We start from the raw sequence: 57,671 nt of genomic DNA on the forward strand, positions 1-57,671 counted from the left end.
ACGTCATCGAAATTCGCTCAAGCGACGGTGCTAGCAAACGTTCGTCATACAACCGAGCCTCGATTGATTGAGCTTCTTCTTGCGAGGAAACGCGCTTTGCCCGCATCAGCGTATAGATGACTCCGTCTTCTTCCAGCAGCGCTTCATCGTCCAGCGCAAACCGGTTTGCGGTCAACCAGCGTCTGACCGCGTCCTCGGCAACGTGAGGAGAGAGCACCAGCGTCTCCACGCCTTGTAGACTCTCTCCTGCCTGCTCCAAAATGCGGGCCATCAAACTGCCGCCCATGCCGGCAATCGCTACCGTATCCACTTCTCCGGGACGAAGCACGGCCATTCCGTCGCCCAAGCGAACGGAAACGACTTCCTCCAGCCCCGCTTCCGCCACCTGCCGCTTAGCCGCATTCACGGGCCCTGCGTTGATATCGCCGGCTACGGCAAACCCGATACGGCCTTCCAATGCCAAATATACCGGGAGCAGCGCGTGATCCGTCCCGATGTCGGCGAAGCGAGCACCCTGCGGCACCCGCTGCGCTAATGCAGTCAGGCGGCGGGACAGCTTTAGTTCCGCCCCTGTATCTTTAATCTCCGTCATTCTCTATGCAACCCATTCCATCCATTGTTTGCGCAGGCGGAACATCCCAATACCCGCGATTAAAATTTTAATCAAAATTTCGATTTGAATCCATTCCGGGCGAACTCCGTACAGAGCCGAGTAGATTTCCGGCATAAACCACAGTACGAGAGACGCGGCAAACATCGCCGTGCCGGCCGAGGCCAGTCGAACATGCAAAAACCAGCTTAACCAACAGAACAGCAGCGCTGCGGGAATCCAGAAAATTTGCACTTCGAATACCGATGAAGCAGGCGCATGCTCGGCCAAGAGCAAAGCATATAAGGCGATAGCGGACATCCATCCCAGCCACTGCGGCAAAGCCAATCTCAGCCGTATGCCGCCCCCGATCCAGATAACGGCCAGCAGACCGAGCAACCATTGCAGACCGGAGCTTGCCCAGCCCCACTGCAGGCCAACGATCGCCAGCCCGCTTCCGAGCAGGAATGCCATTGCCGCTCCGAGACATGCGTAGCCTCGCGCCGGTCTGCTTTCACGCTGCCTCAATCCCGCATAGACAAATCCTGCCGTCGCGAGGAGCGCAATCGCTATTTGCAATAGCAAAGGAAACACGCTAAAATGAAGTACGACGAAGCAAATCAAGGCAAAAATTCCAAAAGAAAGAAACCACATTTTGCCCGATGCCTGCCCGATCTTCTTCATAACAGCGCCGGTTATGCCGCGCGGACGATCGTCCAAATCTTCCAAATACAAATTTAGCAGAAAATCGCAGTACTGCTCCGGCAGCAGCTTGCCTCGGCGCCATGATTCGATTTCCTTCACGATGAGGTTGCGTTTCTCTTCCTCATTAGCAGCCATGACGGCAAGCCTCCTCGTACCGTTTGAACAAAAAGACCTTCAACCATAACGGCCAAGGTCTCTGCAAAAAATTTTATTGTGTCTTTATTCTAGAAAATCCTTCAATCTCTTACTACGGCTTGGATGGCGCAGCTTGCGCAGCGCCTTGGCTTCGATCTGGCGAATCCGTTCGCGCGTAACGCCGAACACCTTGCCGACCTCTTCCAGCGTACGGGTACGTCCGTCGTCCAATCCGAAGCGCAGACGCAGCACGTTCTCTTCTCTCTCGGTCAACGTATCCAGCACGTCCTCCAACTGCTCCTTAAGGAGCTCGTAAGCGGCGGCGTCAGCTGGGGCAAGCGCCTCCTGATCTTCGATGAAATCACCCAGGTGAGAGTCGTCCTCTTCGCCGATCGGCGTTTCCAGAGATACCGGCTCTTGCGCGATTTTCATAATTTCCCGCACTTTATCTACGCTAAGCTCCATCTGCTCGGCAATTTCTTCCGGCGTCGGCTCGCGGCCCAGCTCCTGAAGCAGTTGACGGGATACTCGGATCAGCTTGTTGATCGTTTCCACCATGTGAACCGGAATCCGGATCGTTCTCGCCTGATCCGCGATCGCCCGGGTAATCGCCTGCCGAATCCACCAGGTCGCATAGGTACTGAACTTAAAGCCTTTATCGTAGTCGAATTTCTCTACAGCTTTAAGCAGCCCCATATTTCCCTCTTGAATCAAATCCAGGAACAGCATTCCCCGCCCGACATAACGCTTCGCGATGCTGACGACAAGACGAAGATTGGCCTCAGCCAGCCGCTTCTTCGCTTCTTCTCCGTCCGGACCGCCGATCTCGATTTTCTTGGCGAGTTCAACTTCGTCATCCGCTCCTAACAGCGGTACGCGCCCGATTTCCTTCAAGTACATCCGAACGGGATCGTTGATCTTAATACCGGGCGGCAAGCTCAGATCGTCGTCGAAATTAAATTCGTCGCGCTCGTCCTCGTCGCCTCCGTGACGTCCCATATCGTCATGATCATTGGATACCTCGATGCCGATATCGGCCAATTGCTCGAAGAACTCGTCGATTTGCTCGGGGTCCTGATCGAATGGAGACAGCTTCTCCATGATGTCTTTATAGGTCAAGGAAGATTTTTTCTTGCCTTGTTCGATAAGCTGGGCTTTGACCTGCTCCAGTGTCGATTCCGTTTCCAGTCCGGTGTGTTGATCGTTTGCCATTACCGACTCCCTCCTCCCCGGGAAACCGCGCTGCTACGACATCTTGCGCTGCTTTTCCAGGGCGATAATCTCTATACCCAATTGTAGTACCCGCGCTTGATCGCCTTCCCGCGACGCACGCTTCAACTCTTCGGTCAAACGCTCGTACTCCCGGTCTTGCGAAGCTCGACCGATCGTTCGAATGCAATCTTCCAGCTCCCGTTCGCCGTACGGAACGTCTATCATTGCGATTACGCTGGCCATTCGTTCCAGACGGTCGTCCTGCAGCGTCGTTACGAATCGGCCAACGTCAGGATCATTGTTCTGAGCGTAATAAGCATATAAATAAGCTGCCAAGGCCGCATGATCCTCCACGTGAAAACGATCTCCCAGCTTCTGCTCGACGAGATGAGCCGCATCTCTGTCCTGCATCATCCAGGAGAGCAGTTGGCGTTCCGCGTTCACGTGCGCGGCTCCTAACGGCGGAGTTTTGGATGCGAAGTTGTTTCCATTCCATACATTATTCCACGATCCGGCCGGAATATCCCTTGCGCTTTCCAATTTCTCCCGCTGTCTGTACTCCAGGCATTCCTGTTTCAGCGTATCGAGGGCAACCCCGAACTCCTGAGCCAACTCCTTGAGCAGAAGCTCGCGCTCCATCGGAGAGTTCCGGACGGCTACGATCCGAACCGCATCGCGCAAATACCGAATCCTTCCATCTTCTTCTAGGAGTATATGGGATTTCCTCAAATATATAAGCTGAAATTTGACTGCTGAAACAGCGCCTTCGATGATCTCTCTGACGAACGCTTCCGCCCCGTAGGACGTCACGTATTCGTCGGGATCCATCCGATTCGGAAGCAGGGACACCCGCACCCGGAATCCGGCTTCTTCCAGCAGCGGAATGCTCTTGCGGGCCGCGGCTTGCCCGGCATCGTCGCCGTCGTAGCAGATGACCGCTTCCTCCGCGAATCTTCGAAGCACAGCCGCATGCTCGGCGGTCAGAGCGGTTCCCATCGTGGCCACTCCGTTGCGAACGCCGGCGGACCAGGCTTTGATCACGTCCATGTATCCTTCCAGCAGAACGACCTGTCCGGATTTGCGAATGGCTGAACGCGCTTCGTGCAGCCGATACAGCGTGCGGCTCTTGCTGAACAGCGCCGTCTCCGGCGAGTTCAAGTACTTCGGCTGCCCGTCCGACAACAGTCGCCCCCCGAACGCGATCGTCTGCCCTCTAACATCGTGAATGGGAAACATGATCCGATCGCGGAACCGATCCACATACCCCTCGGCGTCCTGACGCTTGGACAGCAAGCCCCCGGCCTCCATCTCGCTCGCCGGAAATTGTTTGCGTTCCAGCGCCTGGGTCAACGTATCCCATCTCGGCGGAGCGTAACCGATTCCGAATTGCTCGATCAAGGCGTCGTCCAAGCCGCGCGACTGCAAGTAGGCTTTGGCAGGCTTCGCCACCTCCAAGTTCTGCAGAAGATAATGGTACAGCTTCGCGCTGTAGTCGTGGGCTTCCTGCAGAATCCGCTTCTCTTTCTGCACCGGAGAGGCGTCTTCGGCAGAATAGCTTGTCCAGGTGACGGGAATGCCGGCTTCTTCGGCCAGCAGCTTGACAGCCTCGGGAAACGACTCTCCCTCCATCTCCATGACGAACTTGATCACGTTGCCGCCTTTCCCGCAGCCGTAACAATGGAAAATTTGCTTCTCCGGCGTCACCGTAAAGGAAGGCGTCTTCTCGGAATGAAAGGGGCACAGCCCCTTCAAATACTTGCCGTTCTTGGTTAGATGAACGTACTTGCCCACCGTCTCCGAGATTTCATGACGGCGCAGCACTTCGTCAATAACCTCTTGAGGGATCATTCCGTAACTCATGATACCACCTGATTTCTAGCACATAATACAATTCGCTATATATCGGGAATCTCCTGCATCCCCTTCAGCAGAACTGTCAGTTTTTGTTGAAAGCGGTCGCGATCCTCGGCCGTAAACGGACTCGGACCTTTCGTGCGCACGCCTCCACGGCGCAAACGAGCAGAGAAATGACGTTGCTCCAACAGTCCTTCGATATCGGACTCCCGGATCATCTTGCCTCTCGGCGTCAATACGGAGGCGCCTCTGGCCAATCCCAAGGCGGCCAAACCGTAATCGGCGGTAACGAGAATATCTCCGCGCCTTAGCGCATTGGCAATATACAGATCCGCCGACTGGTTTCCGGCGTCAACCGTCACGACTTCGACGGAGGGCTCGGGATTCAGAACGTGCGCATGACTGGATACGAGCAGCGCAGTCGCGCCGCATTGCCTGACGGCTACGGCGATCTCGGCTTTGACGGGACAAGCGTCGCCGTCCACCACAACCCGACGGGGCGGGACAATCATCGACATCACCACGCGTTTCAGCCAAAGTTTGCCGTAGTATTATATACGCTAACGGGAATCAAAATCCTGCAAAGCCCCGGTATTTTTTATGCTTTCCCAAATACGCGCGAAGAAACTTCACATTCGACATCATTTCTAAAATTCGACTTAATCGGCAAAAGAGAACCTCGCGGTTCTCTTCGCTGCGAATGCCCGCCATTCGGCGTCGGACGTTACCGTTGAAAATGCTCGAGGATAATGCTCGCCGTTTCTTCGACCGCTTTGTTGGAGACGTCGATAACGATGCACCCGATCTTGTTCATCACCTGACGGGCATGTTCCAGCTCCTTCATGATGCGCTCGGACGTTGCATACGGCGCGGAATCCGGCAAGCCGATCGCCTTTAGCCGCTCCTTGCGGATCGCGTTCAACGAATCCGGATTGATCGTCAGTCCGATCACCTTCTTCGGCGAAGCCAGATAAAGCTCCTTCGGCGGGACGAGCTCAGGAATAAGCGGGACGTTAGCCACCTTGAACATTTTGTGCGCCAACACCATCGACAACGGCGTCTTCGAGGTTCGGGACACGCCCACGAGCACCACGTCCGCTTTGAGAATGCCGGACACGTCGCGCGCATCGTCGTAACGAACCGCGAACTCCACCGCCTCCACTTTGCGGAAGTAGTCTTCGTCGAGCACATGGTTGAGTCCGGGCTCATGTCTGGACTCGTGTCCGAGCGCTCGTTCCAGATGATCGATCAGCGGTCCGAGCAGGTCGATCGCCGCAATTTTCATGCGGGTGGCCTGTTCGACCATATGATCTCTAAGATAAGGGATGACTAGCGTGTACAGCACAATGCCTTTATCCGCTTGGGCGGCTGCAAGCACCGAATCGATGCTTTCCCGCGACTGGATAAACGCCGAGCGGCGAATGTTGACGGACAACGGGTGAAATTGCGCCGCGGCCGCTCTCACGGCCAATTCGCCCGTATCTCCCGCCGAGTCGGACACGACGTGAGCGGTAACGCTTCTCTGGAACACGAGATCAGCCCCCTTCTTCATTTAATGGCTATCCCGCCAATTTGGAGAAATCGGCGAATTGTTTCACATCGTCGGCGACAAGAGACAATATGGCCAGCCGGTTGCGGCGTAGCGCTTCGTCTTCCGCCATGACCATAACCGCATCGAAGAAGGTCGTAATCGGCCCGCTCAGCGCAGACAGCGCAGACAGCGCTCCCGCCAAATCGGCCTCAACCGTCGCCTTCACCAATTGGCCGTGGGCCTCCTGCCAAGCCTCGTACAGCTTGCCTTCCGCCTCGTCGGCGAACAGGTTGGCGTCCACTTGTTTGGAATCGGCTTTAGCCGCCAAATTGCAAACGCGGTTGAACGCTTCGACAGCCGGCCGGAAATCCGCCTTCGCTTCGTCGGTTGTCGCCTCCTGCAGGGCGCTGGCGCGCAGCACTGTGCGGCGTACGTCGCCCGCTCCCGCCCCCAGCACCGCATCGACGACGTCGTAGCGGATCGCTTGCTCGGAGAGCACGTTTTTCACGCGGAGCACGAAAAACTCTTGCATATCCTTGGCGACCTCGGAAGCTTCGCGCTTCAACCCTCTCTCTGCGAGTACGCTAAGGGCGATGCGGAACAGCTCGTCGAGCGTAATTTCCAGCTCGTGCGCCAGCAGCGTATTGACGATGCCGGCCGCCTGGCGGCGCAGTGCGTAAGGATCCTGAGAGCCGGTCGGAATGATGCCGATAGAGAAGCAGCCGGCAATCGTATCCAGCTTGTCGGCGATGCCGACGACCGCGCCGACGAGCGAAGCAGCCGGCTTGTCGCCCGCGTTGCGCGGCGAGTAATGCTCGTTGATCGCCCGAGCGACGGTTTCGCGCTCTCCGGCAAGACGGGCGTAATCTTCGCCCATAATGCCTTGCAGCTCCGGAAACTCGTACACCATCTGAGACACGAGATCGAATTTGCAAATATCGGCCGTCCGAGCGATATCCTTGGCTGCGGAAGGCTCAAGACGCAGCTGAGCGGCGATGCGATCGGCAACGGCGCGCACGCGGCGAACTTTGTCCGCAACCGTGCCGAGTTCTTCGTGGTATACGATATTTTCAAGCTTGGCCAGCGCATCCGCGATGACCAGCCTCTTGTCTTCTTCATAGAAAAACTTGGCATCGGACAAACGGGCTCTAAGCACCTTCTCGTTGCCTTTGGCCACGACGTCGATCGATGTTCGATCGCCGTTACGCACCGTTACGAAATGCGGAAGCAGCCGTCCTTCTCCGTCGAATACCGGGAAATAGCGCTGATGTTCGCGCATTGACGTAATGAGCACTTCCTGAGGAATGTCCAGGAAGCTCGGATCGAACGAACCCGCTAACGCGGACGGCGTCTCGACGAGGAACAACACCTCTTCGAGCAAGTCGTCCTTAATGCCGATCGTCCAGCCCCGTTCTTCCGCCAGGCTTTCGATCCCCGTCAGGATTGCTTTGCGGCGCTCCTCGACGTCAACAATGACGTGTTGCGCACGCAGAACTTCGACATAGGAAGACGGCTCCGCAACGACGGCTTCCTTGCCAAGGAAGCGATGGCCACGCGTTACATTGTCGGAAGCGACTCCGGCGATTTCGAACGGCACGACCCGGTCGCCGTGAAGCGCGACGAGCCAGCGGATCGGACGCACGTAGCGCAGCTCGTGATCGCCCCATCTCATATTTTTAGGGAAGGTGAGCGAAGTTACGAGCGACGGCAGCGCTTCGGGCAACAGCGAAGCCGTCTCGACGCCGAGACTGCTCTTAGTGGCGAAGACATACTCTACTCCGGCAACATCGCGAATAAACAGCGAGTCAGGATCGGCCCCCTGGCTTCTCGCGAATCCAAGCGCCGGCTTGCTCCACGCTCCGTTCTCGTCGTAGGCGATTTTGCGGGACGGTCCTTTCACGTCTTCGGTGACATCCTCTTGCTTATCAGCCAAACCCGTTACGAGCACAGCCAGGCGACGAGGCGTCGCATAAGCTTTCACTTCGCTGTAGGCAAGCCGGCTGTCGGTCAGCCATTTGACCGTTTTGTCCTGCAATTGCTCCATCGCCGCGCGCACGAAGCGGGCAGGCACTTCTTCCATTCCGATCTCCAGCAGTAAGTCCTTAGCCATTGTTCGCCGCTCCTTTCTTCAGCAACGGGAATTCAAGCCGCTCCCGCTCTTGCAAATACGTGGCCGCGACCTGACGGGCCAAATTCCGCACTCTCGTGATGTAGCCGGTTCGCTCGGTAACGCTGATCGCCCCGCGAGCGTCCAACAGGTTAAACGCATGCGAACACTTCAGCACGTAGTCATAGGCCGGAAACACAAGATTCTCGGCCATCGCGCGCTTCGCTTCGGCCTCATAGGTCGAGAACAGCTGAAACAGCATCGCAGCGTCGGACACTTCGAACGTATATTTGGAATGCTCGTACTCGGGCTGCTTAAATACGTCGCCGTATGTCACGCCGTTGACCCACTCTAGATCGAACACGTTTTCTTTATCTTGAATATAAGAAGCAAGCCGTTCCATCCCGTAAGTGATCTCGACCGCTACCGGGTGGCAATCGATGCCGCCTACCTGCTGGAAGTAAGTAAACTGGGTCACTTCCATTCCGTCCAGCCACACTTCCCAGCCTAGTCCCCAAGCGCCGAGCGTCGGAGCCTCCCAGTTATCCTCAACGAAGCGAATGTCGTGGTGCAGAGGATCTATGCCGAGCCGCTTCAGGCTCTCCAAATACAGCTCTTGAATGTTGTCCGGAGACGGCTTCATAATGACCTGGAATTGATGATGCTGATACAGCCGGTTAGGGTTCTCGCCATAGCGGCCGTCGGCAGGACGCCTGGACGGCTCGACGTACGCGACGTTCCAAGGCTCCGGGCCGATCGACCGCAGGAACGTCATCGGGTTCATCGTCCCCGCGCCCTTCTCCGTGTCGTAAGGCTGCACGACGATACAGTTTTGTTCGCCCCAGAATTGCTGCAGCGTTAGCGTCATTTGCTGAAAATTCATCCTTGTTCTCTCCTTTTGACAGATCTGTTCAAGAACGAGCCGAACTGGGATCCCGGCGCGAAAAGCGCAAAAAAACTCCGGTCCCACGTCCGCCACGGCAGACATAGGGACGGGAGCTGAACATTCCCGCGGTTCCACCCTACTTGGTTTCCTGTCGACGCTGGGGGCCAAAGCCCTTGTGGCGCATCGTGCCGGAAAACCCTCCTCTTGCAATCCGATCTCTCCAGAGTGCCTTTCGCCGACTTGCGTCTCCGGGCTTGCACCGTCCCCGGCTCGCTGCATTGACCGCAAAAAGTTCGGCTACTCTCTCCTTCGCAGAGAATATAAACTATGACAACATTCTAAACTACTGTGGAGCGACCTGTCAAACGGCTCCGTCCTCCCGCGTTCCCGTCTCTTTGGATTCCTCTTCCGAAGGGGGCTCCGCTCTTCTCTCGACCGGAGCCGGGTTTGGAGCCATGCCCAGCAGATCGCCGTATTTCTCCAACTGATCGAGAAACCCTCGCGATTTCAGATTCAAGTTCAGATGGGTGTCCATCCATCTGCGCAGCGCAAGCTGCAACTGCTGTTTGGTGCTTTCCTTAACCGCGATGCTCCCCAATCTGCGCATGTCCAGCGCAAGAAACACGCGCATTAGTTTCCATACGCCGTCCTGGAGCTCAAGCGCGCCCGGATCTCGCGATTTGCACGCCCGGCATAGCGCGCCGCCCCCGGCTGCGCTGAAATAAAACGGCGCATCCGTTCTGCCGCAGCTGACGCATTCGTCGAGCATCGGCGCGTAGCCCGCCGCGGCAAACACCTTCATCTCGTAGGCTTTGACGACAATTTGCGGATCTTTCCCTTCAACCAAAGCCGTCTGGCAGGCTTTCAACTGGTGGAACAAGTAGGCGGCGGCTTCGTCGTCGTTGATGGCGCGATCGGTCAACTCCGCTGCATAAACCGCATAGGCAGGTCCTTCCAGCCCCTGTCTCAGCTCCTGAAAAGATTCGATGATTTCCCCGCTATTCAATGTGCCAAGCGTACCGTTCTTATAATACGAATAATCTCCGTATGTAAATAGCTGCGCCAACGCGCCGTAACGACTCTTTAATTTTTTCGCCCCGCGCACGACAATGCCCTGCTTGCCGAAAGTCGGCGTAAGCAGGGTGACGATTTTATTCCCTTCCCCGTAATCGGTGCTGCGAATGACTATCCCTTCCGCCCGATACAGCATCGGCTCTCATTCCTCGTTCGCGACGTCGATCTCGCCTTCCTCGAGCCCGGCGCCCGCGCCGGGTTCTGAAGCTCCGAGATTGTGCACTTCTTTATAAAGCAGATAAGCTTCGATATCGCCGGTTTGCGTAAACACGTGCCACGTGAAATCCCGCACCGCGCCTCATCCTCTCCGGGCGAAAATGACCTGCACCTTCGAGGATTAGGATGTCACGGGAGCCCCCGTCGTATGCCTGACACATTTATGCATGTGGCTCCGAAACCCTTATAGCGGTTATTCTACTCTCGCTTTAATCTTCTCTGTAGCCAAGCGTCTTTAAGATCGACTCGCGGTTGCGCCAGTCTTTGTTGACCTTAACCCACAGCTCGAGAAAAATTTTCGATCCGAGCAATCGTTCCATATCGAGACGGGCCAGCTTGCCTACCTCTTTCAACAGCCCGCCGTTTTTGCCGATAATGATCCCCTTCTGCGAATCCCGTTCGACGTAAATGACGGCCCCAATGTTTACAAGTCCGTTGTCCGCAACGCTCATGCTTTCGATCTCTACCGCGATCGAGTGCGGAATTTCTTCCCTTGTCAGCTGCAGCAACTTCTCGCGAATGAGCTCGGCGCAGACAAATTGCTCGGGGTGGTCGGTAATCTGGTCGGCCGGATAGTACATCGGGCCTTCCTTCAAATACTTGGAAACCTGCTCAAGCAGCGCATTCACATTGTTGCCCTGCAGGGCGGATACCGGTACGATTTCCGTAAAATCCATCTGTTTGCGAAATTTTTCGATTACCGGCAGCATCGCTTCCGGGTGAATTTTATCGATTTTGTTTAATACGAGAAACACCGGCGTATCTGTGACCTTCTTGAGTTGTTCCATAATGTAGCGATCGCCGCCGCCGATCGGTTCGGTTACGTCGGTCAGAAACAAAATCGCATCCACTTCGTTCAGCGCGCCTTCCGCCGCCTTGACCATATAGTTGCCGAGCTTGGAGTTCGGCTTATGGATGCCGGGCGTATCGAGGAAAACAATTTGCATGTCGTCCGTTGTATAGACGCCGTGGATTTTGTTGCGCGTCGTCTGCGGCTTATCCGACATGATCGCGATTTTCTGGCCGATCGCTTGGTTCATCAGCGTCGACTTGCCGACGTTCGGACGTCCGACGATGGCGACGAAGCCCGATTTGAAGCCTTTCTTCTGCATCTCTTACTCTCCTTCGACAGCCTCTCGGTTGTTCAGATCGCGCGGCGAGAACGCTCCCGGCAGCAATTCCGCTACCGTCGTTACCCTCGTATCTCCGCGCACGTTGGCCAGCAATACCGGCATATCCGGCTCGCACAGCTCGAGCAGCACCTGCCGGCAAACGCCGCAGGGAGCGATCGGCTGCTCGGTGTCGCCGATGACGGCGATGGCCCGGAATTCGCCGGCCTGCCGCCCGTCCGCGATCGCCCGGAACAGAGCGGTTCGCTCCGCGCAGTTCGTCGGCCCGTAAGCGGCATTCTCCACATTGCAGCCGTGATGCAGGTTGCCGTCCGCATCGACGACGACGGCGCCGACCGCGAACCGCGAATACGGCACATACGCTTTACTGCGAGCTTTGGAAGCCTCTTCGACAAGCCTCTCTTTGGTTACGCCTACACTTTCCAGTTCCATATGTCCAGCCTCCGATTATTTTCCGCGCTATTGCCTCTAGCGATTTGCTAGGCATGAACAATCATTCGCCACAGAGGAGGTCCAAGCACGATCAGCCCCACCGCAAGGGCGAATATGGCCATAACGAGCACCGCTCCCGCGGCCGAATCTTTGGCCGCCCGCGCCAGCGGATGCGTCTCGGTAGAGATTCGATCCACCGTCCGTTCAATGGCGGTGTTGAACAACTCCGCCGACCAGACGCCGGCTATGGCAAGCAGCAGCCACAGCCAATCCGTACGCGAGACTTCCAGCCAGAGCCCCAACAGAATGACGACTGTAGCGGCAACCGCATGAAATCGCATATGACGTTCGTCCCGCAATGCCCCGATCAGGCCCGCCCACGCGCTGCGAAACGCTCGGGCTTCGCGCGAACGCCAGCCGCTCATCGCAAGAGGCCCGCTTCCCGCAATACCTCTTCCTGCTTGGAGAACATCGCTTTCTCTTCGGCCTCGTCGCCGTGATCATAACCGAGCAAATGCAGAAACCCGTGCACGAACAGGAAGCCCAGTTCGCGCTCGAAGCTGTGTCCGTACTCTTCGGCCTGCGCTTCCGCTCGCGGAACGGAGACGACGATGTCGCCGAGCAGATCCGAGAACGGATCTCCCGCCTTCTCCTCGTCCTCCCAGCCGTCTTCCCCTTCCTCGGAGGACTCGTATTCATCCTCGTAGCGAATCTCTGCCTGCTCGCCCTCGATCAGCGAGAAGCTGAGCACGTCCGTCGGCTTGTCCAATCCGCGGTATTGGCGATTCAACTCGCGAATGCCTTCGTCGTCCGTCAGCGTCAACGTGACGATTCCCCGCTCGACTTCCTCCTTGCGACCGGCAATGACCAGCAGCTTCTCCAGCAGATCGATCCATTTCTCTTCGCGCTCTCCGCCCCCGCCTTCGCGTTCGTCGAGCCATTCCAGACTTAAAGTCATCCTCTAGTTCTCCTTTGCTTCTCTGGCGTCGTCCGTAGCTTCCTTCGCCTGCTTCAACTGTTTGTCGTCCGGATATTCGATCCGAGAATGGAACATGCCGATGACCGCTTCCTTAAGCGTCTGGGCGATCTTGTCGAGCTCCTTCATCGTCAGATCGCATTCGTTGAATTGATGATCGTCCAGCCGATCTTTAATAATTTTGGCGATCATCTCTTCGATTTGTTCCACCTTCGGATGGTTGAGCGAACGAACGGCGGCTTCCACGCAGTCGGCGATGCCGACGATCGCCGCCTCCTTCGATTGCGCTTTAGGTCCGGGATAGCGGTAATCGTCCTCGGTAAAGTCGATTTCCTTCCCCTGCTCCTGCGCTTGTTTAACCGCCTTATAGTAAAAATATTTCAAGAAAGTAGAGCCGTGGTGCTGCTCGGCAATGTCGCGAATCGGCTTGGGCAGCTTGTGGGCCTTCAGCATGTCCGCCCCATCCCTGGCATGCGCGACGATAATCGAGGCGCTCACCTTCGGGTCTAGCTTATCATGCGGATTGCCGGAAGCGTTCTGGTTTTCGATAAAATAAAGCGGTCGCTTCGTCTTGCCGACATCGTGGTAGAACGAGCCGACGCGGCACAGCAGTCCGTTCGCTCCGACCGCCTCGGCGGCCGTCTCCGACAAATTGCCGACCATCAAGCTGTGATGGTAGGTTCCCGGGGTTTCGGTCAGCAGCTTGCGCAGCAGCGGGTGGTTCGGATTGGACAGCTCGACCAGCTTCAGCGCGGACAAAATGCCGAACGTCACTTCGAAGAACGGCATCAGCCCGATTACCAGCACCGCCGTCAGCAGTCCGCTCGCGAGCATAAAGATAACGGATTGCAGCAAGTCCGAACGGCTTGGCTCCGGATTGACCAGCATAAGCGCCAGCACCGCGACCGAGCCGAACAGGCTGACCATAATTCCCGCCTTCAGAATCGACGAGCGCTGACTCGCCTTATGGATCGCAAGCACGGCCGTAAAGGAAACGACGGCGGCTACGAAACCATAATGGAAATCAAACATAAACTTCTGTTCAACGTTGAGAATAACGCTGGCCAGCAGCGTAAACAGGAGCGAGCTGACCAAGCCGAGATGCATGTCCAGCAGCAGCGTGACGAGCATGCCGCCCATGGCGATCGGCGCCAGGTAGCCGACGAACGGCCAATCCGCGCTGTACGTCAGCGCGACCAAGTGCATGAACAGAAGATTCAGAGCGAAGATCAGCAGCAGCATAACCCAGTGCGCGTTCGTCTTCCTCAGAATCGTCGACGCCGACGTTAACTCGCCGTAAACGTACAATGCGAGCGTCAGGATGACGGACAGCAGCAGCGTGCCGAGCTGCGGCCAATAGTTTTTGCGCTCCTGCAGCAGCCCCATTCCGTCGAGTTTCTCGTAGAGCGCCTCCGAAATGACCTGCCCTTTTTTGACGACGATATCTCCTTGCTTGATCACGACCTGAGGCGTATTCTCCTTCGCTTTCATCCTCGCGGTCTCGGTTTCCTTCTTGTCATAGAACTTGTTCGGCGTAATCGCCAGCCGCGCCAGCTCCTGTACGATCTCCCGCTCCGTCTTAAGCGACAGGGAGCTGGCGTTCACGAGCTCGGCTACCTTCGTACGGCCGGTTTCCGCATTCGCGAGCGACTCGATCGTCAGCCTCCGCACGACGTCGCGGGCTACCCCGCGCATCTCTTGGAGCTGTTCGGGCGACATGCGCGGGATCTTGTAATAGGTTTCCTCTGGAATGGCGTATTTCTGCGCGGCGACGACCCGCTGCATCTCGGCCAGCAGCTCCGCCGAATACGCCTCCGAATTGCGGCTGGAGATGACGAAGCTGGCTACGTACTGGTCGACCCGCTCCGGAATGACCCGGCGGAAGATGTCGACTCGGTCCGCTTCGGTAATTTGGTCGTCCATGTTCAGTTCTTCGATTCTGGCGAACAGTTCGTTCACGAGCACCTCGTTCTTGAGCTGCACGATCGAATACATGTCGGGCACACCGTTCGCCGCATCCTCCTGCGCCTGCAAGGTCGCCTTCTCGTCAACCTCTTGGCGCGGCGCGCGGATATCCTTATCCGCCTTGGCATTAAGCGTAATGTCGTACGTCTCCGGAACGATCCGCGGAGCCAGACTGAAGTAAAACAAAAACACAAAAAGCAGAAGCAGGAGCCAGCGCATCGCCGCGCTGTTCTTCCATCCTGCCGCTGCCCCGGACAAGGTAAGCGGATTGCTAGGCTGGCCGCTATTGTTTCGACTCATCCGGCACTCCCCTCCCTTAAGGGTTATTTATTGTTCGCTGTCCGCGTTGTAGGCCAATATGATTTTCTGCACGAGCGCATGCCTGACGACGTCCTGGTCGGTGAAATACACGATGCCGATCTCCTCGATGGCGCGAAGAATCCGCTCCGCCTCCATCAGCCCGGACTTTTTGCCTTTCGGCAAATCGATCTGGGTCACGTCGCCGGTAATTACCATCCGGGAGCCGAAGCCCAGCCTTGTCAGAAACATCTTCATCTGCTCGGGCGTCGTGTTCTGCGCTTCGTCCAAAATGACGAACGAATCGTCCAGCGTGCGCCCTCTCATGTAGGCGAGCGGGGCGATTTCGATCTGACCGCGTTCCATCGCCTTGGCCACTCCTTCGACGCCGAGCGCGTCGTTAAGGGCGTCGTACAGCGGTCTTAGATACGGGTCTACCTTCTCCTGCAGGTCTCCGGGCAGAAATCCGAGATTTTCCCCTGCTTCGACGGCCGGACGAGTGAGCAGTATGCGCTTAACCCGGCCTTCCTTCAAAGCCGCGATGGCGCACATAACGGCGAGATAAGTCTTGCCCGTACCGGCGGGACCGATGCCGAACACGATATCCTTCTTGCGGATCGTCGTCACATAGTGGCGCTGTCCCAGCGTCTTCGGAACAATCGGCTTGCCGCGGAAAGTATGCGTAATCTCACCCTTGAACAACGAGAGCAGCTCGTCCGCTTTCATCTCGCGCGACAGCTCGAGCGCGTAGCGAACGTCGCGTTCGCTAAGCTGCAGCCCGCTCTGTACGAGTTGGATCAGCGTCTCGAACAGCTGCTGCAAGGAACGGACCTCTTCCTCGGGACCTTCAATATAAATCTCCGCGTCTCGGGATCGGATCAGCGACACGGTCTCCTTCTCGATCAAGCGCAAAAACTTGTCCTGCGGGCCGAACAGAGCCAGCCCCTCCGCCGCGTTCTGGAGCGGGATTGTCGTCGAATGCTTCAGTTCAGTCAAAAAAACTCATTCCCCCTAAACTCTATCCGCTACGAGATTGGACGTTCGACCTCGATAGATTGTTCCACCTCAAAAAGAACGGTTAACATCACTTTACCATTCTCGGTTTGTTCATGCAAAATGTTTTCCGCTTTAATTGTCGCATCTTTGCCCGCCTTCGCCAGCAATTCCGCTCTCGCTTGCGCCAATCCGACCTCTTTCGCCTCGACGGGAGTAAGCTTCTTGCCGATTTCGACGACTTCCTGCTCAAGCTCCTTCATCGTTCCGAACGGCAAAATCTTGTTCCAGAGCTGAGCTTTTTTGATCGTTGTACGAATTTGCGATTGCTCGAAGGCAGGCGCGCCGTATCCTGAAATCTGCAAAGCGCGGTTACCGATTATCAGGTAGCTCCGCTCCGTGGATTCGCCGGTCAAATTTCTCGTCGCCGACTGCAGCGGGGAGGAAATCCGGTATTCGTGCCAGACAAGCCCCATCACCTTGCCCTTGGACACGACGTGTTTGCTGTTTGTCTCGTTGCCCAACACGCCGGAGATAAGAATGTCGCCCTTGCGCACCCTGTCATTGCGTTCCACCTGCGGCCTGCCGTTCTCCGCCACGATGCGGGTGATAACCGCATCCGTCTTGGCGACGAGATGGCGCGGCCCTTCCAGCGCCTTGGCCTCCGGCTTCGTCGATTCGACGACCGTAATCGTAATGGACGTTCCGCGCTTGTCCACGCCGACCCAGGCCGCCTCGGGCAGGCGAAGAGCAAGACGCTGCGACAGGGAGGCTGCGTTAGCGAGCCTGAACGACCATTGATAGCCGTAAATGCCCTCCGCTCTCGCCGCCTGACGAATTTGCTCCTCGGGGATCGCCGAATTTCCTTCCACCTTCACGTCCCAGATTAATGTGGACAGCACAAACAGCGCAAGCACAAACGCGAGCATTCCGCCCGCGAACGTCTTACGGCGCGACAGTCTGGCCATTTTGAACGGCAGACCGTGCCTGGATACAATTCGAGTGCGGCAGCCGCTCTTCTTAAGCAGCGGACGCATCCGAAAAAAATCGGGGATCGATACCCCGCATGTCAGCTCTCCGGCAGGCGAAAACGAAATATTCCACAGGTCGATCCGCTCCTGCGCCGCCGCATTGACGAATCGTTCCGCCCCTTCTCCGATCAGCTTGACCCATACGTAACCGCGCGCATACGCGACCCAGTTCCCCTTCATAATTGCTCCCTCCCCGCATAGAGCTTGTCCGGTTCCGAGCGACCGGACGCCGCCCCGCGCGCCGCGGCGGAGAGCGTTCCGATCGCGCTCCGGCCGGGCCGCAAGACGGCAAAACGCCTGTCTCTCCGACGTTCAGCCTGACGGTTTCCCTTTTACATGCAGTTGAACGCCCAGTATCCTTCCTTCCACGAACACTTCCTCCGCCCTGATATTGCGGATGACCAAATCTTGGCCCGTTATCTCCATTTCCCCGCCGTCCATTGCAAGTCTGAGCGTATCCGGAGAGAAGTGAAGGATGCCCCGGTGATTTTCCACCGTCAATTGAAGGCCCCCGATCATCGTGATGCGCGGCAAGTCCAGCGCGACATCCTGCGGCAGATCGAGAATCGTCGCGGTCCATTTGCGCAGCTTTCGACTTACACGCATCATTGGGCGGTCCTCCCTCCTATACGGTAAACATATGCGCTAACGCCCCTCTTTATGAAGTCGTTCAAAAATCGCAAGCGCAAAAAAAGGCCGATGCGCACGCCGGAAGCACGTAGCTTCCTGACTGCGCATCGACCTTTGGCCGACTTCGCCGTTAACGCCGATAAGGCTTGCGGGCCCGCGGGCGGCCCAATATTTCCGACCAGAGCACCGCACGGGCCAAATCCCGGTTGCTCAAGTCGCCTTCCTTGCCTGCTCCTTGGACTTCCGCTCGCCTCGACACAGCTGTACGAAGGGGCGGGCTCACGAATTCCTGCGGTTCGTCGCCGGCAGGCTCCGAATAGGACTCCTGAGGCGCGTAGGAGACGTTGTGAGGCCGTTCGGCAGCCAAATCCGGCCTAACCTCCGCCGGCAGCGGACGAGGACGAGACGGCCGCTCAGGCTGCCCGTGGACCTCTCCCCTGAATTCCGGCATCCGGTTAGGCGCGCGCTTCTCAAGCGATGACTTGCGGAAAAACAAAAAGTAAAGGATCCCGACGATGACGATCACAAACTGAATATTAGAGGTCAGGAACGTTACGAGCTGCTCCAAGGCGCTCCCTCCTTCCCGCTTGGCGCGGACTTATTACGACTTCTTCGGTCCGTCTCCGCCAAGCAAATCGCTCTGACCGCCGATAGAGCCTCTCATCTGCGTATCCGCTTCGATGTTTTTCAGGTTCATGTAATCCATGACGCCGAGATTACCGGACTTCAGCGCAGCCGCCATCGCCAGCGGGACCTCGGATTCCGCCTCGACGACCTTCGCCTGCATCTCGACGACGCGAGCCTTCATCTCCTGCTCATGCGCGACGGCCATTGCGCGGCGTTCCTCGGCCTTCGCCTGAGCGATGCGCTTATCGGCTTCGGCCTGCTCGGTCTGCAGGTGAGCGCCGATATTTTTGCCGACGTCCACGTCGGAGATGTCGATGGACAAAATTTCGAATGCCGTTCCCGCATCCAAGCCTTTGCTCAGAACCGTCTTCGAGATCAGGTCGGGGTGTTCAAGCACGTCTTTATGGGATTCCGACGCGCCGTTCGTACTGACGATCCCCTCCGCAACACGAGCAAGCACAGTCTCTTCCCCGGCGCCGCCGACGAGACGATCAATATTCGCCCTCACCGTAACTCTGGCGCGGACTTTGACTTCGATCCCGTTTTTGGCTACGGCGGATACGACAGGAGTTTCAATAACTTTCGGGTTAACGCTCATCTGCACCGCTTGCAGCACGTCCCGTCCGGCCAGGTCGATCGCCGCGGCCCGTTCGAACACAAGCGGAATATTGGCGCGTTGAGCCGCAATCAGCGCGTTGACGACGCGGTCAACGTTGCCCCCCGCCAGGTAGTGACTTTCCAATTGATTGATATGCAGACCGAGTCCGGCCTTCGATGCTTTGATCAGCGGATTGACGATCCGGCTCGGTACGACGCGCCGCAGCCGCATGGCCACGAGCGTAATGATGCTGATGCGAACTCCGGCGGCAAGCGCCGAAATCCACAGCATAAACGGGAAAAAGCTCATAAAGACCGATACCCCGATCACAACAAGAGCAATAATGACAAAAAGCTGAATATCCGTGCCGCTCATAACATACCTCCGACTTTTTATTTGTAAAGCATACAGCTGAAAACCGGGCATATTGAACTCGGCAAAGAGACTTCCGTCAGACGTCCTTATTTAAATTCGCCGCATTTCCCGGAATTTCCTTTACGACGATCCGAGTCCCGTCCACCGATGTCACTTGAACGGCCTTGCCCTGATCGACAAATTCGCCGGAAGTAATGACATCCACCCTCTGGCCGCCGATTTCCGCAATTCCCGACGGCCGCAGCAGTGAGACGGTCGTTCCGGTCTGTCCGATCCAGTGTTCGCGCGGTTGCTGGGATACGAAGCCTCTATCGGACGTCAATTCCTCCTTCAGAATGAATCGGTTCCAAACGCCGCGCTTGCGGAAAATGTACACGACAACACCGACGACGAACACCGCCACTAGAGCCGCGATTCCGAGGCTTCGCAGCGCGTTGCGGGTATCGTAAGCGCCCATCGTAATGCCGGCAATGACCGATATAATACCGAGTATGCCCAAAATTCCGAAGCTCGGGACGAATACCTCAAGCACGAGCAGCCCGATACCCAGCAGAAACACGACCAGCGATTCCATTCCGGCGAAGCCTGCAATCGATTGTCCGAAGAAATATAGCCCGAATGCGACCAAGCCGGTAATGCCGGGTGCCCCGAATCCCGGCACGAGCAGTTCGATAACGATGCCCGCAAGCCCGATAATAAGCAGCAGCAAACTGATGCCAGGCGAGGTCAGAAACTCCGACACCTTCTCCGCAAGCGAAGGCTTAATCTCGACGACGGCGCGATCGGACAGCCCTTTCCATGCGATCACTTCCTCGACCGTGTTTGCCAGCTTGTCGGCGTAACCGACCTTAAGCGCGTTTTCCGCACTCAGCGAAATAATTTGTCCTTGCCTGCTCGTCTCCCCGATTTCCTTCATTTCGACGACCCGATTCGGATCGACCATCCCGATGGCGATGTCCGGATTACGTCCGTTGATTTCGGCCGCCGCACGCATCTCCTCGCTCCACGCCGAGATATATTTCGGATTTTCTACCGCATTGCCGGCCCCATCCACTATCATAGCGGCGCCGATCATCGAGCCCGGAGCCATCGCAATGTCTCCGGCGTTCAAGCTCAGGTAAGCGCCGGCGGAAGCCGCCTTGCCCGTAACGAACGCGACCGTCGGAACGGACGCTTCGCGAATGCGCTTGCCGATCTCCTCGGCCGTATCCAGACGGCCGCCGGGCGTATCGACGTCGAGCACGACAAGCGACGCTTTCGCTTCCTCCGCTTCGTTAAGCGCTCGATCCAGAAATGCGGCCAAGCCGCTCTGTACGGTCTGCTGGACTGGAATCACATATACGGCGCCCGCCGACGGCGATTGCTCCGCGCTTGTAGCGCCGGCCAAGCCGGTTGCGACTCCCAGCAGCGGAATAAGGGCAAGCAGCGCCAGCGCAGACCGTCCGATTCGCGCCGTCCAACGCTTGTAAGCATCCCGTAATGTCGTCATGCCCATCTCACCATCCTCCTCCTCTGTGCAACAACTCCGACATGCTCTTTATTACGATTCGACATCCGTTACGTTTCATTCCTGCCCAAATCAAATCGTTTACGCATGTGCCTTTTCGAAAAGGACTTATACATTTAGCTTAACCGAGAGTAACGCAAAAAGCACCCCCATAGCGGGAGTGCCTGTCTGTCATGTCTGGATTATTGCAGAGATTGCTGGACGATTGCGTTAACGACTTTGCCGTCCGCAACGCCTTTCACCTTGGGCATAAGCGCGCCCATCAATTTCCCGAGGTCGGCTTTAGAAGAAGCACCGGTTTCTTGCATGGTCTGTACAACGATTGCTTTGATTTCTTCTTCTGTAAGCTGTCGCGGTAGATATTCGGAGATGATCTCAATTTCTGCCCTGACATTGCTTACGAGATCTTCCCTGCCGCCTTTTTCAAAGTCCAGCTGGGAATCGCGTCGTTGCTTGAGTTCACGGCTCAATATATTAAGCGTCTCGTTATCGTCAAGCGGCCGGCGCAGCTCGATTTCTTGATTTTTGATCGATGCGCGAATCATGCGAATCGTCTGGAGACGAAACTTGTCCCCGCTCTTCATCGCCTGCTTCATGTCATCGTTCAAACGTTCCGCAAGATTCATGAGTGCGGATTCCTCCTAGTACTTCCGTTTGCGCGCAGCTTCGGATTTCAGCTTCCGCTTCACGCTTGGCTTTTCGTAGTGCTTACGTTTCTTCACTTCCGCGAGAACGCCATCTTTGGCAATGGAACGCTTGAAGCGGCGGAGTGCAGCGTCGATTGTTTCATTTTTACGTACTTTTGTTTCGGCCACCTGTTTTCCCTCCCTCCGCAACAGACCCAACACGGTTATCAAACTATATTATATGTGATGAGGAAAGGGAGTGTCAACTTGAGCCGAGCAATAAATATGAATCGATCGACGTTAAGTTTCTCCTTTGCTCAAAACGAACCTAATAAGCGTGGCGCTATTGCTGCACGTTCAACGGTCCGAGCGTCTCGCCGCCGAGAATATGCCAATGAATATGGAATACCAGTTGCCCGGAATCGCGGCCGCAATTGTTCACCAGACGGTAGCCGGACTCCTCGAGTCCCGCCTCTTGGGCGATCTTCTTGGCGGATAATAGCAGATGGCCGAGCAGCGCCTGATCCTCAGGCTCGCAATCATTCATTGTGGCGATGTGCTTCTTGGGGATGACAAGCAGATGGACCGGCGCCTGCGGCTGAATATCGTGAAAAGCGCAGACAAGATCGTCTTCGTACACTTTGCGCGAAGGAATCGTTCCTTCGACGATTTTGCAAAACAAGCAATCTGACAAATGGACGCACCCCTTTAACGAGTTGGCATATGCCTCCCATCATACCGCATACGCCCCCTCGCCGTCCAATAGGCAGGGGCCTGCGGCGATCGCCGCAGGCCCCTTGCCGCTCGGACTTGCCCTTTACCAATAGTACGGCAGCAGGGAGATCGCCGCCAAGCCCGCTAGCGGCAAAATCAGCCGATTAAACCTGCGCGGACGATACGGATAAAAGCCTCCCCCGAATGGCGGATAGAAGGGGAAAAATCCGCGCATGGGCTCCACGGAGCCCGGGACGGCCAGGCACAGCCACTCGTCGTCGACATGCTCCACGATGCCGTCGTAGCAGCAGCCGTCAACGGCCTGCACCTCGACGTAACGATGCATGTGGGAGTGGCACATCTGTTTCGTTACTTTTTTAGCCGTCGGCTGAGGCATCATATGGACCGCGTACTGTCCTTTCGCCGCATGCTCCTGCGTCGGCTTCGGCGCAGGCTGCGGGGTCGGCTGGGGCGTCGGTTTCGTTTTTTCCATGAGCATTCTCTCCTTGGGCGCCTATTTCCCCAACATCATATGCACGCATAGGCGAATGGCTCATAAATATAAGCAAAATGGGCTTGGACGTCAGTTTTGGCCGTTCAAAGCGGATGCAAGCTCGCGCAGTTTGACGGACGCTTCAAGAGCGTGCGGCTTCCACTCTCCCATCGACACCATCTGTCGGAAGCCCACCTCGCCTGAAGGCGAGCGGAATTTGTTCAACGCATCCGCGATAACTGCCGCTCCGTCTCGAACGTTCGTCAAAAAGGAAATTTCCGCGTCCGTCAGCGGGGCGCCGCTCTCGCCGATTGCCGCCAGAGGACTTTCCCCTCCGATCACCGCGTTGGCCGCAAGCATAATCGCCTCGGATACTTCAGTGCGGGATTGACCCGACGCCGAGCTTTCGGCCTCTATAAACAGGCCCAGCGCCTCCGCCCCCGCCAGTCTTGCCTCGGCGATTTCCTTGGCGGCGCGAACCTTCTCCGCCTCCGTCTTCGCTACGAGAAACCCTTCAGAGCCGTCGCGAAGGCGATCCGCGAACAGCTGCGCGTAGACGTACCGCTCGGCTAGACGCTGCCCTCGGTCGGTTTTGAGCGACTGCTCTTCCAGCATATATTTCGAGTAACCTAGAATAACCAATGTCATTAAGACGACAATCGCAATCAGCATCGCTCCGATAACGAGCGATCTGCGGCTCTTTATTTTGTTTTCGGCTTCGGCCGGCATAACGCAATCCTCCTGCAGCTTGTTTGATCTTCGTTCGTCGCTGGCGACACATCCGCTTGCTTGACAGCGACGTTAACTGACTCGCACGACATGCCCTCCATCGAAAAAGTACACGTAAGTTTCCTTGACCGGCCTGCCGGCGATTGCGCTCACCGCTTCGGCGTAGCGTTCGACCTGGAATCGGTGCTTCTCCGCGGCAGCCGCGGCGTCAAGTCCCTTTAATGCATCCGTCTTGTAATCCACAAGCACGAGCCCCTCTTCTTCTTCGAACAGGCAGTCGACAACCCCCTGAATAATGACGGTTTCTCCCGCTTCCGGAGCCAGCGTTTCCGGATAGACCGCAGCGGCGTCAAGTCCGCAAGTGAACGGAACCTCGCGCCATACGCGATCGGACCGTCGCATCCTTTCGTACAGCGGCGTGCCGCAGAACGCCGCTACGGCAGCCGCTTCGATGCCCGCTCTCTGCTCCGCCGACAAAATCCGCCTCTCCGTCAGCTTGTCCAGCATCGCTTCGATCCGCTTCGCGGAGACGTCTGCTTCGAGCGGCAAATGCTGCATGACGAGATGGTAAGCCGTTCCCCGCTCCGCAGGCGTCAGCTGCTTGGCGGACATAAACCGCGGTCGGCGAAGTCGGAAAGTGGCCGCGGTCGCCGACAGCGCCTCTTCTTCCGCCAGTCGTTCCCGCCACGCCTCGGATACGACTTCCTCCTCGGCCGCCGCCCGTATCGGTACAGAGTGCGGAGCAGTCCCTTCCCGGCGGAGCTTAAGCGCCGTAATCGACGTCTTCGCCGCGACTTGCGACGCAGTCTCGTGCGAATAACGCCAATTCAGGACGCGTTCGACCCGTTCGGCCAGTTCCGTGCCGCCTGCACCGACCGGGTCCGCGTTCGCCACGGCATTCCATAGACGCCCATCGTCCTGCGCCTCTTCCTTCGCCTCGGACGTGCGCAGCGTATAAGCGGCGGACGGCTCGACTCGGAATACCCAGCGGCTCGCCGGATCGGCGCGCTCGGCGGCGAGCACCGCCGCAGGCCCAAGCCAATCCAAATATTTGCCGGCTGCGGCAACCGCATGCGGAGGCAGACCGCCCTCGGCCATCGCGGCGGTTTCCGTCCACTGCTCCCACATCTTGGACGCGTCCTTGCTCGTCCCGATCAGAAACAGCTTCTCCTTCGGCCGGGTGAGCGCCACGTACAGCACGCGCATTTCCTCCGCCAGCATCTCCGCCGCCAGCTTCCGGCGAATGGCGAGCTGCGGCAGCGTCGGATACGTAATTCGGCTATCGCGCTCGAACACCCGTGGGCCGAAGCCAAGCTTCTTATGCTTGAGGAACGCTCCGTTCAAGTCTCTGCGATTGAAATTGCGGCCTAACCCGGCTGCGAACACAACGGGGAATTCAAGCCCTTTGCTTCGGTGAATCGAGACGATTCTAACGACGTTCTCGCTCTCCCCGAGCGCCCGGGCCGCACCCAGGTCCGCGCCTGTATCGCGCATCCGACCCAAAAACCGCAGGAACCGGAACAGTCCGCGAAACCGAGAGGAGCGCTCGTACTGGATCGCGCGATCGACCAGCGCCCGCAGATTGGCCTGCCGTTGGCCGCCGCCCGGCAATCCTCCGACAAAATCGTAGTAGCCGGTTTCCCTGTACAGCATCCAGAGCAGATCGCCCAGCGGCTCCCGTCTGGCGAAATCGCGCCACTCCCCCAGCTTGGTCAGAAAACCCGCCAAGGCGCTGCGAACGTCCGGAGCCAGCGTGGCTGCAGCTCCCCCGCCGTCCCGGGCCGCTTCGTTCGCCGCCTCCCAGAACGAGCTTCGCCTGCGAGCCAGGCGGATGCGGGCCAAATCTTCGGCCCCTAAGCCGCCGATCGGCGAACGCAGCACGCCCGCGAGCGGAATGTCCTGACGCGGATTGTCGATAACGGCAAGCAGCGACAGCACCGTATCGACCTCCGTCGCCGCGAAATATCCGGTCGCCAGGTCTGCATAAGCCGGAATGCCCGCCGCCTTCAGCTCCTCGATAATCGTTGGGGCCAACGAGGAGACAGCCCGCAGCAAAATGACGATATCCCGATACTGCACCGGACGATGCAGCTTCGCCTTGCCGTCGTACACGGCGAACGGCGGGCGCTGCCCCTCTTCGCCGCCTGTGCCCATCAGCTTGCGAATCTCGTCCGCGATGCATCTGGCTTCAAGCTGCGCCGCTTCCAGATCTTCCGGCTCCTCGGAGCCGCTCTCGTCCGCATTCTGCGCGTCCTCCTGCGAGCCCCCCGCCTCGGCTGCGAGCTGCGTCGCTTCCTCCACTATCTCCGCGGAAGGAGCCGCTCTGTCCAGCAAAATCATTTCGACGGCATACGGATTCCGTTCTCCCTCCACCGCTTCCGGGTAGCCGTCGCTATATTTCAGCTCGGCCTGTTCGTCATAATTCATCTCGCCGACCGGCTCTTGCATAATGAGCCGAAAAACATGGTTGGCCGCGTTTAGAATTTCCCTGCGGCTGCGGAAATTGCGCGCCAGATCGATGCGCAGCCCCGGCTCTCCCTCCAAGCACCCGGCGTCCGTCATCTCCGGCCTGTATGACGCATATGTTTTATACTTCTCGAGAAACAAGCCCGGCTCTGCCAGCCGAAACCGGTAGATGCTCTGCTTGACGTCGCCGACCATGAACACGTTGCCGGGATCGCTTCTGGCAATCAAGGAGACGATCGCCTCTTGAACCTCGTTCGTATCCTGGTATTCGTCAAGATAGATCTCCGCGAATCTGTCGCGGAAGCCGAGCGCGGCGAGAGAGGGCGAACTATGCTCGGGCGTCGAGGCAGCGTCGCGCAGAATGCGCAGCGCGTAATGCTCCAGGTCGCCGAAATCCAGCAGCCCCTTCGCCCGCTTCGCCTGCTCATAGCAATCGCCGAACTGGATCGCCAGCTCGGCCAGGCTTTCCATCTCGGGCGCCAGTCCGCGCAACTCCTCGGCGTACTGCTCCAGCGAACGGACAAGCCACTCCTCGGCCAGCTTGCCGACCGCTTTCTTCGCCGATTCGCGCAGCGATTTTACCCGCTCGATCAGCGACGGATCGTAATCGTCGCCCTTGCACGCCTTTAGCCGTCCGAACCGGATGCCGGTCGCCGCCGCCTGCCACGCCTCCCACGAGTCGGACGCGAACGCCGCAGCCGCTTGCTCCAGCCCGTCGATATCGGCGAACAGCGTCTCAATGTAAGGCTCCGGCCCGCCCGGCTCGTGCGCGACGCGCAGCGCGGTCCTCAGCAGCTGCAGCGTGCCGTGGAGCAGCAGCATCGCGTCGTCGCGCAAGCTTTTGACCCAGAGCGAGCCCAGCAGCTTCTCCGCCTCCGCTGCACGGAAGCTCGCGGCCGTCGCGCGCAGCCAATGCTCCGGCCACGGATGGCTGCCCGCGAATTCGTGCAGCTCAAGTACGAGCCGGTGGAGCGGCTCGTCGTTGCGTTCCCCTCCGAACCGATCCGCGAGAGAAGCGAGCGCGCCTTCGCTCCCCTCGGCCGCATAACGCTCCTCGAACAGTTCGTCGAGCGTATCCATTCGCAGCAGTCCCGCCTCGGTATCGTTCGCCATGCGAAAGCCAGGATCAAGATCGATCAGCGGCGCGTAACGCTCCACCACCTCCAGGCAGAACGAATGCAGCGTCGTCACCGAGGCCCGGGGCAGCAGCGCGATCTGACGGCGCAAATGCTTCGAGTCCGGGCTGCTCTCGAGAGCGTCCTCGAGCGCATGTCGAATCCGCTCCTTCATCTCCGCCGCAGCCGCTTTCGTGAATGTCGCTACGAGCATTGCGTCCACATCCAGCGGACGGCTCTCGTCGGCGATCCGCGAAATGATCCTCTCCACGAGCACCGCCGTTTTGCCCGATCCGGCCGCCGCAGCTACGAGCAGATGCGAGCCCTCTGCCGCAATCGCCGCCCACTGTTCGTCCGTCCAGCGACTTTCCGCCGGCTTGGCCGGCCATCGTTGCCATTGCTTCACAGCGGATCGTCCCTCCTTGCTTCAAGCTCCAACCGTCTCCATAGCTGCTCCCGGTCGGTCGCCTTGCTTAATGTGTGGTACCCGTTGCCCTCGACCTGGCTGTCGAAGTGGCATACGGGGCGAAAGTCGCAGAAGGCGCAGGGGCTGCGCTTGTCCATCCGGTAAGGAGCAATTGCCACGTCCCCGTCCGCGATCCGTTTGCCGATCCGGCGAATTTGCGAGCGAACCGAGCTCCGCAGCACATCCCATTCGTTCTCGCTCGCGACCTGGGAACGCGCCGAGAACGTGCCGTCCTTCTTGAATTCGACGGGCACAACGGCCGACTTGCTGGAATCGCTCAATGTTTCGTCCATCAGCTTGACCGACTCGCCGTCGGCGAGCAGCAAGCCCTGCATCCGATACTGCTTAAACAAGGCGTTTTTGGCCTCCTCGGGAGACAGGCCGTTCGCTGAATTAAGCAACGGATTCTGCACGTGAAAATAAAGCACGCCCGCCGGCTTCGCGGGACGACCGAGCCAGTGCGGAGCATGCGTCACGACGACGTCGAGGTACGTCAGCATCTGCAGCGACAGCCCGTGCGCCACCTCGTCCAGCTTCAGCTTCGTCTCGCTCGACTTGTAGTCCAGGATGCGCAGCAGCAGACCTGCGGACGATTCGGCCGCATCCACGCGGTCGATCTTCCCGACGATGTCCATCCATCTCGTTGCGTCCAGCGGCAGCGAAAGCGCGGGCAAAAGTCCGTCCGGTCCGAAGCTCAGCTCCAGCCCCACCGGCTTAAAAGCAGATAACGCCGCATGCTCTCCCAGCATTGCAGACGCCTTCGTCACAATGTCTCGCAGCTTGCGCGCCATGACTTGGTGTCGGTGAGAGGACAGCAAGATTTGCGACTGAACGCGCGGCAGCAGCTTGTCCACCGAGACGGCCGCCTCGCTCTGCCACTTGGCCGCATCCATTCCAGCCGGCCCTTCGGCAAACAGCTTCTCGGTCGTCTGCCGCAGCGCGGCATGGAACAGCTGCCCGATGTCGGGCGATTCGACCCGGTATAGACGCCTTTCCTGCAGACGCAGACCATGCACGGCAAAATGCTGGAACGGGCAAGCGATAAACCGCTCCATCCGCGATACGCTGGCCAGCAGCCTGTCCCCGTACAGCAGACGACTCGTCTCCGGCGAAAGCGGCTTCTCTTCGTTCGTATAGCTCAAGGAGCCGATAAGCGAACGCAGCCGCGGTTGCCATTCGTCGCGGCTGAGCAGCCAGTCGTAGACCGCCCACCAGCCCGGCGCCATCGCCTCTCCCTGCCGCCAGCCTCGCAGCCGGTTCAGCAGGTGCGTCATCGCTTTTCCCGGGTGAGCCGCATAAGCCAGCTGTTCCTTCTCCGGCTGCTCCGACTGCGGCTCGGCTGCGACGGCTTGCACCGGAATGCCGGGGAACCGCTTGCGCAGCTTGCCGATCCATTGCGACGGAAGCAGCGTCTGGCCTTCCTCGTTGGCGATCGGATAGCTGATCCACAGATGATGAGACGGCGTAGTCAGCGTCAAATACGCCAGAAACTCCTCGTCGAGCAGCCTGCGGCGCGCACCCGGCGCAAGCTTGAGTCCCGCCGACGCCAGCCTGTCCCGCTCCTCTTCCGCGATCAGGCCGTTCTCGGGAATGCGCATCGGCAGAACGCCTTCGCTGGCGCCGAGCAAATAAACGATACGGACGCGATCCGATCTCGTGCGCTCCGGACTGCCGATCAGCACGCCGTCAAGGGACGGCGGCACAGCACCCAGCTTCAGCTCCTCCAGCCCGGAATCGACCATTCCCGCGAACAGCTCAAGCTCCGGCGGCCGCTCCCCCATCAACTCGACCAGTTGATCGAGCAAATACACGACGCCGTCCCAGAGCGGACGATGAACCGCCATCCGATCCGGTCTTCCCGCGAGCTCGTCCTCCTTCGTCCAGCTTTCAAGTCGATCCGCCGCCCCCGTCTCTTCCAGAAACAGATACACGGCTTCGCACAGCTCGCGAACCGAGCAGGCCGCTTTAAGCCGCTTTTCCAACGCCAGCAGCGGCTTAAGCAAGGCGTCGCGAACTTCCAGCAGCGTTTGCATCTCGCGCTCGACTGCGGAACCGGGCTCGGACTCGTTCTCGATATCTCCGCCGTACAACGGAAACCACGATTTCTCCGCATGCCAGCGCCAGCCGTCGATCCCCGCGGCCAGCGCGTAATTTTCCAGCCGGTCCACCTCGTCGCGCGTCACCCTGCGTTCCGGCGTGTCCAATAAATCCGTTTTCGCGCAGCGGAATACCGCCTCCGCCCGCCAGCCGCCTGTCACGCATTCAAGCGCCGAGCGCACAAATTCCACGAACGGATGATGCGAGACGCCCGCTTTGCCGTCCAGAAAGTGCGGTATGCCGTAATCGTCCAGCGCCGCCTCCAGCAGATCGGCGTAATCGTTCAGATTGCGCACGAAAACGGCCATCTCCCGCCAGCGAGCGCCTTCCTCTCTCACTCTGCGCAGCATGTCGCGCGCGACCGCCTCGACTTCCGTTCGGCGATTGGCGGCTTCATGCAAAGACAAGCCGCAGCGCGGATGCTCCGATCGCAACAGGTACGAATCGCCGCTCCATCGTTTCCGGTTGTCCCAGTTCCGTTCGAGGAAAGCCAGCATCTCATTTTCGCGGAAACGGGGGGCGACTTCAGGCTCCAGCACCACCGGAGTCTCCAGCGCGACGCCTGCCGCCTGGGACAACTCGCACAGCTGTGCGGAAGTCTCCGCCGTGAGATGAAACAGATCCAGCTCATCCGGTCTCTCCCCCGCGCCATAAGGACGGTCGACGCATAGCGCCACGCTCACCCGCTCCGCTTTAGCCAGCAGCGCTTCGATTACCGCGAATTCGCCGGGCGTAAAGCCGTTAAAGCCGTCGAGCCAAATTTCGGCGCCGGACAGCAAATTGGAGCTATGCGCTCCCCGGGCAAGCCAGCCTAGCATATCTTCTCCGTCCAGCCAATGACCGGACAGCTCCCGCTCCATATCGCCGTAGATCAGCGCCAGATCGTGCAGCTTGTCCGCAAGCATCGCGCCTTCCTTAGCCCCGCCCGTTGCGCGCGTCGCGGTTTCTGCATATCCGGACAGCTTCTCGCTGTCGACGCCGTAACGCTTCATCTCCGTCAACAGCTCGTTAATACCGGCGATCAGCCCGGACTCTCCCTTGCCGCCGCGAAATAATCTTAAACTTTCTCTTCTTGCCTCCATCACCTTATGTAAAAGCATCGCTTTGCCGTTATCGTGAATCGGCACGACCGCCGAGCCGCCCGTCTCCTGCATCACGCGAAACGCCAGCCTGCGAAAGCTTAGCACCTGCATCCTCATAAACCCGCTTAACCCCGGCGTCGTCGCCATCGCATACTCCGCCTGGAAAGTCGCCTGCTCGGGCACAAGCAGAATCAACGGCGCTCCGAGCGGAGCCTCCTGCAGCCTGGTTCTGATTTCGTCCAGGCACAGTCTTGTCTTCCCGCTTCCGGAGCGACCCGTAATCAGCCGCAACGTCATACGTTTCCCCTCCGTTTTCCTCTAACCGATTAACCTTCAACTTATTGAGTATTGTAACATATTTGAGAAAACGAATAGTAATAGGGCAGGCCATGGATAAGATTGGTAGATGTGGAGCCGACGCGAAAAGGCATGCAATAAAAAAACGCCAAGGCCTCCCTCAGCGTTTACTCTAATCTCCCAACCCAATTCAGTCCAGCCTAAGTCCCTTCCGTCCGAGCTTCCTTCTTCTTCGCCCGCTCCAAGTCTTCGGCCAGTTCGTCCTTGATGCTGGAATCCGACAGCTTAACGCCGAAACGGTAGGCGGATCTGACGATCAAATGCCCGGTCACGGGGGCCGTCAGAAAAACGAATACGATGCCGAGCAGCAGCCGTACACTGAAGTAATCGTCAACGAACAGAAAGTGAATAAACGTCCCGAGCAAAATAAACAGGATGCCCAGCGTGATGCTTTTTGTCGCGGCATGAGAGCGATTGTAGACGTCGGGAAGCCGGATAAAGCCGAGCGAGCTGAGCGTGTTCATTAGCGTTCCGATAATGACCATGACGACCACGATCGTTTCAATGATTTCCTTTGCTGCGCTCAATGGCGACTCCCCTTTCCAGAAACTTGCAAAGCGCGACAGTACTTAAAAACGCCAAAATGCCGATCAACAAAATCGTCTCCAAATAGGCGTGCGAATTGAGCAGAATCGATAACACGGCTACGATCCCGATAACGTTATAGCCAATCGAATCGAGCGCCAGAATGCGGTCGGATAAGGAAGGCCCCTTAATGACGCGATAAAGGGCAATGACGATAGATATTGTAAGCAGAAGCATCGACAACTTGAGCAGCGTATCGAACATTAGCGCATCACCTCGATAATAACATCCTCCAGCTTATTTTTCGTTTTAATAACGGAGTTGCTCATTTTCATATCCATAGCGTGAACGTACAATATGCCTTCCTCCGGGGCAATCTCCATCACGACCGAGCCCGGCGTAAGCGTCAACAGGTTGACGAGCATGGCCAGCTCCCAATCCGTTTTCAGCTTAGTCTTCATCTTGAAAATACCGGGTTGTATGTTCAGTCTGGGACGAATGATCTGGCCAATCACGACAATGCTGGAGAGGATCAGATCGATCCCGAACAAGTACATCAGCTTCAGAATCGCCCACAGCTTCCTGCCGTAGAAGGGGGTCGGAAAAAATCTTCTGAACCAAAAAATAATGAAGAAGCCGAGAATAAAACCGATGGTGAACGTTAGCGTGTTCCATACATCGTGGAGCAGCATCCATATTACGGCGATCAGCAGATTGAGCAAAATTTGCATCGTCATGATAGCACCGCCTCGATGTAGATGGCCGGATTGACAAGCGGTTCAACGGCCTGGCGGACGTAGAACATAATCTCCTCCGCGCCCAGCCCGAAGCCGACGACAAGTGCGGCTAGAAGAAAGCTCGGGAGCAGCGCCCCCTTGCCTGTCGACTTCTCCTCTCCTTCGCTTAGAAGCGTCTCTCCCCAGAAGCTATGGATAAACACCTTCATCACCGAATACAGCACCAGCAGGCTCGACAACAAGCCAAGACCGACCAGCACGAACGCTTTCGCTTGAACGCCGCCCTGAAGAATCATCACTTTGCCTACGAAGCCGCTGAGCGGCGGAACTCCGGCGAGCGCCAGCGCGGAGAGGAAAAACAACCAGCCGAGAACCGGACGGAAGTGGATCAGTCCGCTGATTTCGCGCAGCTTATCCGTGCCCGCGATGCTGATGATCGCTCCGCCTAGAATGAAGATCAACGCTTTGGCGATCATATCGTGAATCAAATAGTAGACGGCTCCGCTCAACGCAGCCTCGGAAGCTACAGCTACTCCGAACAAAATAAAGCCGACTGACACGATCACGTTATAAGCGAGAATTTGCTTGATCCGCCAATAAGCGATTACGCCCATAGCTCCCATAATCATCGTTAAGGCTGCAAGCCACATCAAAATTTCATGCGTAATTTGAGGCTGGTGGGGGAAAATCAGCGTAAACGTACGGATGATGCAATAAATGCCCACTTTGGTCAGCAGCGCGGCGAATAAAGCGGCGATCGGAGCCGGCGGCGCGCTGTAGGAGCCCGGAAGCCAGAAAAACAGAAACAGCGCGGACTTCAATCCGAATACGGTGAGAAACAACAGCGATACCGTCGTCGTCAGTCCATCCTGCCCCAGCTCGGCGACCCGTTGCGCGATATGAGCCATATTGAGCGTTCCCGTAATCGAGTACAAATAAGCGATCGCGATGACGAACAGGCTGGAGGCGACAATATTGATCACGATATATTTGATCGTCTCCCGCAGCTGAATTCTGCCTCCGCCCAAGCTGAGCAGCACATAGGAGGACAGCAGCATCACCTCGAAGAAAACGAACAAATTAAAAATATCGCCTGTCAAAAAAGAGCCGTTAACCCCGCAAAGCAAAATCATGATCAATGGGAACGCGTAATGACGCTTGCGCCCGTCGTCAAGCGAATGATAGGCATAGAGCAGACAGGCCAATGTCACGATAGAGGTAATCGTAATCAGGATAGCCGCCAGCATGTCTACGACTAGCGGAATTCCGTAGGGCGCTTCCCAGCCGCCCACATGCAGCACTAGAATGCCGTCTCGGGATACGGTCCGCACAAGCAACGCAGAGACGACCAGCGTTGCGAGCGTCCCGACGGTAGCCAGACCCATCTGCAGCCGTATGCGGTAACGAACGAAAAACATCAGCACGCCGAACAGCAATGGCGTGACGATTGGAAACACGGCCAGATTATTCATTATCTTGTCCCCTTAACTGCTCCACATCGTCCGTGCCATGCTCCTTATAAGTTCGGTAAGCGAGCACAAGCGAAAATGCGGTAAGCGAAAAGCTGATTACGATGGATGTCAGAATAAGCGCTTGCGGGACGGGGTCGGTATAGCTCTCCGCTTCTTCTCCTAGCAGCGGAGCCGCCCCGCGCTTTAGTCCGTTGATGGCCATGAGCATAATATGGACGCCGTGCGTAAACAACGACATTCCGAGAATAATGCGCAGAAGCGTCTTGCTTAGCATGAGATAAGTGCCGACGGTGAATAGTACGCCTGCGGTAATCGTCATTAAAGTTTCCATATTACATGTCCTCGCTAATGCTTCTAATAATCGTCATCGTTGTGCCGACTACGGCCAAGTAGACGCCTAAATCGAATACTAGGGCGGTGCCGATGCCCGTCTTGCCCAGAAGCGGCAGATCGACGTATTTGTACACCTGGGTCAGAAAAGCCGAATCCACGACGACGGCGCTGATACCGGTCAAGAGAGCCATCAGCACGCCGATCGCTCCGATAATCTTAAAATCCACCGGAATAATCTCCTGGATCGTTTCCGCGTCGAACGCGATATAAAGCAGCATAAGCGCCGAGGCGGTGATCAAGCCGCCGATAAATCCCCCTCCGGGGTTATGGTGCCCTGCAAAAAGAATGTAGATCGAAAAGGTCATAATGATAAACACGAGCACTTTGGCCGCCGTCTGCAAAATCAGATCCGAGAATTTCAACGCTTTTCCCCCCTTGACTTGCGGAGTTTGATCAGCGTATACACGCCTATGCCCGCCGTAAACAGGACGACGCTTTCCAGCATCGTATCGAAAGCGCGGAAGTCGACGAGAATCGAGTTGACCATATTGCGTGCCCCCGAAAGCTCATACGAATTCAGGAAGAAATGCGAGATCGGCTTAAACGGATTCGTGCTTTGCGCCGAAATCCCGATCAAAGTAAATACCGTGCCGACGCCGATGGAAATCAGCAGATTGGATATTTTCACGCGAACCCGAACGATCTCGGTTTTCAGCTTAGGCAGGAAGTAGAAGCATAACAGGAACAGCGCGGTCGTAATCGTCTCTACGACAAGCTGCGTCAGCGCCAGGTCCGGAGCCCGGAATATGACGAACAGCAGCGATACCAGATAGCCTACCGCGCCCACTCCGATAATCGACGTCAATCTGGAATTGACGAACAGAACGAATCCGGCGGATACCGCAATGGATGCGGCCAGCAGGTACTCGTGCCATTCGATGATCGCGTTGGTGGAAGGATCGATGGCGAACGCCTGTTGAAGCACGAACGAGCCTCCGACGACGACAATCACGAACGTGAAAATATAGCTGAGATAGTTGTGGAGATAACCGTTCATGTAGGAGCTCGTAATCCGGCCGGACCACCGCTCCGCTCCCGTTAATCCCTGGTCGTACAAATGGTTGAAATCGAATTTGCGCGGCAATTCGTAGTAGATGTCCGACCATTTCTTATAGGTTTTGTACAGCAGCGTCCCCATGACGACGATGCCGATTGTCATGATCAGCTCGGCGTTAAAGCCGTGCCACGCTTGGATATGAACCTCGAACACCTCGCCCGGCTGCAGCAGAGTCGGCAAGATCGAACGCATCGCCGGCTCCAGCAAGGAGTAGGAGATCAGGTTCGGGAAGAAGAAAATGACGAGTACCAGAGTCGCCAGCACGATCGGCGAGATCAGCATGCCGAATGGGGCTTCGTGCGGTTTCTTGTCCAGGCGCTCCGGACGGTAGGTTCCCGTGAACGTCTTGAACACGAAAACGAGACAGTACACGAAAGTAAACACGCTGGCCAGCCAAGCGGCGATCGGCAGCAGGATGACCCACTGATCGATATGCCGATAGGCTGTAAGCACTCCCGTAAAGAACATCTCCTTGCTCAGGAAGCCGCTGAACGGCGGAAGCCCGGCCATCGACAGCCCGCCGATAATGGTGAGCGAGAACGACACCGGCATCAAGTTCAGCAGGCCGCCTAGCTTACGGATATCGCGAGTTCCCGTCTCATGATCCAATATGCCGACGACCATAAAGAGCGAGCCCTTGAAGATGGAGTGATTAAACAGATGGAAGATGGCGGCCAGAATGGCGCCCGAGAACAGCATCGCCTGCGCTTCATAATTCGTGTGCAGCGCCAAGGACCCGATGCCCAGTAGCGACATGATCAAACCGAGCTGGCTGATCGTGGAGTACGCCAGCAGCGCCTTCAAGTCGAACTGACGAATCGCCATGAACGCGCCCCAGAACAAGGTGACGATTCCGACGATCGTAATGATCCAGAACCAGCTCATATGCCCCCCGAACACCGGGGTCATGCGCGCGATCAAGTAGACGCCCGCTTTTACCATCGTTGCGGAGTGCAAATACGCGCTGATCGGGGTAGGAGCTTCCATCGCGTCCGGAAGCCAAATATGGAAAGGAAATTGCGCCGACTTCGTGAACGCGCCGAGCATGACGAGCAGCATTGCGGGAATGAACAACGAATCGTTCACGATCGCTTCCTTCATGCCGATAATCTCCCGAATGCTGAATGTTCCCGCCGCCGAGCCCAGCATCAAAAAGCCGAGCAGCATCGCGAACCCGCCCGTTACCGTAATCAGCATCGCCTTTTGCGCGCCGTAGCGGGATCTTTTTCTCTGGTACCAATAAGCGATCAACAGGAAAGACGATACGCTCGTCGCCTCCCAGAAGACGTACAGCACCATCAAATTATCGGACAATACGATTCCGAGCATTGCGCCCATAAACACAAGTAAATAAATATAGAAGTTATGTAACGCTTCTCGATCTTTGGACATGTAATAGATGGAATAGATAATGACCAAAAAACCGATGCCCGTTATGATAAGAGCGAACAACATTGATAGTCCGTCTAAGTGCAAATCGAAGCGTATGCCTAGCGAGGGAATCCATGAAAAGGATTGAAACAACGGGGTCGAGCCTGACTGAAGCGGAAAATGAGCGGCAAAATAAACAAACAGCAACAAAGGAACGATAAGAACGAACCATCCCGTATGAATGCGCGGCACTTTCTTAAAAAACAGCGGCACGAAGACGGTGTACAGAAAAGGAAGCAGGACAGCAAAATGCAACAACGACAACTTGGAACCTCCCACTTGTACGATGATGTATGCAGACGACTCATTAAAAACGCATGAGCCTTTGCCTTATTATCCTCCCAAACTCATGATTGATTCACGGAAATACGGCTGTCACAATAACAGTGACCGTAATAGTAACAGTATACACTAAACGCATTGACAGAACCAAACAAAAAATGTACGCTGTATTCAATGTCCGGGTACGGCTTGACAATCCGGATATCACCCCGCATTAAAAGTTCAGACGAGGTGAATCGTTAAATTGAAGAACGGAAGAATGGATGAAAGCATACTCGTTTGCGTCTATTACGGCCCAAATGGAGAGCGATTGATCCGCAGAGGCGGCAAACTTGCCAACATGCTGGACTGTCCCCTCTACGTATTGACCGTAGATCCGCTTCCAGAAGACGAACTGGATATCGAGAAAATCCATTTTATCGAGAGATGGAAAAATCTGGCAAAGGAACACGGAGCCGAACAATTCATAGTCAAATATAATGAATCCCGTCCTGTTGCCAAAGTCATCGCAGAAGTGGCCAGGAAACAAAACATTACGCAGCTTGTAATCGGACAAACTGCCCAAAGCCGTTGGAAAGAGATTACGAAAGGATCGTTGATCAACGTCTTGTTGAACGAGATTCCTTTTGTCGATCTCCATATCATTTCCGTCTCCAGAGAGCTCGCGAATCAGGACGGCTTCTTTGAGAAAGGCATTCGCGCTTACCTCAAGCAAGACCGGGAAGGATATAGACTCTGCTTTAATCATACGCAGAGCGACGTCTACGAGGGCATCTTCTACAAAGAGGTCGGCACCGACTTCAATAACGGCGTTTTCAAGTTCATGGTGAACAACTGCATGATGGAAGTCCAAGTCGTGGACGATTACGCCAAGGATTTCGACCAACGGATCGCTTCGCACGAAGGAGCGAAAGAATAATAAAAAGCCTTGTCTCTCGGCGCGAGAACAAGGCTTTTTTAATTATGAAATATTCATATACCACTTCGTGCCGTCATCATATTTGAAAATCGCCGCGTCCGACCATAGTTCGATATAGCTAACGTGCTTCCACCGACGACGGAATTCCAGATCGTCGGCCATCGCCCGCATGCGCGTATTAAACCGATTTCGGCTGCTCGATGTCTTAGCCCGGTTCTCAAGCGGAACCGCCCGCTTGCCGAATAGGATCACTTCGTGCACCATGCTCAACCCTCCGTTTCATTGCTTCTTACATAAGGATAGAACGGAGGCGTTAAAAATGTTCCCGAAACGACGTAAATTCATCCGAGGTTTACTAACAATCTCACTAACATTTTCTTAACAATTACGGCACGCCGCATAAGAATGCGGTTAAAAGCGCGAATTTACAGCTCTTTGCGGCTGCGGACCTCGAAAATGCCGAATTTCAAATAGTGCCCCTCTTCTACTCCGACAAGGTGAGGATGGTCTTTGCCCGCCCCTCGCCATTCGACGCGGCGGATCGTTTTGCCTGCGTCTTTGGCCGCCTCTTGAATCGTCTCCAGAAACAATTCAGAGCGAACGTGGTACGAACAGCTGGCCGTTACCAGGTATCCGCCTTCGTTCAGTAGCTTCATCGCATGCAGATTAATATCCTTGTAGCCGCGACGAGCGGAATCGACCGCGCGTTTCGTCTTCGCGAAAGCAGGAGGATCAAGGATGATCACGTCCCAAGTTCGTCCGGTCACGGCAAGCGGCTTGGACGTATCCACCTTCGCCCCGGCGGATTTGACTTTGACGTTCGCTCTGGCTTGCCGCTCGTCCCGCGCAGCGACCTGTTGACGCAAATACTCAAAGGCATCGGCCGTGACGAACTCAACCCGGTCCGAAAATCCGTTGATTTCGACATTATGGCGCGCCGTCTCCAATGCATGCTCCGAAATGTCGAGACAGGTCACTTTCTTCGCTCCGTAAGCGCAAGCATGCAGGGTAAAGCTGCCCGTATGCGCGAAACATTCCAACACCGTCGCTCCGTCCCAGTACGGGTAAGTGACGGGGTTTCCCTTCTCGTTGATCGGCTGCATGCGCTTGACGCCGTTCTCGGACTCCGTCTCCACCAGTTTGACGCCGCTGCGAGCTCCCCAGCCGAGCATAAGAGGCTTAATAGTCGCCCGATTTTCCCGCTGGTCAAAGAAATAGCCGGTTTTCTGTCCATCTTCGATGTCCACGAGCACGCGAAGCCCGTTTTCCTCGATTTCCACATGCTTCGGACATTCGCCATACAGGACGCCAGTCCGCTCCTCCAGCCCCTCCAACGTGCGTACGCCCACATCGCTGCGTTCGTATACCCCTTGCGGCTTGAACACCTCAACCAACGCAGGCAGCCAAGCGTCCTTCGCAACCTCCATTCCAAGGGTCAGCACCTGTATGACCAGTACGCCGCCAAAGCGGTCGACGACGAGCCCAGGCAGAAAATCCGCCTCTCCGAATACGAGACGGCACGATTCGTTCGCTCCGACAAAACGCCGACGATGGGCAAGAGCACGCTCGAATCTTTCCCGGAAAAACGCTTCGTCCATTTTCTCCAGAGGTCCGTATTCCACGAGTCGAACGGTAATCTGAGAAACCGGGTTCCAATAGCCGGTTCCAAGCAATTGATCGCGATGATCTTTTACCTCGACCAGTTGTCCCGGAGAGGGCTCCCCTTCCGTTTTTGCGATCTCGTTCGAATAAATCCACGGATGTCCCTCTTCCAGACGGGGCCTCCTACTTTTATTTAACCATACTGCCGCTTGTTTACTCACTGCCCAACAACTCCTTGTCCGATCATAAACTTGTCCTCTTGCCGCATAGGTTTAATGGGGGTGCATAACATGTTTGCTCATTTCATCGTCCCGTCCTTGCTCGGGTTCGCGCTACTGCTGTCCGGTATGAAGGTCATGGAAGCGTCTTTGGAACGGTGGGCGGGCCATCGTCTCGTCTCCTGGGTGTCCAAGTCCACTTCGACGCCGCTTAGAGGCTTCGCCGTCGGAACGGCCGCATCCGCGCTGCTTCAGAGCAGCACCGCCGTCACCGTGCTGACGATCGGGTTCGTCAACGCCGGATGGCTCAACTTGGCCCGAAGTCTCGGCATCATCCTCGGAACGAACGTCGGCACCTGCTTTACGACCGAGCTGATGAGCCTGCAGCTTCATACTTACGGCGTTTATTTCCTTGCCTTCGGCGTCGTCGGCTGGCTTGTCTCCTTCGCCTTTAACGAAATGCGCGACGCCGCTTCCGCTCCGCGACGCATCAACGGTTTACGCTACGTATCCGTTGCGACAGGGGGATTCGGGCTGCTGCTCGTCGGCTTCAAACTGCTGCAAAGCATCGGGCCCGCCCTGCGGGAAAACGGCTACTTCGAAACGCTGATGCGCCATACGTACGATAACCTGATGTGGGGCGTACTCGGCGGAGCCGTCATCACGGCGCTCGTCCATTCCAGCTCTGCGGTCGTCGCCATGTGCATGGGGCTGGCGGCCGCAGGAGCGATCTCCCCCGAAGCCGGCATCGCCATCGTGCTCGGCGCCAACGTCGGCACTTGCTTCACCGGGCTTGTCGCTTCGCTAGGCGGGGGCTCGGGCGGTCGCTTCGTCGCATTGTCGCAGCTTGTGCTGAACGTTGGCGGAGCCGCTCTGTTCTTCCCTCTGATCGGAACGCTTCACAACGCTGCCGCATGGCTTGCTCCGGGCGACCCGTCGGCGCAGATCGCCCATGCCCAGACGATTTTTAACGTCCTCTGCTCCATGATCGCCCTGCCAATCGCTTATTTGCCTGTTTGGAGAAAAGGAGCACCCAACCCGACGTCCACCTAAACAAGCACCAAGGCTCGCAAGCTCCTAACTCCGAAGGGAGGGTATGTACATCAAAAAGATTCCACCGCAAGACGGAGCCTGCGCCAGCCTTGCGGTGAAATCTTCGATTCCGACTACGGTCAAGCTTCCACGGCCATCGGCCTGAATGCGGAATCCACCACTTCGAGCAACTCCCCGCGACATTCGTTCACGCCGGATTCGGTAATCCGGACGCGGCACAGCTTGCCGATAAGGGACGAATCTCCCGTGAACTCAACCTGCAAATAGTTGTCCGTATAGCCGGAGACCGTACCGTCGCCTTCGCCCTTGGCATCCCGTTCCGGAATGACGTCAAGCACGCGTCCGACCCAATCTCGGCTATATTCGGCCTGCATGCGCTCGGACAGGTCGATCAGTTGATGCACGCGCTCGTGCTTCACTTCCTCGTCAACCTGATCGTCCATTCTTGCCGCAGGCGTTCCCGTACGCTTCGAATACGGGAATACGTGCATTTCCGCGAACTTCATCTGTTCCATAAAACGGAAACCGTTCTCGAACTGCTCCTGCGTCTCCCCCGGAAACCCGACGATAACGTCGGTCGTGATGGCGACGCCCGGCATAGCCTTCTGAATCAGGCTAATTTTCTCCGCATATTCTGCAGTCGTATACTTGCGACGCATTCTTTTCAATATTTCATCGTCGCCCGCTTGCAGCGGAATGTGCAGATGCCGGCACATTTTTTGCGAGCTGTTCAGAATGGCGATCATTTTCTCGTCGATCTGGCTCGCTTCGATCGAACTGATGCGAATACGCTCCAGGCCGTCGATCTTATCGAGGTCGGCAAGCAAATTGGCCAATCGATAGTTTTCCAGATCGTCGCCGTAGCCGCCGGTATGAATGCCGGTCAGTACGATCTCCTTGTAGCCGGCCGCGACAAGCTGGCGTGCCTGTTCGAGCACGCTGTCCGGCTTGCGGCTGCGGGACAGCCCGCGCGACCAAGGAATGATGCAGAACGTGCAGAAGTTGTTGCAGCCTTCCTGGATTTTCAGGAATGCGCGCGTCTTCTCGGTAAAGTTCGGCACGTCGAGCTCTTCGAACTCGCGCGTCTTCATTATGTTGCGCACGGCGTTCACCGGCTTGCGATCGCTCTGAATGTCCGTAATAAACTTCATCAGTTTCTCGCGATCCTGCGTTCCGATGACAAGATCGACGCCCGGTATCGCCATAATCTCTGCAGGCGAGGTTTGGGCGTAGCAGCCCGTCACCGCGATCACGGCGTCCGGATTGCGGCGCACGGCGCGACGAATAATTTGACGGCTTTTCTTGTCGCCCGTGTTCGTCACAGTACACGTATTGATTAAGTAGACGTCCGCCGTCTGCTCGAAGTCGACCTGCTCGTAGCCTTCGTTCTTGAACAGCTGCCAGATCGCCTCGGTATCGTAAAAGTTGACTTTACAGCCAAGGGTATAAAATGCCACGCTAGGCATCGTTAATTTCCTCCTAACTCTCCGGACTCGTAAGCAAGACAAGCGAGCGCGTACAGCGCGGCCGTCTCCGTCCGCAATATTCTTCGGCCCAAGCCGATCAACCGAGCCCCGGCGGCAACCGCGGCTTCCGCTTCCTCCGGGGAGAAACCGCCTTCGGGACCAACGACGACAAGCACACTCGGGGCCGCATTTTCGCTCCCCCGTCCGCTCTTAAAGGCAGCCAGCTCATCCTTTAATCCGATACCGGCGCGTCCCTCTTCCTCGTAGCAGAGCAGCGCAAGATCGTATTCGGTTATGCGCTGCAGCAAAGACTTCCAAGTGCTGACCGCTTCGATTCGCGGCACAACGCTGCGATGGCTTTGCTCCGCCGCCTCCTTGGCGATTTTGCGCCAGCGATCGATTCGCTTGGCTTCCTTGCGCTCGTCGTACTGGACGACGGTGCGGCGGGACAGAAACGGCAGAAAAGCCGAAGCCCCCGCTTCCGTCCCTTTTTGAATGACCGTTTCCAGCTTGTCTCCCTTCGGCAGACTCTGGGCGACGTCAACCCGCCAGCGCATCTCCGCGGATACGGTCAATTCCTCGACAATATCCGCTGCGACTGTATGCTTATCCACGGAGTCGATCCGTGCGACGACATCTCGTCCGCGGCCGTTGCAGGCAATGAAGCGGTCTCCCGGCTTCGCCCGCATGACAGCGGCCGCATGACGGGCGTCGTCGCCCTCCAGCGTGACGGATCGCTCATTCATCTGCGCCTCCGGCACGAAATAACGCTGCATTTCACCTTTGCCTCCCGCTCGCTTCAAACTCCCAACCTTAATCATACCGCTTTCGGGCTGTTTTCGCTACCCGTCAGATATCGGCATTAGAAGAGAAAGCTCAGTAATCGTTGCATCCCGTCCATAATCGGCGATTTTAAATACATTAATTGTCCGATCGTCGCGTTGCGCAGCGGCGGAATAAAAACAATGATCAGAAAGCCGAACGTAATCCACTGGCTGTTCTCCTGAATGATCATTCTCGTCTTTAGCGGCAAAAACTCTTCCACGATGCGATAACCGTCCAGCGGCGGTATCGGAAGCAGGTTAAACAGAAACAACGCCAGGTTGATGTTCAACCAATAATTCATGAAGGTGAGCAAATTGTTGAACAAGTCCGGAGACATATTGTTGAATACTTTAAGATTAAGCAGCGCATAAAAGATAAACATCAACAGAAATGCGAGCAGCAAATTGCTGATCGGTCCCGCTGCCGTCACCATAATGTTCATCTGGCGCGGCTTCTTAAACCTGCTTCTGCGTACCGGCACCGGTTTCGCCCAGCCGAAGCCGGCGATGACGAGAAACAGCATTCCGATCCAATCGAGGTGGGACAGCGGATTCAAGGTGACGCGTCCTTCGCGATAGGCCGTATCGTCTCCGAACTTCCACGCCGTCCAGGCATGAGCGAATTCGTGAACGCTGAATGCGATCAGCATAATTACGATAATGACCGGCAGATGCTCAAGCGGAAACCAGAAAAAATTCACTCGACCGCCCCTTTCGGCTTGCCGGCGACAAATGCCACCCAATCTTCCTGTCTTAGCACGTCGACGATTTCGAAGCCTGCAGCGAGCAGGCCGGCTTCGACGGCCGCTTCCTTATTCTTAAATATACCCGACGCGATATAGAGACCGCCCGGTTTAAGCACGTCCATGACATCGGCAATAAACAGCAAAATAATTTCGGCGAGAATGTTGGCGACGACAAGATCGACGGGGGGCTTTACTCCGTCTGCCGCTCTCTGGGCGCTGCCGTTATCTGAGTTACCGTTGTCTGTGCTGCCATTGTCGGTGCTGCCGTTGTGCGTGTTGCCGATGTCGGCATCACCTTCGCGCAGTACGCCGAGCAAATCGCTCAGCCTAACCTCGACATCTCTCTCGTAACGGTTCAGCTCGATATTTTCCTTCGCGCATTTAACCGCTACCGGATCCAGATCAAGCGCAAGCACTTTAGCCGCTCCCAGCTTCATCGCTCCGATGGCAAGTACGCCGGAGCCTGTTCCGACGTCGATGATTCGCTCCCCTCCGTCGATGGCGCTTTCCAGCGCTTTCAGACATAGAGTAGTCGTCGGGTGCGTCCCCGTGCCGAAAGCCATTCCGGGGTCCAGCTCAATAATGAGCTCGCCCTCCTTCGCCTCGTACTCTTCCCAGGTCGGCTTGATGACCAGTCGCTCAGTAACGGCTACCGGCTTGAAAAACTGCTTCCAAGCGTTCGCCCAATCGTCCTCGTGAACCGAACCGATATGAATCGTGAATTCCCCGGCATCATATCCGTATTCCGGCAGCCCCTCAAGCAACGCCTTCAACTCAGCCGCTAGCGGCTCCATCTCGTAATCTTCGGAAAAGTAGGCCTTATACAGCGCATATCCCGGTCTTATATCATTCAGCGGCGTATCGTACACCTCTCCGTATTTCGTATCCCTCGGCTTGTCCGGCGACCAGGCCTCCTCGACCGATACGCCTCCCGCCCCTAACTCTGTCAAATAGTGCGTCACCATCTCTTGGGACGATTCCGTTGCCAAAACGGTTAATTCATGCCAGCGCAAATCCGTTCCTCTCCTTATCACTGCTCAATGATTCCCATTATACACGGTCTGTTTTACCTGATGCAAAACAAACTCCTCTTCCTGCCCCTTATCTCCACTATCCCCTTCGCTCAGTCGTATCCCCTATTAACCCTTCTCCATGCCCTCTATCGCCAATATCCCTTTCTCTCAGTTCGCTATGTTTTCCTGTTACACTTAACCTCAAGCGCTTTGAACTTGCTTGCCTTCAGATCGGTCACCCCTCTCTCCGAGCTCCTTTTACCGGTATCCCCTTCGTTCAGAACTCTCTGTGCAGCATTTGCTTTTTCCTATCTACCCGAACTCTTTGTGTTCAAGCCTCTACTCTGATCCTACTCTGAGGTATGCCCTCCACTAATCTCTCTACCGTCTCCGCTTCTTATAGCCATTATCCCATTCGCTCAGCTCAGCTTACCTTGCCTTCAGATCAAATATCGCTCTCCCCGAGCTCCATTTGCCGATATCCCCTTCGTTCAGTGGCTTCCCGACTTTCCTATGTACTACCTGAGTAAAAGGGATAATGGCCATAGCGCTGCGAATCACCCTACCAACGTTCCAACATTCTGAGCAGTGGGGATAATGGCCGTAGCGTTGCAGATCAGCCTACCAAGCGTACAAGCGTTGTTCTGAGTAGTGGGGATAGTGGCCAAAGTAGAGAGGGGGAGACATACTTAAACACTACCATTTCTGAGCGGAGGGGATATCGACGAAAAGGAAAGGGAAAGGGAAAGGGCGCACACCGCTCATCGGTATGCGCCCTGCTCGATCGATTAGTAGATTTCGCCGCCCGCTTGGCGGATGACGGTGCGCGCTTGGTCGGCGGCAACTTTAGGAACTATTGCAGATAGGGTGAACTCTGCGGCGTCGACAGCGCTGCTCCCGAAGTCCGATCCGAATTCGGCGTTTAAATGTTGGTCGCTGGAGGAAGCGCCGTCTCGCGCGTCCGCTCTCTCCAGCCGAAACCGGTCGCTGCGAAGAGCGGAAAGCTTGCGGATGACCGACTCGGCCTGATCCTGGGTCGCGAATCTGGCTTGCAAAGTTTCCATGTCCATTGAATTCACTCTCCCCGCTCCTGTACAGCCCGCCTATCAGCCGCCTCCGCCCGTTCCTGAGCTGTCTTATCTTCCAGATCCGCGGATTCTTCCGAGAATTCGACGTCTTCCGCCCTTGCGACCGGCAAGCGCTCGTGTTTTTCGATCATAGGTTTACATCCTCCTTGTCCGTTGCTTCGCGGAAGGAATCCGCTTTACATTCCTCCAATAGGTTCTCCTTGACCTTCGCTCTTATACAAAATAAATGCGACATCCAAGCATGCTGGGTGAGTAGTTACTGATAGCGGTTCGCCTGCCGTCGCAATAAAAAACGACCGCCAGCATAAGGCTGGTCGGCCGTCGTTACCGCTATTCTCCGAGGATTGCGCGTTTCATTCGCTCGAAAATGTTTTTGCTTTGCTCGTGCGTAGCTTCGCCGCTCTTGGAGGCAAATTCACGCAACAGCTCCCGCTGATCTTCGCTAAGGCTGGTCGGAGTGACAATGGTCACCTTGACCTGCTGATCCCCTTGACCGTAGCCGCGAAGCCTCGGAACGCCTTTGCCCTTGAGACGGAAATAAGTTCCGGTCTGAGTTCCGGGCGGAATCTTCAGCTTGACCTTCTCGGACAAGGTCGGGATTTCAATTTCGTCTCCCAACGCCGCTTGTGTGAAAGTCAGCGGAATTTCACAGAAAATGTCGTCGCCTTCCCGTTCGAAGAAATCGTGGGATTTGACGCGAAGAACGATATACAGATCTCCCGCAGGGCCGCCGCGCATGCCGCCTTCCCCTTCGCCGCTAACGCGCAATTGCGCGCCATCGTCGACGCCTGCGGGAATTTTCACGTGAATTTTGCGATGCTTCTTTACTTGGCCGCTACCGGAGCAAGTGCCGCAGCGATCTTTGATGATTTTGCCTCTTCCCGCACAAGCGGAGCACGCCCGACGGTTCATTATGCGGCCGAACGGGGTATTCTGCGCCACTTCCTGCTGGCCGGAGCCGTGACAGACGGAACACGTTTCCGGCTTCGTGCCGGGTTTGGCGCCGCTGCCGTGGCAGGTGTCGCACGATTCGGTACGGGGAATCGTAATATCCGTTTCTTTGCCAAACACCGCTTCCTTGAATTCGATTGTCATCGTATATTGGAGATCGTTGCCCCGCTGCGGCGCATTCGGGTCTCTCCGACCTCCGCCACCGCCGAAAAACATATCGAAAATATCGCCGAAGCCGCCGCCGCCGAAATCGGCTCCGCCCGCTCCGCCAAATCCGGCGTTCGGATCTTGGTGGCCGAACTGGTCGTAACGCGCCCGCGCCTGATCGTCGCTCAGCACGTCGTAAGCTTCCTTCACTTCCTTGAACTTCGTTTCGGCGTCCGGCGCTTTGTTAACGTCGGGATGGTACTGCCGAGCAAGCTTGCGATAAGCTTTCTTCACATCGTCCGCGGAGGCGTTCTTGGAAAGCTCCAGAACATCGTAATAGTCTCTTTTGTCCGCCACTTCTCTCCACCTCCTCATGAAGGAAAGTCAAAGCGATCCCGCATCGCTGGGGGAATCGACTTTGACTTTCCGTGTATGCGCGCAATTCGAATTATTTCTTATCTTCGTCGACGACTTCATAGTCGGCATCGACAACGTTCTCTCTTGCTGGACCGGAGCCCGCGGAGCCTGCGTCCGCACCTGCATCTTGACCCGGCTGAGCTTGCTGTGCCTGCTCATAAAGCTTGACGGAAAGCTGCTGAACAATCTCTGTCAATTCTTCAGTCGCTTGTTTGATCTGTTCAAGGTTATCGGAAGCGACTGCCGTTGTCAACTTCTCTTTCGCGGCATTCGCTTTCTCAATCTCTCCCGCATCGACTTTGTCGCCAAGATCCTTGATCGTTTTGTCGACGCTGTAGATCAACTGATCCGCATTGTTCTTCGCTTCGACCAGCTCGCGACGAGCTTTGTCCTCTTCCGCGTGCAGCTCAGCTTCCTTCTGCATGCGTTCAATGTCTTCCTTGCTCAAGCCGCCGGAGGAAGTGATCGTAATTTTTTGCGTTTTACCCGTGCCCTTATCGAGAGCGGATACGTTAACGATACCGTTGGCATCGATGTCGAAGGTGACTTCGATTTGCGGCACGCCGCGCGGTGCTGGCGGGATTTCGCTCAGAGCGAAACGACCGAGCGTCTTGTTGTCCTTGGCCATCGCGCGCTCGCCTTGCAGCACGTGGATTTCAACTTGCGTCTGCATGTCGGCGTAAGTCGAGAATACCTGCGATTTGCTCGTAGGGATCGTCGTGTTGCGATCGATCATCTTCGTCAGCACGCCGCCGGCTGTTTCGATGCCGAGCGACAGCGGAGTGACGTCGAGAAGAACGACATCTTTAACTTCGCCCGTCAATACGCCTGCTTGAACGGCAGCGCCGAGAGCAACGACTTCGTCCGGGTTAACGCCTTTGTGCGGCTCTTTGCCCGTCAGCTTCTTGATCGCTTCCTGAACGGCGGGAATACGCGTGGAACCGCCGACCAAGACGACTTTATCAATATCCGAAGCAGTCAATCCGGAATCCGACAGCGCTTGACGAGTAGGCGCCATCGTCCGCTCGACCAGGTTGGCCGTCAATTCGTCGAACTTCGAACGGCTCAGGTTCAACTCCAAGTGCTGAGGTACTCCGTCCACTACCGTAATAAACGGCAGCGAAATTGTAGTAGAAACGACGCCAGACAGCTCTTTTTTCGCTTTCTCGGCCGCATCTTTCAGACGCTGTACTGCGGATTTGTCCTTCAGCAGATCAATGCCGTGCTCTTTCTTGAACTCGCCGGACAGCCATTCCATGACCACTTGGTCGAAGTCGTCGCCGCCGAGATGGTTGTCTCCGCTCGTCGCTTTAACTTCGAAGAAGCCGTCGCCCAGCTCCAAAATACTGACGTCGAACGTACCGCCGCCGAGGTCGAATACGAGAATCGTTTGATCCTCTTGCTTCTCGAAGCCGTACGCAAGAGCTGCTGCGGTAGGCTCGTTGACAATCCGCAGCACTTCAAGGCCTGCAATGTTGCCGGCATCCTTCGTCGCTTGACGCTGGCTATCGTTAAAATATGCAGGGACGGTAATAACCGCTTGCGTTACAGCTTGACCTAAGTATGCTTCTGCGTCTGCTTTCAGCTTCTGCAGGATAATCGCGGAAATTTCCGGAGCGGAATACGTTTTGTCTTCGATCGTTTCTTTATGGGTGGAGCCCATATGACGCTTGATCGAACTTACTGTGCGATCCGGGTTCGTAATAGCCTGACGCTTCGCCGTTTCACCGACGACGCGCTCTCCGTCTTTCTTGAAGCCGACAACGGAAGGCGTTGTGCGGTTGCCTTCGGCGTTAGGGATAACGACGGCTTCGCCGCCTTCCATGACCGCGACGCACGAGTTCGTCGTACCGAGGTCAATTCCGATAACTTTGCTCATAACTGGATGTTCCTCCTTTAATATAAGTGCGCTTCGTCTTCCTTCTTGCCCGAAGAAAGCTGCGCTTAGCCGCTGACTTTCACCATCGCAGGGCGTATTACTTTATCTTTTAACATATAACCGGTTTGAACGACTTCGACGACCGTGCCTTCTTCGTGCTCGTCGCTCTCCACCCGCATAATCGCCTGATGCAATTCCGGATCGAACGGCTGGCCTTCGGCCTCCATCGTCTTAAGTCCTTCCGCTTCCAGCACCTGAGACAGCTGGCGGAAGATCATATCGACGCCCTTGGCGAAAGATTCCGTACCGCTTGCTCCTTCGCCCGCTTGAAGCGCGCGGTTGAAGTTGTCGAGAACGGGCAGCAGTTGCGTAATCAGCTTCATCGAAGCGTACTGCGCCAGCTCTTCCTTCTCCTTTTGCGTACGTCTGCGGAAGTTATCGAAGTCTGCCTGTGCGCGCAAATAGCGATTTTGATGTTCATCCGCCAAACGCTCCAGTTCGGCGATGCGCACGCTCTCGCCGGTTGTCTGTTCCTTCGTTTCTTCGCCGGAAGCAGCCGAATCGTTAGCTTCGATTACTTCTTCCTGTTCCAAAATCTCTTCCTGACGTTCATCCATGTTTGCAGACTCCTTCATTTCATTCGTACTCATGTACGATTCACCTCCTTACCGTGCCTCCCGTTTTCGGGGGCTATGCAACCTTTTATTTATGCCAACGGGACATCAACTGGGCGATATCCTTGGATAAATAATCGAGCAAGCCGATCACTTTCGCGTACTCCATTCGGGTTGGACCCAAAATGCCGATCGTGCCGAGCGACTGTCCGTCGAAGGAATAAGTCGCGGTAATCAGACTGCAATGATTGATGGCCTCGTGAGCATTTTCCGTCCCGATCTTCACCTGGATGCCTCCCGGATTCGATTGGAATAGCTGGATGACCAGCGGAGTTTCCTCCAGCATGCCGAGAATCGATTTCGCTTTGTCAACATCCTTGAACTCAGGTTGAGTCAGCATGTTGGACGCGCCGCTCAAAAATACTTTCGGCTCCTGCTTATCGTCGATTGTCTGTTCAAGCAGCGCAACAATCTCCTCGACTCGCTCCACGTAACGGCTAAGCTCCTTGGCGACTTCGCTGTGCAGAACCGCCTTGACTTTGTAGAACGGCACTCCGGATAGTTTGTCGTTGAGCAAATTGACGATTTTAGTCATATCATCCATCGAAATGCCTTCCGGGATCGAGATCGTCCGATGCTCGACATGTCCGGTGTTCGTCACGATAATCGCGACAGCGGAATTGTCCGTCAGCGGAATGATCTGAAAATGCTTCAATGCCGTGTTAAACGTCTCCGGCCCGAGTACGATCGAGGTGTAGTTCGTCATCTGGGACAGAATCGTTGCGGCATGCTCGACAATGCCTTCCCAATGCGTCATTTTCTCGGCGAAAAAGGAACGGATCACTCGCGCATCCCGGTCTCTAATGGCTCCCAATGTGACGAGATGATCCACATAATAACGGTAGCCCTTAATAGAAGGAATACGTCCAGCGGATGTGTGAGGCTGCTCAAGCAATCCCATCTCCTCCAGATCGGCCATCTCGTTGCGAATGGTCGCAGGGCTGAAGGATACGTCTCCGCGCTTGGAGATGCTGCGGGAACCGACCGGCTCCGCAGATCGGATATAATCGTCAATAATCGCATTCAGGATCATGCGTTGGCGTTCACTCAGCATCCGTATCTCCTCCTTAAGGTAGCTTTCCGTTATCGTTAGCACTCAATTACGACGAGTGCTAAAGGCTACTACAAAAATACCAAATCGAGGGCCGTCATGTCAAGGACGTTCCCGCTCGATTTGGCATGTTCGCTTACATTTGGGCAAAACTTAACTGCTCGTTCTCTTGCGCCGGTTCAATGATCCGTACTACGGCGATTTCGTCGCAGCAATGCTGCTTCGGGCAATTGACGCAATCCGTCCATACTTTCTCGGGGAAAATTTCCTTGTCGACGATCTGAAAGCCGTTCTTCTGGAAAAATGCCGATTCATAGGTGAGCGCCATAACTTTAGGAATGCCCTGAAGCTTAGCTTCGGCGATTAACGCGTCCACTAGCTTGCTTCCGATACCCTGCCCCTTATAGCCGTCCGCAATGCCAAGCGAACGGATCTCCACGAGATCGCTGCCGAGTCGGCACAACGAGCCGCAACCGATCAGCCGCTCATCGTCGGAAGCGACGATAAACGTGTCGATTGTACGGGCAAGGGCCTCCCTTGATCTGGGCAGCATAATGCCTTTGGCGGCATATCCTTCTATAAGTTCATAAAGTGCCTCTACGTCCTCAGGCACTGCTGAGCGGCAGACGACCGACATAACCATTCCTTCTCTCATCCACTGAATATGATTGTATAAATATACAACATCTGAACAGAACCCTCAAGAGACAATTCTCCAAGTTTTTTCTCCGAGGCGGCTTCCGATGGATTACAATACTGATTAGGTTAACTACACTTATTCATAGAAAGGAAGTCTCCCGCGATGGAACACAAATCCGGCACATTCATTTCGGATCTGGCCGCACACGTTCTCGCAGTAGCGAAATCCGACTTTGAGGGACAAAAAAAGCTAGGCGATCGGGCGATCGCCCAGCTTGACGAGCGTGGCTTGAACTGGCAGCCGGAACCGGAAAGCAATAGCATCTCCGTCATCGTCAAACATATGTCCGGCAACATGGTCTCGCGTTGGACCGACTTCCCGCATGCGGATGGCGAGAAGCCGGGGCGCAACCGCGACGATGAATTCGTCGATGATATTTCCAGCCTTGCCCAGCTTCAAGAAGTGTGGGAGAAGGGATGGGCCGTGCTGTTCAATGCGTTAAACGGATTAAAGCCGGAGGATCTGCTGCTAGAGGTGACGATCCGCGGCCAGCCTCATACCGTCCTTCAGGCAATCCATCGGCAAATTTCCCATTACGGCTACCATGTGGGCCAGCTTGTCTATGTCGCCAAGGCGTACAAATCGACGGAATGGCAGACGCTTAGCATCGCCAAAGGCCGATCGGCCAAGTTCAACGAGGAGATGTTGCTGCGTCAGACGAACGCTCCAAACACCTCGTTGCCAAGCAGTACGCCCCGCGATGTCAGCCGATAGCCTTGATCATGCTCCGACCGCTCCAGCAAACCTTGATCGACCAGCCTTGCCAGCTCTCGTCCGAATACTTCCTCCAGACCGGCTCCGCCAAACTGCTTGGCGAAGCCGGCCGGCGTCACGCCTTCTCTTAGCCGCAGGCCTACCATCATGAAGTCGCCCATCGCTTCCTCCGCGCTGACACTGCTGCGCTCCAATCTGGGCAAGTCGCGCCCCGCCGCATCGATATACGGCTGCACACCCTTAATATTGATATGACGCTGCCCGAGAGCGTAGCCATGAGCGCCTGCGCCGAGTCCGTAATACGGCTCGTTATGCCAGTACACCGTATTGTGTCTGCTTTCGAAGCCCGGCCTCGCGAAATTGCTGATCTCGTAATGGCGATAGCCCGCCCCGCTTAATCGCTCGATTAAATACTCGTACATCGCCACCTCTTCCTCTTCCTCGGGCAGCGGCAGCTCGTCCCGCTGGTACAGGCGGTAAAACAGCGTATTTTCCTCCACCTTCAGCCCGTAAAGAGAATAGTGCGGCAAATCAAGCTCCAGCGCCTTGTTCACGCTGTCCTGAAGCTGCGCGAGCGTCTGGTTCGGCAGTCCGAACATCAGGTCGATCGACAGATTCGTAAACCCGGCCGCTTTGGCGTTGGCGATACTCTGTACGACGTCCTGAGCGGCGTGGATTCTACCGATCCTCTCCAGGAGGGCGTTGTCGAATGTCTGCGCGCCGAAGCTGATCCGGTTCACGCCGCCTTCGCGCATGGCCGCAAGCTTGTCCATATCGGTTGTACCCGGATTGGCTTCCATCGTAAACTCCACATCGTCCGCAAGCGGAAAATGCCGCTTCACCGCCGCCAGAAATCGGCTCATCTGCGGCGGAGTCAGCACGGTCGGCGTTCCCCCGCCTACGAATACCGTATCGATAGCCGTTGGCGGCAGCGCCTCAACCGTCAGTCGCATTTCATTTTCCAACGCGTCCAAATAAGCGTCGATCGGCTGGCCTGCGGCGACATAAGAGTTGAAATCGCAATAAAAACACTTGTTCGTGCAAAAAGGAATATGAATGTACAGCGCTCTCGGCGTCCACCGATGCAGCGGCGGCATAGGCGTCGTCCTCTCGGAATCGGTCATGTTGGTTGTTCCCCTCGTATAACGAGAAAAGCGGGCCGGCAGCCCGCTTCCCTGTTTTAATCATCGTCCAGCTTCAGTACGGCCATGAAGGCTTCCTGCGGAACTTCGACGTTGCCGACCTGCTTCATCCGCTTCTTGCCTTCCTTCTGCTTGTCGAGCAGCTTGCGCTTACGCGAGATGTCGCCGCCGTAACATTTGGCGAGCACGTTTTTGCGCATCGCCTTGATCGTCTCGCGGGAAACGATCTTCTGCCCGACAGCGGCCTGGATCGGAACCTCGAACATCTGGCGCGGAATCAGATCCTTCAGCTTCTCGCAGATGACTCGCCCGCGGTTGTAGGCGCGATCTCTATGCACGATAAACGAAAGCGCATCGACCTTCTCGGCGTTAAGCAAAATGTCCATCTTGACGAGGGAAGACTGTCGATAGCCGATCAGTTCGTAGTCGAACGAAGCATAGCCCTTCGTGCTTGACTTAAGCTGGTCAAAGAAATCGTAGACGATCTCAGCCAGCGGTACGTTGTATTGAATCGTAACGCGATTCGTGTCCAGATACTGCATATCGATAAACTCGCCGCGTTTGCCCTGACACAAATCCATAATCGCGCCTACGTAGTCGTTCGGAACGATAATCGACGCCTTGACGTAAGGCTCCTCGACGAAATCGATTTTGGCGGAATCCGGATAGTCGGCCGGGTTGGAAATTTCCTGCACTTCCCCGTTCGTGAAGGTCACCCGGTAAATAACGCTCGGAGCGGTCGTAATAAGCGGAATATTGAACTCGCGCTCGATCCTCTCCTGAATGATCTCCATATGCAGCATCCCCAGGAAACCGCAACGGTAGCCGAATCCGAGCGCCTGAGAGGACTCCGGCTCGTAACGCAGCGAAGCGTCGTTCAGCTCCAGCTTCTCCAGCGCATCCCGCAAGTCATTGTAGTCCGTCGAATCGATCGGATACATGCCGCAGAACACCATCGGGTTAATGCTTCGGTAGCCCGCAAGCGGCTCGGGGGTCGGATTTTTGGCATCGGTGATCGTATCCCCGACCCGCGTATCCTTCACGTTCTTGATCGAAGCGCTGACGAAGCCCACGTCTCCCGGTCCAAGCTCGGTTACAGCCGTCGGGCGCGGCATGAATGTGCCTACCTCGACAACATCGAACTGCGCTCCCGTCGCCATAAACTTCATTCTCGTGCCGGCCTTGATCGTGCCGTCGATGACGCGAATGGAGCAGACGACACCTTTATATGCATCATAATGGGAATCGAAAATAAGCGCCTTCAGCGGCTTGTCGCGATCTCCTTGCGGAGGCGGAACCTGCTTGACGACTTGTTCAAGAATTTCCCTGATACCGATCCCGTTCTTCGCGGAAGCGAGTACGGCGTCGCTGGCATCGAGTCCGATGACGTCCTCGATCTCCTGCTTGACGCGATCCGGTTCGGCGCTCGGCAGATCGATCTTATTGATGACCGGGACGATCTCCAGGTTGTTGTCGAGCGCCAAGTAAACGTTGGCAAGCGTCTGGGCTTCGATGCCCTGCGCCGCGTCAACGACGAGAATTGCGCCCTCGCACGCAGCCAAGCTGCGCGACACCTCGTACGTAAAGTCGACATGCCCCGGCGTGTCGATTAGATGGAGCAAGTAGGTTTCGCCGTCGTCGGCCTTATACAGCAACCGAACGGCCGTCATCTTAATCGTAATGCCGCGCTCCCGCTCCAGATCCATCGAGTCCAGCACCTGCTCCTGCATTTCGCGGGAGGTCAGTGCGCCCGTATATTCCAAAATGCGGTCGGCCAGCGTCGATTTGCCGTGGTCGATATGCGCGATAATGCAAAAATTGCGAATGTGGCTTTGCTTGATAGACAGTTCTGCCATTCCAATGAGTACCTCCAGCCGGTTCCATAACGTCAAATGACGATCACTTCATTATAACAGCGTCCGCCGCTCTCATCAATGAGTCGTCTGGAGCGGGGACGCAGAGGTGGCGAAGCCGGCAATCGCTCTAATCTTCCGAAGGGTTCTCGATCGTCAGTCCGTCTACATGACGCTTGCCCATCAGATGCCGCTTCTTGCGATTTTCGACCGAGTCGAACACGATATTCAAGTCGTAATCTTCGCCGGGGTACAAATGCTTCTTGTCGATATATTTGCGAATCCGTTTATGATTAAGCTTGATCTTCTCCTGCTGCACCTGCACGATCAGGTTGCCGCGTTCGTCCGGCAATCGATAGATAACGCCCGGTTTGCGCAGATGCGGAATGAACACCAGGTCTCCGACGGACCAGCGTTCGGCAAGCTCCTGCTTGTTCTGCTCCGAGTTCTTCTGGTTATTAGCATGTCGGTGCGAATGTCGCGAGGAGTGGCGAGCGCCGTTGCCGGAAGGGGGAACAATTGACGACTTCTCCTTAGCTGCAGGAACGATCGTCTCGCTCCGTCCCTCCTTCAACCGTTCGGCAATCTCCCGCGCCCTCTCAATCACGGTCGGCGCTATGCCCAGTTTGGCGGCGATGACGAAAGCGTAGCTGTTGCCGGCCTCCCCCATATCCAGTCGGTACAACGGGCTGAGCGTCTCTTCGTCAAACGCCATTCGCGCGTTGCGGAAGCCCTCCGCGACGCGCGCGTATTCCTTGATCTCGTTAAAATGCGTCGTCGCCATAATGATGCAGCCCCGCCGATACAGCTCCTCCAGGACGGCGATCGAAAGGCCGACTCCTTCTCCCGGATCGGTGCCGGTCGCCAGTTCGTCCAGCAGCACCAGCGTCGAAGGCCCCGCGTGAGCAAGAATGTCGTTGACATTGCGCAGATGGGAGGAAAACGTGCTCAGCGACGATTCCAGGCTTTGACCGTCTCCGATATCGACTTCAACTGCTTGGAACACAGCGATTGCGCTCCCTGCAGCCGCAGGGATAAGCAACCCCGATTGCGCCATCAACGTGAGCAGCCCTGCGGTCTTGAGCGCAACCGTTTTACCGCCGGTATTCGGTCCCGTGATCAACAGCGCACGGTAGCCGTCGCCGACGCGAATATTAAGCGGCACCGCCTTCGTCGCCAGAAACGGATGGCGAGCCTCCTTCAGATCCAGTGCGCGGCTGCCGTTCACCTCCGGCGCGACACCTCCGATTGCCAGCCCCCACTTCGCCTTCGCAAACAGAAAATCGCAGTATCCGACAGCGTCGAGATTAACCTCCATCTCTTGCGCATAAGCCTCCGCTTCCCCAGTCAACCGGGCGAGCACCAACGTCTCCTCGCGGCTCTCCTGAAAACGCAGCTCGCTCAACTCCATCTGCGGCCCGGCCAGCTCGGACGGCTCGACGAATATCGTCTGGCCGCTTGCCGATTCGTCCAGCACCGCGCCCGGCACGCGTTTGCGGTGCTCCCGCTTCACAGGCAGCACGAATCGACCGTCTCTTCGGCTGACGATTTTCTCCTGCAAGCAGTCCGCCAGCTTGGACATCAGGCTTTCCAGCTTCTTTTGCAGCTTTTCCTCCGCGGCGCGGATTTTCTTCCGAATCTTATGCAGGTCCGGACTCGCCGTATCGACGATGCGCCCCCGGTCGACGCAAGCTTCGATCGACTCCCTGAGCGGCTTAAGATTATGCATCGACATACCGTAGCCGGCCACCGATGGAAACTCGCTCCTCTTGGCGGCCAAGTACTGTTGAAGCTGCTCGCAGCTTCGCGCGAATTGGACAAGATGGCCGAAGTCCTGCTCGGTCAGCACATATCCCGTGCCAAGCAGCGCCGTCAGCGTCTCCATCCCTTCCAACGAAGGAACGGGCGGATGGGCGCCTCTGGCCATCAGTCGGCTCGCTTCCTCCGTCTCCGCCAGCTTGCGCCGTATGATCTCGATATCCGCCATCGGCTGCAACTGCTCGATTCTCTTTTTCCCCAAATACGTCACGGCGTAATTCATGAGCGAGGCGATCGCGCGAGGATACTCTAGTTTGTTCAAGGAATGCTGTCTCATTGGTTAAACCTCCTGTAAGGAAAATAAAAAAAGCAGGCCGCGAGGACATGCGCCAACGGCGCAAGCTCGCAGCCTGCCTGAGAAAGCCTCGAAGAGACGCACGATCCGACGGGCGCAAACCCGAAAAATCGCGCAAAAAAACCGTACCCTGATGAGCACGGCAGATCTCCCCGATAGCTTCGCTTCGGAAGGGGCGGTCTTGTCCGG

At 56.4% G+C, this 57,671-nt stretch carries 54 protein-coding genes (1 of these 54 running past the window's edge); 3 read left to right on the forward strand and 51 right to left on the reverse strand.

Going from position 1 to position 57,671, the window contains the following annotated elements; all coding sequences use genetic code 11:
• The 35 genes from J4772_RS17890 to J4772_RS18060 all read right to left on the reverse strand — a co-directional run.
• Positions 1-592 carry the 5' portion of a tRNA (adenine(22)-N(1))-methyltransferase gene (locus J4772_RS17890; protein WP_209076478.1) on the reverse strand. 218 nt of this gene lie to the left of the window's left edge, so only the first 592 of its 810 coding nucleotides appear in the window; it begins with the start codon at positions 590-592; its stop codon lies beyond the left edge, outside the window.
• Between the two features lie 3 nt (positions 593-595).
• Positions 596-1,429 carry a hypothetical protein gene (locus J4772_RS17895; protein ID WP_116063480.1) on the reverse strand — a complete coding sequence of 278 codons (834 nt, stop codon included), beginning with the start codon at positions 1,427-1,429 and terminating at the stop codon, positions 596-598.
• Between the two features lie 84 nt (positions 1,430-1,513).
• Positions 1,514-2,641, reverse strand: a complete 1,128-nt coding sequence (gene rpoD / locus J4772_RS17900; protein WP_094041653.1) for an RNA polymerase sigma factor RpoD — start codon at positions 2,639-2,641, stop codon at positions 1,514-1,516.
• 33 nt (positions 2,642-2,674) lie between these two features.
• Positions 2,675-4,501, reverse strand: coding sequence for a DNA primase (gene dnaG / locus J4772_RS17905; RefSeq protein WP_181917946.1), 1,827 nt, complete (start codon positions 4,499-4,501; stop codon positions 2,675-2,677).
• A gap of 35 nt (positions 4,502-4,536) precedes the next feature.
• Complete coding sequence (locus tag J4772_RS17910; RefSeq protein ID WP_116063482.1) at positions 4,537-5,007, reverse strand: YaiI/YqxD family protein; 471 nt, start codon at positions 5,005-5,007, stop codon at positions 4,537-4,539.
• 212 nt (positions 5,008-5,219) lie between these two features.
• The gene (locus J4772_RS17915) at positions 5,220-6,047 is read right to left on the reverse strand and encodes a pyruvate, water dikinase regulatory protein (protein ID WP_209076480.1); all 828 of its coding nucleotides are present in this window, start codon (positions 6,045-6,047) and stop codon (positions 5,220-5,222) included.
• Between the two features lie 7 nt (positions 6,048-6,054).
• Entirely contained in the window at positions 6,055-8,136 is a 2,082-nt protein-coding gene (gene glyS, locus J4772_RS17920) for a glycine--tRNA ligase subunit beta (RefSeq protein ID WP_209076482.1), read from the reverse strand.
• Positions 8,129-9,016 (reverse strand): glycine--tRNA ligase subunit alpha, encoded by an 888-nt coding sequence (gene glyQ, locus J4772_RS17925; protein ID WP_209076484.1) that lies wholly within the window; start codon positions 9,014-9,016, stop codon positions 8,129-8,131. The genes glyS and glyQ overlap by 8 nt, the downstream gene beginning before the upstream one ends.
• 364 nt (positions 9,017-9,380) lie before the next feature.
• Entirely contained in the window at positions 9,381-10,229 is an 849-nt protein-coding gene (gene recO, locus J4772_RS17930; protein WP_209076486.1) for a DNA repair protein RecO, read from the reverse strand.
• Positions 10,230-10,235: 6 nt separating this feature from the next.
• Positions 10,236-10,385, reverse strand: a complete 150-nt coding sequence (locus J4772_RS17935) for a YqzL family protein (protein WP_116063487.1) — start codon at positions 10,383-10,385, stop codon at positions 10,236-10,238.
• A gap of 133 nt (positions 10,386-10,518) precedes the next feature.
• Entirely contained in the window at positions 10,519-11,421 is a 903-nt protein-coding gene (era, locus tag J4772_RS17940; RefSeq protein ID WP_209076488.1) for a GTPase Era, read from the reverse strand.
• Between the two features lie 3 nt (positions 11,422-11,424).
• Positions 11,425-11,871, reverse strand: a complete 447-nt coding sequence (locus J4772_RS17945) for a cytidine deaminase (RefSeq protein WP_116063489.1) — start codon at positions 11,869-11,871, stop codon at positions 11,425-11,427.
• Between the two features lie 47 nt (positions 11,872-11,918).
• On the reverse strand, positions 11,919-12,296 hold the full coding sequence (locus J4772_RS17950) for a diacylglycerol kinase family protein (protein WP_209076489.1): 378 nt from the start codon (positions 12,294-12,296) through the stop codon (positions 11,919-11,921).
• Entirely contained in the window at positions 12,293-12,829 is a 537-nt protein-coding gene (gene ybeY, locus J4772_RS17955) for an rRNA maturation RNase YbeY (RefSeq protein ID WP_209076491.1), read from the reverse strand. The genes J4772_RS17950 and ybeY overlap by 4 nt, the downstream gene beginning before the upstream one ends.
• 3 nt (positions 12,830-12,832) lie before the next feature.
• On the reverse strand, positions 12,833-15,112 hold the full coding sequence (locus tag J4772_RS17960) for an HD family phosphohydrolase (protein ID WP_116063492.1): 2,280 nt from the start codon (positions 15,110-15,112) through the stop codon (positions 12,833-12,835).
• A 27-nt stretch (positions 15,113-15,139) separates the two neighbouring features.
• Positions 15,140-16,105 (reverse strand): PhoH family protein, encoded by a 966-nt coding sequence (locus tag J4772_RS17965; RefSeq protein ID WP_181917947.1) that lies wholly within the window; start codon positions 16,103-16,105, stop codon positions 15,140-15,142.
• Positions 16,106-16,134: 29 nt separating this feature from the next.
• Positions 16,135-17,313, reverse strand: coding sequence for a sporulation protein YqfD (gene yqfD / locus J4772_RS17970; protein ID WP_116063493.1), 1,179 nt, complete (start codon positions 17,311-17,313; stop codon positions 16,135-16,137).
• Positions 17,314-17,445: 132 nt separating this feature from the next.
• On the reverse strand, positions 17,446-17,742 hold the full coding sequence (gene yqfC, locus J4772_RS17975; protein ID WP_116063494.1) for a sporulation protein YqfC: 297 nt from the start codon (positions 17,740-17,742) through the stop codon (positions 17,446-17,448).
• A gap of 151 nt (positions 17,743-17,893) precedes the next feature.
• Entirely contained in the window at positions 17,894-18,331 is a 438-nt protein-coding gene (locus J4772_RS17980) for a hypothetical protein (protein WP_116063495.1), read from the reverse strand.
• Between the two features lie 33 nt (positions 18,332-18,364).
• Positions 18,365-19,363 carry a flotillin-like protein FloA gene (gene floA / locus J4772_RS17985; RefSeq protein WP_116063496.1) on the reverse strand — a complete coding sequence of 333 codons (999 nt, stop codon included), beginning with the start codon at positions 19,361-19,363 and terminating at the stop codon, positions 18,365-18,367.
• A gap of 76 nt (positions 19,364-19,439) precedes the next feature.
• Positions 19,440-20,858 (reverse strand): NfeD family protein, encoded by a 1,419-nt coding sequence (locus tag J4772_RS17990; protein ID WP_247741134.1) that lies wholly within the window; start codon positions 20,856-20,858, stop codon positions 19,440-19,442.
• Between the two features lie 194 nt (positions 20,859-21,052).
• Positions 21,053-21,496 carry a GatB/YqeY domain-containing protein gene (locus tag J4772_RS17995; protein WP_116063497.1) on the reverse strand — a complete coding sequence of 148 codons (444 nt, stop codon included), beginning with the start codon at positions 21,494-21,496 and terminating at the stop codon, positions 21,053-21,055.
• Between the two features lie 15 nt (positions 21,497-21,511).
• Positions 21,512-21,685, reverse strand: coding sequence for a 30S ribosomal protein S21 (rpsU, locus tag J4772_RS18000; protein ID WP_094041673.1), 174 nt, complete (start codon positions 21,683-21,685; stop codon positions 21,512-21,514).
• Positions 21,686-21,839: 154 nt separating this feature from the next.
• Entirely contained in the window at positions 21,840-22,190 is a 351-nt protein-coding gene (locus J4772_RS18005; protein WP_116063498.1) for a histidine triad nucleotide-binding protein, read from the reverse strand.
• A gap of 123 nt (positions 22,191-22,313) precedes the next feature.
• Positions 22,314-22,703, reverse strand: a complete 390-nt coding sequence (locus J4772_RS18010; RefSeq protein ID WP_342772509.1) for a hypothetical protein — start codon at positions 22,701-22,703, stop codon at positions 22,314-22,316.
• Between the two features lie 90 nt (positions 22,704-22,793).
• Complete coding sequence (locus tag J4772_RS18015; RefSeq protein WP_209076492.1) at positions 22,794-23,432, reverse strand: hypothetical protein; 639 nt, start codon at positions 23,430-23,432, stop codon at positions 22,794-22,796.
• Positions 23,433-23,504: 72 nt separating this feature from the next.
• On the reverse strand, positions 23,505-27,419 hold the full coding sequence (locus tag J4772_RS18020) for a UvrD-helicase domain-containing protein (protein WP_209076494.1): 3,915 nt from the start codon (positions 27,417-27,419) through the stop codon (positions 23,505-23,507).
• Positions 27,416-30,955 carry a helicase-exonuclease AddAB subunit AddB gene (gene addB, locus J4772_RS18025; protein WP_209076496.1) on the reverse strand — a complete coding sequence of 1,180 codons (3,540 nt, stop codon included), beginning with the start codon at positions 30,953-30,955 and terminating at the stop codon, positions 27,416-27,418. Before addB ends, J4772_RS18020 begins: the two co-directional genes overlap by 4 nt.
• A gap of 200 nt (positions 30,956-31,155) precedes the next feature.
• Positions 31,156-31,542: a monovalent cation/H(+) antiporter subunit G gene (mnhG, locus tag J4772_RS18030; protein WP_246016712.1), complete on the reverse strand. Its 387-nt coding sequence runs from the start codon at positions 31,540-31,542 to the stop codon at positions 31,156-31,158.
• Positions 31,517-31,804 (reverse strand): Na(+)/H(+) antiporter subunit F1, encoded by a 288-nt coding sequence (locus tag J4772_RS18035; protein WP_116063502.1) that lies wholly within the window; start codon positions 31,802-31,804, stop codon positions 31,517-31,519. Before J4772_RS18035 ends, mnhG begins: the two co-directional genes overlap by 26 nt.
• On the reverse strand, positions 31,804-32,277 hold the full coding sequence (locus J4772_RS18040) for a Na+/H+ antiporter subunit E (protein ID WP_209076497.1): 474 nt from the start codon (positions 32,275-32,277) through the stop codon (positions 31,804-31,806). Before J4772_RS18040 ends, J4772_RS18035 begins: the two co-directional genes overlap by 1 nt.
• Positions 32,274-33,749 carry a Na+/H+ antiporter subunit D gene (locus J4772_RS18045; RefSeq protein ID WP_209076499.1) on the reverse strand — a complete coding sequence of 492 codons (1,476 nt, stop codon included), beginning with the start codon at positions 33,747-33,749 and terminating at the stop codon, positions 32,274-32,276. The genes J4772_RS18040 and J4772_RS18045 overlap by 4 nt, the downstream gene beginning before the upstream one ends.
• Positions 33,742-34,080: a Na(+)/H(+) antiporter subunit C gene (locus J4772_RS18050; protein ID WP_116063505.1), complete on the reverse strand. Its 339-nt coding sequence runs from the start codon at positions 34,078-34,080 to the stop codon at positions 33,742-33,744. The genes J4772_RS18045 and J4772_RS18050 overlap by 8 nt, the downstream gene beginning before the upstream one ends.
• A 1-nt stretch (position 34,081) precedes the next feature.
• Complete coding sequence (locus tag J4772_RS18055; protein ID WP_116063506.1) at positions 34,082-34,504, reverse strand: Na(+)/H(+) antiporter subunit B; 423 nt, start codon at positions 34,502-34,504, stop codon at positions 34,082-34,084.
• A complete protein-coding gene (locus J4772_RS18060; RefSeq protein ID WP_209076501.1) occupies positions 34,501-36,894 on the reverse strand; it encodes a Na+/H+ antiporter subunit A in 2,394 nt (797 codons plus the stop codon). The genes J4772_RS18055 and J4772_RS18060 overlap by 4 nt, the downstream gene beginning before the upstream one ends.
• Positions 36,895-37,171: 277 nt before the next feature.
• On the opposite strand from J4772_RS18060, the gene J4772_RS18065 reads away from it, so the two are divergent.
• Positions 37,172-37,831: a universal stress protein gene (locus J4772_RS18065; protein WP_209077241.1), complete on the forward strand. Its 660-nt coding sequence runs from the start codon at positions 37,172-37,174 to the stop codon at positions 37,829-37,831.
• A 42-nt stretch (positions 37,832-37,873) separates the two neighbouring features.
• On the opposite strand, the gene J4772_RS18070 is transcribed toward J4772_RS18065, so the two are convergent.
• Both J4772_RS18070 and J4772_RS18075 read right to left on the reverse strand, forming a co-directional pair.
• Entirely contained in the window at positions 37,874-38,095 is a 222-nt protein-coding gene (locus tag J4772_RS18070) for a hypothetical protein (protein WP_116063508.1), read from the reverse strand.
• Between the two features lie 161 nt (positions 38,096-38,256).
• A complete protein-coding gene (locus tag J4772_RS18075; RefSeq protein ID WP_116063509.1) occupies positions 38,257-39,654 on the reverse strand; it encodes a class I SAM-dependent rRNA methyltransferase in 1,398 nt (465 codons plus the stop codon).
• 69 nt (positions 39,655-39,723) lie between these two features.
• Between J4772_RS18075 and J4772_RS18080 the strand changes: the two genes are divergently transcribed.
• The gene (locus J4772_RS18080; RefSeq protein WP_209076503.1) at positions 39,724-40,704 is read left to right on the forward strand and encodes a Na/Pi cotransporter family protein; all 981 of its coding nucleotides are present in this window, start codon (positions 39,724-39,726) and stop codon (positions 40,702-40,704) included.
• Between the two features lie 119 nt (positions 40,705-40,823).
• Here the strand turns inward: J4772_RS18080 and mtaB are convergent, their stop codons facing one another.
• The 11 genes from mtaB to J4772_RS18135 all read right to left on the reverse strand — a co-directional run bounded on the left by mtaB (position 40,824) and on the right by J4772_RS18135 (position 51,603).
• Positions 40,824-42,170 (reverse strand): tRNA (N(6)-L-threonylcarbamoyladenosine(37)-C(2))-methylthiotransferase MtaB, encoded by a 1,347-nt coding sequence (gene mtaB / locus J4772_RS18085; protein WP_209076505.1) that lies wholly within the window; start codon positions 42,168-42,170, stop codon positions 40,824-40,826.
• 2 nt (positions 42,171-42,172) lie between these two features.
• Positions 42,173-42,946, reverse strand: a complete 774-nt coding sequence (locus J4772_RS18090) for a 16S rRNA (uracil(1498)-N(3))-methyltransferase (RefSeq protein WP_209076507.1) — start codon at positions 42,944-42,946, stop codon at positions 42,173-42,175.
• An 86-nt stretch (positions 42,947-43,032) separates the two neighbouring features.
• Complete coding sequence (locus tag J4772_RS18095; protein ID WP_116063513.1) at positions 43,033-43,695, reverse strand: site-2 protease family protein; 663 nt, start codon at positions 43,693-43,695, stop codon at positions 43,033-43,035.
• A complete protein-coding gene (locus J4772_RS18100) occupies positions 43,692-44,753 on the reverse strand; it encodes a 50S ribosomal protein L11 methyltransferase (RefSeq protein WP_209076509.1) in 1,062 nt (353 codons plus the stop codon). Before J4772_RS18100 ends, J4772_RS18095 begins: the two co-directional genes overlap by 4 nt.
• Before the next feature lie 788 nt (positions 44,754-45,541).
• Positions 45,542-45,823 carry a hypothetical protein gene (locus J4772_RS18105; RefSeq protein ID WP_209076511.1) on the reverse strand — a complete coding sequence of 94 codons (282 nt, stop codon included), beginning with the start codon at positions 45,821-45,823 and terminating at the stop codon, positions 45,542-45,544.
• A 5-nt stretch (positions 45,824-45,828) separates the two neighbouring features.
• A complete protein-coding gene (locus J4772_RS18110) occupies positions 45,829-45,972 on the reverse strand; it encodes a YfhD family protein (protein ID WP_116063516.1) in 144 nt (47 codons plus the stop codon).
• A gap of 199 nt (positions 45,973-46,171) precedes the next feature.
• Entirely contained in the window at positions 46,172-47,296 is a 1,125-nt protein-coding gene (dnaJ, locus tag J4772_RS18115; protein WP_116063517.1) for a molecular chaperone DnaJ, read from the reverse strand.
• A 91-nt stretch (positions 47,297-47,387) separates the two neighbouring features.
• A complete protein-coding gene (gene dnaK / locus J4772_RS18120; protein ID WP_116063518.1) occupies positions 47,388-49,235 on the reverse strand; it encodes a molecular chaperone DnaK in 1,848 nt (615 codons plus the stop codon).
• Between the two features lie 65 nt (positions 49,236-49,300).
• On the reverse strand, positions 49,301-49,885 hold the full coding sequence (gene grpE, locus J4772_RS18125) for a nucleotide exchange factor GrpE (protein ID WP_247741135.1): 585 nt from the start codon (positions 49,883-49,885) through the stop codon (positions 49,301-49,303).
• A 52-nt stretch (positions 49,886-49,937) separates the two neighbouring features.
• The gene (gene hrcA / locus J4772_RS18130) at positions 49,938-50,963 is read right to left on the reverse strand and encodes a heat-inducible transcriptional repressor HrcA (RefSeq protein ID WP_116063519.1); all 1,026 of its coding nucleotides are present in this window, start codon (positions 50,961-50,963) and stop codon (positions 49,938-49,940) included.
• Between the two features lie 133 nt (positions 50,964-51,096).
• Positions 51,097-51,603 (reverse strand): N-acetyltransferase, encoded by a 507-nt coding sequence (locus tag J4772_RS18135; RefSeq protein ID WP_116063520.1) that lies wholly within the window; start codon positions 51,601-51,603, stop codon positions 51,097-51,099.
• A gap of 159 nt (positions 51,604-51,762) precedes the next feature.
• On the opposite strand from J4772_RS18135, the gene J4772_RS18140 reads away from it, so the two are divergent.
• The gene (locus tag J4772_RS18140; protein WP_209076512.1) at positions 51,763-52,374 is read left to right on the forward strand and encodes a DUF1572 family protein; all 612 of its coding nucleotides are present in this window, start codon (positions 51,763-51,765) and stop codon (positions 52,372-52,374) included.
• On the opposite strand, the gene hemW is transcribed toward J4772_RS18140, so the two are convergent.
• From hemW to J4772_RS18155, 3 genes are all read right to left on the reverse strand, one after another.
• Positions 52,314-53,498, reverse strand: coding sequence for a radical SAM family heme chaperone HemW (gene hemW / locus J4772_RS18145; protein ID WP_246016723.1), 1,185 nt, complete (start codon positions 53,496-53,498; stop codon positions 52,314-52,316). The two genes, J4772_RS18140 and hemW, sit on opposite strands and share 61 nt — an antisense overlap.
• Positions 53,499-53,554: 56 nt before the next feature.
• Entirely contained in the window at positions 53,555-55,372 is a 1,818-nt protein-coding gene (gene lepA, locus J4772_RS18150; protein ID WP_116063522.1) for a translation elongation factor 4, read from the reverse strand.
• Positions 55,373-55,499: 127 nt separating this feature from the next.
• Positions 55,500-57,464 carry an endonuclease MutS2 gene (locus J4772_RS18155; protein WP_209076514.1) on the reverse strand — a complete coding sequence of 655 codons (1,965 nt, stop codon included), beginning with the start codon at positions 57,462-57,464 and terminating at the stop codon, positions 55,500-55,502.
• Between the last annotated feature and the right edge of the window lie 207 nt (positions 57,465-57,671).

Origin of the sequence: Cohnella sp. LGH, assembly GCF_017671885.1 — a bacterium.
GTDB lineage: Bacteria > Bacillota > Bacilli > Paenibacillales > Paenibacillaceae > Cohnella > Cohnella phaseoli.

Bases quoted from the DNA above. Each gene is read 5' to 3' on its own strand.
- J4772_RS17895 (WP_116063480.1), bottom strand. From the start codon at position 1,429: ATGGCTGCTAATGAGGAAGAGAAACGCAACCTCATCGTGAAGGAAATC.
- rpoD (WP_094041653.1), bottom strand. From the start codon at position 2,641: ATGGCAAACGATCAACACACCGGACTGGAAACGGAATCGACACTGGAG.
- dnaG (WP_181917946.1), bottom strand. From the start codon at position 4,501: ATGAGTTACGGAATGATCCCTCAAGAGGTTATTGACGAAGTGCTGCGC.
- J4772_RS17910 (WP_116063482.1), bottom strand. From the start codon at position 5,007: ATGATTGTCCCGCCCCGTCGGGTTGTGGTGGACGGCGACGCTTGTCCC.
- J4772_RS17915 (WP_209076480.1), bottom strand. From the start codon at position 6,047: ATGAAGAAGGGGGCTGATCTCGTGTTCCAGAGAAGCGTTACCGCTCAC.
- glyS (WP_209076482.1), bottom strand. From the start codon at position 8,136: ATGGCTAAGGACTTACTGCTGGAGATCGGAATGGAAGAAGTGCCTGCC.
- glyQ (WP_209076484.1), bottom strand. From the start codon at position 9,016: ATGAATTTTCAGCAAATGACGCTAACGCTGCAGCAATTCTGGGGCGAA.
- recO (WP_209076486.1), bottom strand. From the start codon at position 10,229: ATGCTGTATCGGGCGGAAGGGATAGTCATTCGCAGCACCGATTACGGG.
- era (WP_209076488.1), bottom strand. From the start codon at position 11,421: ATGCAGAAGAAAGGCTTCAAATCGGGCTTCGTCGCCATCGTCGGACGT.
- J4772_RS17945 (WP_116063489.1), bottom strand. From the start codon at position 11,871: ATGGAACTGGAAAGTGTAGGCGTAACCAAAGAGAGGCTTGTCGAAGAG.
- J4772_RS17950 (WP_209076489.1), bottom strand. From the start codon at position 12,296: ATGAGCGGCTGGCGTTCGCGCGAAGCCCGAGCGTTTCGCAGCGCGTGG.
- ybeY (WP_209076491.1), bottom strand. From the start codon at position 12,829: ATGACTTTAAGTCTGGAATGGCTCGACGAACGCGAAGGCGGGGGCGGA.
- J4772_RS17960 (WP_116063492.1), bottom strand. From the start codon at position 15,112: ATGAGTCGAAACAATAGCGGCCAGCCTAGCAATCCGCTTACCTTGTCC.
- yqfD (WP_116063493.1), bottom strand. From the start codon at position 17,313: ATGAAGGGGAACTGGGTCGCGTATGCGCGCGGTTACGTATGGGTCAAG.
- yqfC (WP_116063494.1), bottom strand. From the start codon at position 17,742: ATGATGCGTGTAAGTCGAAAGCTGCGCAAATGGACCGCGACGATTCTC.
- floA (WP_116063496.1), bottom strand. From the start codon at position 19,363: ATGAGCGGCACGGATATTCAGCTTTTTGTCATTATTGCTCTTGTTGTG.
- J4772_RS17990 (WP_247741134.1), bottom strand. From the start codon at position 20,858: ATGGGCATGACGACATTACGGGATGCTTACAAGCGTTGGACGGCGCGA.
- J4772_RS17995 (WP_116063497.1), bottom strand. From the start codon at position 21,496: ATGAATCTTGCGGAACGTTTGAACGATGACATGAAGCAGGCGATGAAG.
- J4772_RS18010 (WP_342772509.1), bottom strand. From the start codon at position 22,703: ATGGAAAAAACGAAACCGACGCCCCAGCCGACCCCGCAGCCTGCGCCG.
- J4772_RS18015 (WP_209076492.1), bottom strand. From the start codon at position 23,432: ATGCCGGCCGAAGCCGAAAACAAAATAAAGAGCCGCAGATCGCTCGTT.
- addB (WP_209076496.1), bottom strand. From the start codon at position 30,955: ATGACGTTGCGGCTGATTACGGGTCGCTCCGGAAGCGGGAAGACAAGA.
- J4772_RS18035 (WP_116063502.1), bottom strand. From the start codon at position 31,804: ATGTTCGATACGCTGCTCAAGTTGTCGATGCTTCTGCTTACAATATCT.
- J4772_RS18040 (WP_209076497.1), bottom strand. From the start codon at position 32,277: ATGACGATGCAAATTTTGCTCAATCTGCTGATCGCCGTAATATGGATG.
- J4772_RS18045 (WP_209076499.1), bottom strand. From the start codon at position 33,749: ATGAATAATCTGGCCGTGTTTCCAATCGTCACGCCATTGCTGTTCGGC.
- J4772_RS18050 (WP_116063505.1), bottom strand. From the start codon at position 34,080: ATGGAAACTTTAATGACGATTACCGCAGGCGTACTATTCACCGTCGGC.
- J4772_RS18065 (WP_209077241.1), top strand. From the start codon at position 37,172: ATGGATGAAAGCATACTCGTTTGCGTCTATTACGGCCCAAATGGAGAG.
- J4772_RS18070 (WP_116063508.1), bottom strand. From the start codon at position 38,095: ATGGTGCACGAAGTGATCCTATTCGGCAAGCGGGCGGTTCCGCTTGAG.
- J4772_RS18080 (WP_209076503.1), top strand. From the start codon at position 39,724: ATGTTTGCTCATTTCATCGTCCCGTCCTTGCTCGGGTTCGCGCTACTG.
- mtaB (WP_209076505.1), bottom strand. From the start codon at position 42,170: ATGCCTAGCGTGGCATTTTATACCCTTGGCTGTAAAGTCAACTTTTAC.
- J4772_RS18090 (WP_209076507.1), bottom strand. From the start codon at position 42,946: ATGCAGCGTTATTTCGTGCCGGAGGCGCAGATGAATGAGCGATCCGTC.
- J4772_RS18105 (WP_209076511.1), bottom strand. From the start codon at position 45,823: ATGGACATGGAAACTTTGCAAGCCAGATTCGCGACCCAGGATCAGGCC.
- J4772_RS18110 (WP_116063516.1), bottom strand. From the start codon at position 45,972: ATGATCGAAAAACACGAGCGCTTGCCGGTCGCAAGGGCGGAAGACGTC.
- dnaK (WP_116063518.1), bottom strand. From the start codon at position 49,235: ATGAGCAAAGTTATCGGAATTGACCTCGGTACGACGAACTCGTGCGTC.
- grpE (WP_247741135.1), bottom strand. From the start codon at position 49,885: ATGAGTACGAATGAAATGAAGGAGTCTGCAAACATGGATGAACGTCAG.
- hrcA (WP_116063519.1), bottom strand. From the start codon at position 50,963: ATGCTGAGTGAACGCCAACGCATGATCCTGAATGCGATTATTGACGAT.
- J4772_RS18135 (WP_116063520.1), bottom strand. From the start codon at position 51,603: ATGGTTATGTCGGTCGTCTGCCGCTCAGCAGTGCCTGAGGACGTAGAG.
- J4772_RS18140 (WP_209076512.1), top strand. From the start codon at position 51,763: ATGGAACACAAATCCGGCACATTCATTTCGGATCTGGCCGCACACGTT.
- hemW (WP_246016723.1), bottom strand. From the start codon at position 53,498: ATGACCGATTCCGAGAGGACGACGCCTATGCCGCCGCTGCATCGGTGG.
- lepA (WP_116063522.1), bottom strand. From the start codon at position 55,372: ATGGCAGAACTGTCTATCAAGCAAAGCCACATTCGCAATTTTTGCATT.
- J4772_RS18155 (WP_209076514.1), bottom strand. From the start codon at position 57,464: ATGAGACAGCATTCCTTGAACAAACTAGAGTATCCTCGCGCGATCGCC.